We start from the raw sequence: 40,904 nt of genomic DNA on the forward strand, positions 1-40,904 counted from the left end.
TTTGCGTTCAGCATATCTTCGATTGTGCGCCGTTCACGCAAATCCAGCTCCGTATGGGCCATCTTCCATTCTCCTTGCTTTCCAGCAAGATAGGGAATTTGTCGCAACCCAGTTTAGAATGTGCCCCGGGTACAGAAAAGATACGTGTAAGCGAGGTTATGTAAATATAAGATGTTGATTCACAAGACAGCCGCCTGGCTTGTGCCTGGCTGATTCATCACGCCCGCCAGGCACCAGACTCATTGAATTTCAAAGCCGGAAGATGACGGCGGCGGCAGGTGCGATGGCGGACTAGAACACCTTTGGGCAGCTGTCGTACCGGCTGGCAATGCGCCGCCAAATTTTCAACCGGCCGGACAAGGTCCCGATGCGGTCACGCCCCTTAAACCTGCGCTTGTCGTATCAAACCGGTTTGCCGCGGCACCTCCGGCCAGCATGGATCAGGGCGCGGCGAATGCAGCGTGGAATTCGGTGGCGAGGCTTGCGGAGTCTGCTCCATACCGCGCCGAGAAATGAAATGGGATTGCGCGTTTGGCGCCAGCTTCTCTGGCGATCTCGCCGGCGGCCCGCGCAGTGAGGTGGCAAGTTGCCGCGGCAACCGGGCGGTCGGCTTCGAAGAAGGCAGCCTCAATGAACAGCTGGTCGGCAGCGCGGGAGAGCCCGATGATGCGGGACCGGTTCGGTCCGGTATCGGCGGCGTCGGTCACATAGGCGATATGCTGGCCTTTGCCTGTTCGGAACGCGCGGGTCCGCAGCGCGCCAAGGGTTACCGTCCCGGCACCTGGCACTGAGATGACGGTGTGGTCCGGCAGGTTGTCGCGAATGGCCTGCTTGGCGGCATTGATCCAGGGGCCAACCGGCAGCCCCAGTTCCGCAAGCCCGTTGCGCCAGACGTTGACACGGTCGCGTTCGAGAAAGGCAAATGCCAGCGACGGTATGCCATGATCCAGGGCGGCCGCACGGATCTCAAACGCTGGTTCAGACAGAACCCGGCCCGGCGCCATGTCCGGCGGCGGCAATTCCCGCCGGGCGAAACGCTCCCGGGCCCGGAACTCAGCCATCTCGGTGATGCGATCGCCGTCAAAGGACTGAACCGTCAGGCGAAAGTCCACGGCGGTCTCGTCCAGGAGATTCCAGGTGAAGGAGTTGAGGCGGCTTTGCATTTGCCTCACGAACCCCGGAGGCCCGAGCATCAGCAACGGGCGCGGACGATGCAGGCGCAGGCGCAGCAACCGGTCGAGGCCGGCGATATGGTCCATGTGGGCGTGGCTTATGAAAACATGGGAAACCCGCAGAAGTTCGCGCGGGGAAAGCGGCGCCGTGTCCCCGAGATCGAACAGCATCGCGCGGCGTCCGAAACGGAAATCGAGGTACAAGCCGGGATCACCAGTGGGATCATTGATCAGCCGGGGTTGGACAGGAATGCTCATCTGACATCCAAACTGTTGCCGCTCATTGCAAAAGGACGCTCAGGAACCCGCCAGGGTTTCCGCGAAATTCTCCACCCGGAACCGGTGCAGGGAGATGTTCCCGGCCCAGTAGTCTCGGGGCAAACCCGCCTTGCGCTTCAAACCCTCAACAAAGGCGTGCGGCTCGCGAAGGCCCTCCCAGACTTTAGGCAGGAAGGTTGCCCGGTGCCTGCCAACGGAAAGGATCAATCCGTCCCGTCCCGGATCAATCCGGGAGATTGCCTCTTCCTCACTGGAGAACTCTATCTCCTGGGCTCTGCTCAGCACTGTGATCTCGATCCTGATCTTACGCAGTTCTCCGGCCGTTACAGGCGAGAACCGTGGATCCCGGAATCCTGCACCAAGGGCATTCTCCGCCACGTCCTCCGCCAGGGACCGGCGCGCTTCAAGGGTGCCGACGCAGCCGCGTAACTCGCCGCCGCAGGTGAGTGTCACAAAACTGGCAGCAAACGTCTGCAACGGGGCTGACGCCGCGTCCGGCAGGGCCTCCGCTTCGTGCTGCGTTTCCAGGCGCCTGGAAATGGCGCCGCGCGCCACGTCCAGCAACTCGGCCCGGGATTTGCCGCTCAGCATTGCCGCGTCCATCGGATAAAAGGCCCAGGCGCCATAACCGACGACGCTGGACGTATCGCCTGTCTCCGATGCGCTGTCCCCCATGCCAAGCCGCAGCGCCTTGGTTCCTTGGCCGGCATGGGACAGGAGCCAGCCCTGCAGGCACTTGGCGCCGCAAGCACGGTAAGGTGTCAATTCCTCCGCTAAGCCGTTTTCCAGCAGACGCGCGGTTTCGGCGTCTCTTTCCCGTGCCGCGCTCCGGCTCAGGAAATGGCTGAGATCAGAGGAAATGACAAATAGTGTCTCAGGCCCGGCAAGCGCATCAATTGCCGCGGCGGCCTGCCCGGCCGGCGCATCGCCGCAGACCAGCGGGACGATCTGCGCATCCGGCCAGAGTGTCCGGATAAAAGGCAATTGGGTTTCGATAGCGTGTTCGTTGTCATGCGCCGCATCTTCGTCATGCGCCAAGCCGGCCACCGCCAGCTCCTCACAGGCGGGCCGGTCGATCGCAAGTACGCCAAGCGGGGTTGAGAATCTGTCCTGAGACGGGAAAGCGAGGCCGTGAAACCAGTGCCGGTGCGACGGCCCCAGCACCACGATACGCTTCGGGGACCAGGTCACTGCACCATAGGACAGCCCGGCCAGGCTGCCGGAAAACCGGTAACCGGCATGCGGGGCAACAATGGCCCGCGCCGCGGCCTCCCCAGCCTGGCCAGTCTGCTCCGCTGCCTCGAGGAATGCCCCGACCTCCGCCGAGAGCTGGTCACCGTCAGCGGTAAAGAACGTGCCGGCGAAACGGCAACTGCGTTCAGACATTGTCCCGCCCCTTTTGCGGTGCCCCTCCTACGCCTGTGATTTGTTACTATATAGGAAATATCCACCAGAAAACGGAGAGGCCGCCCGTGAAAACCGCGCGTTATTGGTCTGGCCGACCCGAGGATGACAGGCTCGTTTGCGAGCTGTGCCCGCGCTTTTGCGCACTTAAGCCGGGGCAGCGCGGCTTGTGCTTTGTGCGAAAACGCGAGGGCCAGCGCATTGTGCTGGATACCTACAACCGCTCCTCGGGCTTCTGCATCGACCCGATCGAGAAAAAACCGCTGAACCATTTTCTGCCGGGGACGCCGGTACTGAGTTTTGGCACGGCGGGATGCAACCTCGCCTGCAAGTTTTGCCAGAACCACGAAATATCGAAGAGCCGCGAGGTCGCGAGCCTGTCGGACTATGCCACGCCGGAGATGATTGCCGATGCGGCAGACAGGGCCGGGGCGGTCTCGGTCGCCTATACTTACAACGATCCGGTGATCTTTCACGAATACGCTGTCGACATCGCGCAGGCTTGTCACGAAAAAGGCATCCGCAGCGTGGCGGTCACGGCCGGCTACATAACGCCCGAACCGCGCGAAGAGTTCTTTGCGAACATGGATGCGGCGAACATCGATCTGAAGGCTTTCACCGAAGAATTTTATTGGAAACTCACCGCCGCGCACCTGGCGCCAGTGCTGGAGACCATCGAGTATGCCGTGAAAGAAACCGGCTGCTGGGTGGAGCTGACGACGCTGCTGATCCCCGGCTGCAACGACAGCGACGCGGAACTGGCGGAGATGTCCGAATGGGTGGTTGATAAGCTCGGGCCGGACGTGCCGTTGCACTTTTCGGCCTTTCATCCGGACTACCGGATGTCGGACGTGCCGCCGACGCCGCAGGCGACCCTTTTGAGGGCGCAAGAAATCGCCAGGGCAGCCGGCGTGCGGCACGTCTATGTCGGCAACACCCACCACGAGGAGGGGCAGTCGAGCTATTGCTTGGGTTGCGGCGGACTGGTGATCGGCCGCGACTGGTATCAGATTTTGCAATGGAACCTGACGGATGACGGGCAGTGCCGGAACTGCGGCACCGTATTACCCGGTGTATTTGAAGGGCCGCCCGGCGACTGGGGGCGCAAACGGAAACCGCTGCGGGTCGGGTGACTGGTCAGAGGACGGCAGGCGCGGACACAGCAGCCCGGTTTGCTGCCTTGCGCGGCAAGTGCAAAAAAGGCGCCGATTTGAGGCTTGTAGTCCCCGCACTACATTGTGCGGTGGAGAAACCGCATGGGAATTGCGAAACGTTTGCTTCTGCTTCTTGGTCTGATCGTCCTGGCCTTGCTTGCAGCGGAGCCCCTGAAAGCCCAGACCGAAAGCGAAGGCGCTGCCGGACATCATGTGCTGTTCACAGTGATTGAAGGCCCGATCGGCCCGGCAACCGTTCATCATGTTGAGCGGGTGCTCCAGCAGTCCCGGGATCCGCCTGCGGAGGCGGTTGTGCTGCAGCTGAACACGCCTGGCGGGCTCGCCGATGCGATGCGCGAGATCATTTCGCTGATACTGCAGTCTCAGGTGCCTGTGATCACCTATGTGGCCCCGCCCGGAGCCCATGCGGCCAGCGCCGGGACCTATATTCTCTATGCCAGCCATGTCGCGGCGATGGCGCCTGGAACCAACCTGGGCGCGGCGACACCTGTCGCTATCGGCGGGCTTCCCGACGGCTTGCCCGACCGGGACCCCAGAGGGGAGCGGGATGAGGAGAAAGACACCAACGGCAGCCCGGCCCGCAGCCCAACGGCGCCCAAGACCGCTTTGGAGGCCAAGGCAACCAACGACGCGGCCGCACTGATCCGCAGCCTAGCGGAGCTGCACGGCCGCAATGCGGACTGGGCCGAAAAAGCAGTGCGCCAGGCCGAGAGCCTGTCTGCAACCAGAGCGCTGGAGCTCAATGTCATCGATCTGGTTGCTGCCGACCTTGACGCTCTTTTGCGCGATGCCGACGGGCGCAGTGTGGTGATGGGGGAAGCCCGGAAGCAGATTTTCACCGCCGGACTGCCGGTCGAGCGGGTCGAAATGGACATGGTCATCCGTATTCTCAGCGTTTTGTCGAACCCGAATGTGGCCCTGGTGCTGATGATGCTTGGGGTCTACGGGCTGATCTTCGAATTCTGGAATCCCGGCGCCCTGGTGCCCGGTGTTGTGGGGGCGATCTGTCTCACCCTGGGGCTCTTTGCCCTCAACCAGCTGCCGTTGAATTACGCAGCCCTGGCGCTCCTGGGGATCGGTGTGGCCTTCATGGTTGCCGAGGCATTTTCGCCAAGTTTCGGCGTCTTGGGACTTGGCGGGCTGATCGCCTTTTCGCTGGGCGCGGCGATGCTGGTGGATGCCGATACACCCGCCTTCCGCGTCTCTTGGTGGCTGATCGCCAGCATGGCACTGACCAGCGCCGCGGTGCTGGTTCTGCTGCTCGGCTACACGATCCGTGTCTACCGGCGGCAGCTGGTATCGGGGTCGGCACGCATGATCGGGGCCAAAGCCAGAGTGCTCGACTGGCAAGATGGCAGCGGTTTTGTCTGGGTGGAGGGCGAGCGCTGGCAGGCGAAGGGGCTTTCCGGCCTGCAGCCGGGCCAATACGTCCGCGTCAACGGGATCAAGGACCTCACACTGCATGTTGTGGCCGACACCGGATCAGGACCGGGAACAACCAGGGGAGAATGAGATGGAAGCACTTCCTTTCGATTGGGTCGCCTATCTGCTGGCAGTCGTCCTGCTGGCGCTTTTCCTGCAGGCGGCAGTCTACATCTTCCGCGAATATGAACGCGGGGTGCTGTTCACGCTGGGCCGGTTCACCCGGGTTTCGGGGCCCGGCTTTGTGCTGATCATTCCGGTGGTCCAGCAGCTGGTGCGGACAGACCTGCGCATGTTTGTCGAGGATGTGCCCAGCCAGGATGTCATCAGCCGCGACAATGTCTCGGTCAAGGTCAACGCGGTGATCTATTTCAGGATCGTCGACCCGCAGCGCGCGATCATCAACGTCGCGGATTTCCGGGCTGCCGTCAGCCAGCTGGCGCAAACCACCCTGCGATCGGTTCTGGGCAAGCACGAGCTGGATGAAATGCTTTCCGAACGCGACAAGCTCAATGCCGACATCCAGGAAATCCTCGACCGCCAGACCGACGCCTGGGGCATCAAGGTGGCAAACGTCGAGATCAAGCACGTGGATATCGACGAAAGCATGGTCCGCGCCATCGCCAAGCAAGCGGAAGCAGAGCGGCTCCGCCGCGCCCGGGTCATCAACGCCGCCGGCGAATTCCAGGCCGCATCCAAGCTGGTCGAGGCGGGCAAACTGCTGGCCACGCAGCCCAATTCCATGCAGCTGCGCTACTTCAATGCGCTGACCGACATTGCAACGGGCCGGACCACGACAGTTGTGTTCCCGCTGCCGGTCGACCTTCTTCCCAACGCGAAAAAGCCAAAAGAGTGATGCAAATGCGCTGAAGCCTGAGGCTCCGCACCTCTGTCTCACTCGCTTTCGGGTGCAAATGTGCTGCGGGCCCAATTGAGAGCCGCGGGGATTGCACCGGGGCCTGCGTATCAGCCCGCTGCGCGGCCTTCTCCAACGAACAGCTTTTGAATGTCGACAAACAGCCCGTCCTCGACCGAGGCTTTCATCTCCGCCCAGGCCTCCGGCGCCTCAATGATGCTGTCATACAGAGCCCGCGGCGCTACCAAGGTTTCCAGCACATCGCCGGAGAACATGTCGGCCCATTGGAACACCAGCCCGCCATCGTCCTGCATGTCCACCAGCCGCATCTCGACACCGGTCTGTATTGGCGCGCCGGGCAAGCCGTGGATCATCGCCAGCTTGGTAAGTTCGACGATGCTGTCTTCCAGCTCAGCGTCGCCGATCAGCAGCTTCTCACGCAGCGCAGGCCAGCCGAACACCAGCCGCGGCGACAGTTCATCGCCGATTGCCCGCGCCTCGGCCGATGCCTGGCCGCCATAGGCCAGATTAAACGTGCCCTGGGCCTCATCTTCGAGGGCAACCCAATCGCCAAGCCGCTGCGCGGGCTGAACCGAAAACCACTGGCCGCGCGCCATGTCGAGATAGTTCAGCACCGGATCCAGCATGAATTCGGTGCCGCAGCTGCTGCAGGCGACAACCTGGAACGTGCCTTCGATGATGTCCTGCCGCAGGTCCGGACGCCGGTCGGCATTGACGCTTTCGGCCAGGGTGACGGTGATCTGCTCCTCGCACGAGGGGCAGGTCACGGTGATATCATTCATGATTGACATTGGTATGCCCCTTTAGTTGCTCATGTCTTTTTCCAGCCACTCGCGGGCCGGGTGCTTGGGGTTCATCTTGCCGCTGTGGAAGGCGGCATAGATGTCGGCGAACCATTCGCCAGGCGCCCGGAACTGGTAGCCGCGCACCCCTTGCGACCGGGCCGCAAACTCGTAGCTGACCCATTTTCCGGAATAGGCTTCCTGATAGACCCGGCCGCCGATCTGCAGCCGTTTCGTCTCGGTCGCGCTGTACCAGATGGTCTTGTCCGAGCGGATCGAGTCGCACCAGGCTTCGGCTTCCAGCCGCCGCTGGTCCCATTCATCCGCCTCGGCACCGCCGGCGGGGTCCGGCTTGGCATAGTTGCCGCCCGGTTTGGACAGGTAGGAAGCGATGTACGACTTGTCATACTTGAAATGTTTGGCCGCCTTGTCGGCGATCTCGCTGACGTCACCGCCGTATTCCTTCCAGCCCCCGTATTTCTTGCTGGAGCCGTTGCGTTTCATGACGCCGTATTTGTCATCCACCGCATGGCCGATTTCATGCAGCGTCGTCCAGTTGAAGGATTGCGCCGGGGTATCGTCCACCGGCTTGCAATTCTCGTCCACCTCGCCCAGCTGCCATTCCTGGCCGATGACGGTCTCCTCTGGCATCTCGGCACGGCCAATGCGCAGCTTGACGTTCTTGGTCATCCGCTTGTTGGCGAAACTGTAGCTCTTGCCGAAGGAGGAAGTGCCCTTTTCGGTGCCGAAACGCTGGACCAAGGCCATCGACGGGTTCTGGCTGGTGTGCCCCTCATCAAGATCAGCCATCAGCGAGAACAGCCGGGTCACGTTAGGTGCCATCGCCTCAAGGTCGGTATCCGGGATATTGCCTGCCTTGTCGGTGGTCTGCTTCAGCTCCATGCCGAAGCGCATTTCCAGGACTTTCTTACAGGCCTTGCGCTTGACCGACGGGTCAAGGGTTTCGAACATCTCGTCCAGCTCCTTCATCCCTTCCTTGGTCTCCAGGAGCTTCTTGATTTTGGCCTCATCCGGCTCTTCATTGGAGTGCATATCCGCTTTCACCTCGGCGATGGTGCAGATCTTCTCGCACTTCTTGAGGTTGTCCAGCGCCTCCTTGGGCTTGAGTGCGGCGGCCATTTCCTCGGCCGCTGACAGATAGAGACGGGCCTCGTCCACCTCTTCGGCAACGCTGTAGTGGGCCGTGTGGCTGACCAGCGCGTCGACCCGCGGCTTCACCTCCCCGAGCTTGGTTTTGTAGGCAGCGTGATGCGTGCCGATGCCCACCGCCTTGTCCAGGAGCTCTTCGGCTGCTTTGACAAACTGCATGGCGGTATTGAACTCGCCTTTGCCGACCGCCCCTTTGGCGCCAAGAATGTTCCGGGCGGAGGCATCGAACAGCCCTTTCAGCGCCGCCGGTTCGGTGTGCTTGGCCTTCTCCTCGCCATGGCGCTTCTCCAGCGCCTTCACTTCGGCATCCAGCTGCACGTATTGCTCGGCCAGCAGGAAGGCGCGGGCGACCGAGGACGCGGCCTGGGCCAGTTTGTCCCGGGCCGAGGGAACCTCGGCGGTTTCATTGAATTCATGATCCGCCTCATCCAGCAGGCGCTGGATGCGGGCCATGTGGTCCTTGACCTGCTGGCAGTCCTTGCCGTCATGGGTCTGCAGCTTTTGCAACTCGCCGCGCACCGCTTCCAGCTGTTTGTCAAAGCCCTTGGTCTCGGTCGGGCCGGCTTCCTTCAGTTCCTTGGCCATGCCATTCAGAGCCGCCTGGGACTTGGCGGCCGCCGCAACCTTGGCAGCGTCATCCGCAATCGCCTGAGCCACAGCCTTCAGTTCCGCGAATTTGCGCTTGGCCTCCTCACCGGTGAGCTTGGCCAGGCGGATGTCCAGCCGTTCCAGCTGCAGCGCCACGGTATCGTCCTTGGGATAGTCCTTGCGCAGGTCGGCCACCGCCTTGTCCGCGGCTTCCCGGACGGGTTTGTACTCTTTGTGCTCCTTGCCGATGCGGGTCGGCTCAACGCACATCGGCGCAATCTGATCCACGATCTTCATCGCGTTCGGGTAAGTATTGGCAGCGACTTCCTCATCGACCTGGTCCAGCAGGCGCTTGGCCCGCACATAGTCCGCTTCAACCGGCGGACAGCGTACCTCGAAGAGTTTCTGAACAGCCTCACCGGCCGTATCGCGCTTGGGCTTCAGCTCTGCATGGCGGGTGATTTTGTCCTGCGCTCGGTAGATATCCCAGGCCGCGGTATTGATCAGCGCGATGGCCTGATCGTATTGCCGGTCCGCGATCAGCGCGTCGATCTTGTCCAATTTCGGCTTCATCGCGTCATAGTCGTCCTTGACCAGCGGATCGGTATCTACCGGTGACAGGCGGTCGGTGATCTCATCCTTCTTCTCGTCGACGGCCTTGATGTAATCAGCAAACATTTTCCTGTAGAGATCAACGCTCTCCTTGGCCTTCTGCAGCTTGGCCAGCGCATCCTTCCACTTTTTGCTGTTGGCATCGGTTTCCGCGGCTGTTTTCTGCTCGCCATATTTGGCGAACTCCTTGTCCAGCACGTCCTTGGGTTTGCCATAGGTGCCATTGGCGGCATCGAACCAGTCATTGTGCTGCTTGATGGCGCCCTTGAGCAAAGCGTCATAGGCGTCATAGTCTGCCGCCTTGCGCTCCAGGTCCCGCAGCAAGGCCGTCAGTTTGGCAATTTCAGTAACTGCAGCCGCGGGATCCTTGGTGGTCTCTGCCTTCTGCTTGGCATCCTCGAACACCTTGTCGATTGCCTCGGTTTCTGTCTTCAGGGCCTCGCCGCGGTCCTTGGCCGTAGCCGACGTGTAAGCCGATTTGTGGGCGTCACGGGCGCGTTTGTAGACACTGTACTGAACGAGTTTGTCCAAAAGAGCGGCCAGCTGGCTGCGCGCCGATTCCAGATCGGCCTTGATCCCAGCATCGTCCTGCGGGCTCTTGCCGATTTTGCCTTGTGCCGTCTGCACCGGCTTGACCGCATTGGTGAGCTCCGTGGTGAAAATATTGTCCTTGTCGAGCCCGTCCAGGGAGGTCTTGAAGGATTCAATCGAAGTGATGACCCCTGAAAAGTCGCCTGAACCGGATTCGATTGTCGATTTGACGTTGTCGACATACCCCGCGTTGCGGGCAAAGATGTCGGCTTCCGACTTGGCGGTGTCCGCCACCTTCTTGGCTTCATCAATATGCTTCTTGGCCAGCTTGTAGTCTTCCTTGGCCACCGCATCAGTGGCCTTGCCTTCCAGCGCTGTTACCTGGTCGGTCAGCCCGCTTACCTTGCCGATGTACTTGGCATCCCAGGCATCCTTGGCGGTCTTCAGCAGCTTCTTGGCATCCAGGTAGGCCTTGTAGTCCTGTGCCAGCGCCTGAAGTTTGGCAAACTCCGCAGTGATCGCTTCGCAAATCTTTTGGCCATGCAGGAACTTGGCCTCCTCGCCTTTGACCTTTGCAGAGGCAAGATCCGTCTCCAGCCCGGAGATGTGCTTGGTGATGCCTTCGTGGCCGTCATGGGCCTTGAGGTCCTTGATATTCTGCTCTGCGGTCTTGTAGGCGGCCTTGAAGTCCTTGGACCGTTTCATCGCGTCATAAAGCGTGTTGTCCAGATTGTCCGCACGCTCCAGCATTGAAAGGGATTTCAGGAAACTCTTGGTCTTGGAGATGTCCGCGTCCGCAATCAGCTTGCGCATTTGGCCGAGGTAGAGTTTGACCTCGGAGGCATCAGGGTGTTTTTCACGGTCGGTGAGGTACCCTTTCACATCGTTCATCTTCTTGGTGTAGCTGGCTGCCCGTTCCGCCCGCCATCTTGCTTGCTGGGCGCGGTCCGCCATGGGCTCCAGCGTTTTCATTGCCACGCCATATTCGGGGGGATTTGCCGTCCCTTTGGCTTCTGCGGCGTCGAAATCCTCCTTGATCTTGCGCAGGGTACCCTTGATCAGATCATGCACCGAAGCGTCTCCAAGCGGGTAGTCGGAGAGCAGATCATCGACCCGTTTCTTGCGGTCCGCAAAGAGCGCCGAATACTGCGAACAGGCGTCTGCGTATTTCTCGGCTTCGGCGCAGGTCTTGGCCAGGGGCGGCAAGGCGGCCAGCGCCTCCTTGTACTTGTGCTCCCCTGCCAGCACCTTGGCCGCAGCCAGCCCGTCAGTGATCGTCTTGATCCGGGCCTTGACCGGTTCTTCGTCCTTCTTGTTGTGGTTCTCCAGCGCCTTCACCCGGGGCTCGAACAGTTCGAGCTGCGCTTCCCAGGCCGCCTTGTCAGCCAGCAGCTGGGCGATGTCCCTTTCGCTCTGCTCCAGCTGACGCATAGCCTCTTCGACCGTTTGGCCGATCTTGACGGGATCGATTTCATCTTTTCCGGACAGCCCGTCCTTGGCGGTATCCAGCGGCTGGCTCAGACGCGCCGGCGGGGTGTCGCCCAAGCTCGTTTCAAACTCCTGCCCCATATGCTCGATATAGCCGCGCACCCGTTCGACCTCTTCGAGAGCCGCGGCGATCTGGGCGGCGCGCTCGGCGCCGGCATCAGCGATCCCCTGCAGGTCATTGGCCGCCTTGCGGGCAGCGGCCAGCCCCTTCTCGTCCTCCAGACCGGTGATGACAGCAGTCAGCTTGTCGATGGCAGAGGACTGTTCCGGCAGCACCCGCCGCGCTACATCCAGCGCTTTCTCCATCGCGGAGAGCCGCCGTGTCAGGGTCTCCTTGGCCTTCTCAAAATTTCCGCTGCCTTGATCAGTGGGCTCTTTTCCGGTCCCGGTTTCATCGCCTTCGCTTTGCGTATCCGTGGCCTCAGGCCGCGCTTCAGTCTGCTGCTTCGCTTCCGGCTGCGGCGCCGGCTGGGCCAGCTTCTGCAGCGCCGGCACCAGTTTCTTGGCCGCCGCAATGGCCTTGCCGTATTCGCCGCCCTTGGCCAGCGCAATCACCTGCGCCCAGGCCGCCTGCAGCTTCTCGGCGGCAGTGGGCGCGGCCGCAACGGCCTTATCGTAGATCACCTGGATCTTGGGCTGCAGCGCTTCCCATTTGGGTTTGTTCGGATCTTCGCTTTCTTCCGGGCCTGGCGGGGCTGAGGACAGCTTGTCGAGCGCCTGGCCAACCTTGGCAAGCCCTGCCTCCAGCCGGTCGAACTGTTCCGCCTTGAACAGTTCCAGCAGCTGTTTGTAGTGCTTGCCGAACAGTTTGGCCGTGTCCGTCTCCAGTTCCTGTATCCGGCCACCCAGCGCCTTGAGCTGGTCCCGCAACCCGCTGGTGTCCTTTTGCGGCTCTTCTTTCTGTTCCGGCTGCTTGGCCTCCGGCTGCGGAGTCCCGGTTTGCTGGCTGGCGCCCTCCTCCGCCAGATCGGGATCGTCCGGCAGGTCCTCCTCGATTTCGGCTTCCAGCACCTTGCCGGATTCGTCCAGCACCTGAACGTTCAGCCGGACCTTTTCGGACAGCAGGTATTTCTTGAGCTTTTTTGCGATTGAGGGAACGGTCTTTATGCATGTGAGCGACAGGACCTTGCCCTCGACCGTGGCGGTGCCAAATGCCGCCTTGGTGCCGACACCCTCGTCCTTTGCTGCCTTGCCCACCACCTTGGCAGGTTTTCGGCGGTCCATGCCGAAGTAGTCGTCTTTGGGCCCGCTGCCGGGATTGTAGGCAAAAGTAACCGGCTGCTTCTTTGCCAGCTTTATGAGTTTCTTCAGCTCCCCGCCACGCACATCAAACGCACCCATAACACTCTCCCCAATGGCTTTACGGCAAAATCACTCTTCTTACGCTAGGTCACCAATGCCGGTTTGCGCAACGGTTTATGGCGCTGCGGCGCGCAGGGAACCGCCAGCCGCCGCCAAAGGGGCTGGCCCGTGTACTTCCGCCACGAACGCTCTGCTGTCCCGGTTCAGGGTACCAGAACCGCGGCCCCCTGCAGCTGCCCCTGCCGCATATCCTCAAGCGCCTGATTGGCTTCTTCCAGAGCATAAACCCGGGTCTGCGTCGCAATGCCCGCCTCAGCCGCCAACGCCAGGAACTCCTCACCGTCCTGCCGGGTCAGATTGGCAACCGACAAAATGTGCCGCTCACCCCACAGGTCCGCATAGGAAAAGGCAGGAATGTCGCTCATGTGAATACCGCCGCAAACGACCCTGCCGCCCTTGCGCACGGCTTTCAATGCCGCCGGCACAAGGCTGCCTAGGGGCGCAAAGATAATGGCGGCATCCAGTTCCTCCGGCGGCACTTCATCGGAACTGCCTGCCCAGGCCGCGCCAAGGCTGCGGGCAAACTCCTGCGCTGCGGTGTCACCCGGCCGAGTCAGGGCAAACACCTTCCGGCCCTGCCAGACCGCCAGTTGCGTCAGGATATGCGCGGCAGCGCCGAACCCGTAGATACCGACATTTCCGCCATCGCCCGCCATCCGGTAACTGCGGTAGCCGATCAGCCCGGCACACAGCAGCGGCGCCAGCGCAACCGGGCTGGCCGTCTCATCCAGCCGGAACACGTAACGGGCATCCGCCACACAGGCTTCGGCAAACCCGCCGTTGCGGGTGTAGCCAGAGAAAACAGGCGCATCGCAGAGATTTTCCTGGCCTTCCAGGCAATAGCGGCAATGACGGCAGGTGGCGCCCAGCCAGGGCACACCCACCCGCTGGCCGGTTTCGAGCCCGTCAGCCTGCCGTCCCTTGGCCACGATGCGGCCCACGATTTCATGCCCTAAAATCAGGGGAACCGCAGGCTCCGTCAGATCCCCATCCGCAATATGAAGATCCGTGCGGCACACGCCGCAGGCCTCGACCTTTATCAGAACATCCCAAGGCCCCGGTTCCGGCTGAGAAATGTCCTCCAGGCGGAGCGCCTCTTGGGCCTTGCGGAATACCATTGCGCGCATCTTGCGCCTCCTCCGGGACAGAATACCCCAAAAATAGTGTTACCGAAGTGATCAGGATCAAGCCGCCCTGCCGACTTGGGCCCAGGCCTGCGGATGAAAAAAAGGCCCGAACTTTAGGCAGGCAGCAGAGAACCGAACAGGATTTCAGCAACCGCGCCTGGCCTGGCTGCGGAAATCTCTCCATCCCGGGACGGCCAGACTATACTTGGCGCATGACGCTAGCTGTCCCGCTTCTCGTATTCTCTGATCTCGATGGCACCTTGTTGAGCCACGAGGACTATTGCTGGGAGCCCGCCCGCCCGGCGCTGACAGCGCTGAAGGAGGCCGGGGCGGGTGTCATTCTGGCGACCAGCAAGACGGCGGCTGAAGTTGCTCCGCTGAGGCGTTCGATGGGTCTCGGGAGATGGCCTGCAATTGTCGAAAACGGCGCCGGGCTGCTCGGGACAGGAGAGGAGACCGCCTCGCAATGCAGCCGGTACCCGGACCTGCTGGACCGGATTGCAGTGCTGCCGCCGGGCTTCCGCGGCTTTGGGGCGATGTCCGATCACGAGGTTGCAGATCTTACCGGCCTCACACTCGGGTCAGCCCGGAACGCCCGGACCCGGGACTTCAGCGAACCAGGTGTCTGGCAGGGCACGGAGGCAGACCTCGGCCGGTTCCTGAAGGCGGCTCAATCTGCCGGTCTGCAGGCGCAGCGCGGCGGGCGGTTCCTGACGCTTTCCTTCGGCGGCAACAAGGCGGACAGGCTGCGGGATCTGGCAAGGCTCTATTCCGCCGGGCTGACCGCGGCCCTTGGCGATGCGCCCAATGACGCCGCGATGCTGCAGGCCGCGGACGTCGGATTTATCGTCAGCAACCCGCACGGGCCGGATCTGCCGCCCCTGCCGGGGGAAGCGGAAGGGCGCATCCGCCGTACCGAACTTGCCGGGTCGGCCGGCTGGAACGCCGCTGTCCTCGGCCTGCTGCAGGACCTTAATCTGACCAAGGAGGAAGCAAGCGATGGCTGACTTTCACCAGAACGGAAACATCACCACGCTGCATAATCTGCGAACTCGCAGCCTTGAGGACCTGACGCATGAGCTCACGGTCTATGCTAAAACCAGGCGTATCACCCTGATCCTGCCCTGTCTCTATTCCGAGCTGGAAGGCCCGGCGCTGGAGAACATCGTGGAAGAGCTGGCACAGGTGCCCTATTTGCACCGGATCATCATCGGATTGGACCAGGCGGACGAGGCGCAATTCCGCCGTGCGCGCAAATTCTTCGCCAGGCTGCCGCAAGATCACATCGTGATCTGGAACGACAGCCCGCGGATGCAGGTGCTGGAGGCTCGGCTCGGCACTCTGGGACTCGCCCCGCAGGAGCCAGGCAAGGGCAAGAACGTCTGGTCCTGCATCGGCTATCTCCTGGCCTGTGCCGACAGCGCGGTCATGGCGATCCATGATTGCGACATTCTCACCTATGACCGCGAGATGCTGGCGCGGCTGGTCTACCCGGTTGTCAATCCGGGGTTCTCCTACCAGATGTCCAAAGGGTTCTATCCGCGGATCGGGTCGGGCAAGCTGAACGGGCGGGTGACCCGCCTGCTGGTAAGCCCCCTTCTGATTGCCCTGAAGCGTGTGGTCGGCGACCGTGACTACCTCGACTACCTGCGCAGCTTCCGCTATCCGCTGTCCGGGGAGTTCGCGATGCGGACCCATGTGCTGGCAGACCTGCGCATCCCTTCGGATTGGGGCCTGGAGGTCGGTGTGCTTTCCGAAGCCTGGCGCAACCTGGCGCCGAAATCGGTGTGCCAGGTCGAGATTTCCGACGCCTATGACCACAAGCACCAGGAATTGTCGCCCGAGGATGCCTCGCGGGGCCTCAGCCGCATGTCCACCGACATCTGCAAGGCGATCATCCGAAAGCTGGCGGCGGATGGCACGGTCTTCACACCAAATGTGTTCAGAACCCTCAAAGCGACCTACTACCGGTCGGCGCTGGATCTGCTGGAAGGCTACCACAGCGATGCCAAGATGAACGGCTTGTCAGTTGATCGGCATAATGAAGAAAAGTCGATCGAGCTTTTTGCAGAGAACATTCTGCGTGCAGGCCATATTTTCCTGGAAAACCCGCATGAAACGCCCTTTATCCCGACCTGGAACCGGGTGCATTCGGCCGACCCGGATTTCTTGGCGGATCTCAAGGCTGCGGCAGTTGCTGACCAGGACGAGTTTGCCTGATCCGGCCTGATCAGACCCTGTTGCTGATCCAGCGGCATTGGTAGGGCGCAAAGGGAATTTCAGGACCGGCCGGTGCAATCCGCTCTCCGGTTATCAGGTCGGTCCAATCGTCGCCTTCGATCAGGTTGATTGCCGTGGGGCTGACGGTCACGGTGTCTTTGCTGACGTTGTGCAGCGCAAAAATGGATTGGTCCCGGTCCAGGCTCTGCCGCCAGATCCCGAACAGGCGCTCGTCCAGCGCCAGCGTGAACTGCGTTGCGTTGGGGTGAAAAGCCGGCTGACGGCCGCGGAGCTTCAGCAGGCGGCTCATCTCCCCCAGCACCCGCGACTGGTCCGAATGCGGATCGTCCAGCCGCTCAAGCAGATCCGGGTAATGCCACTGGTGCCGGTTAATGGCACGGTTCATGCCGCGCCGCTCGACGGCCTCGTGATCGTTCGGGGTCGCCAGCAGCGAATGAATATAGAAGGCCGGGATGCCCTCAAGCGACATCACGATGGTCTGGGAGCACAGAAACCTCGGGATCTGCAGCGCATCCTCGCCCGGGAAGGTGCAGCGCATCGCCTCGAAATAGGAGCAGTTCAGCTCGTAGGGCTCCTCGCCGCCCCCCGGTTTGGCCCGCATCGACACCAGCCCGCCGGCCTGCCGCGCGGCGTCTATCATCCGCGCCCTTTCTTCCGGCGGCAGAACACCTTCGGCGGGGCGCATACCGATGCCGTCATGGCTGGCGGTGAAGTTCAGATAAGCACAGCCCAGCTGCGCCGGCGGCATCGCCGATTGCCAGCGGTGCAAGTAGCGCGCCGTCCCGGACTGCATGGCGTGCAGGATCAAGGGCGGCAGCGGGAAGTTGTAGATCGCGTGCGCTTCGTTCCGGTTGCCGAAGTAACTCAGGTTTTCGCTGCGCGGCACATTGGTTTCTGTCAGCAGCACAACAGTTTCGGTCGCATAGTCGCACAGCAGCCGCATCAGCTGCACGATGGCGTGGGTCTGCGGCAGGTGGATGCAGCGGGTGCCTGCCTGCTTCCAGATGAAGGCCACCGCGTCCAGCCGCAGGATGCGTACCCCCTTGCTGATGTGCAGGCGGATGATGCCCAGCATCTCCAGCAGCACGTCCGGGTTGGTGAAGTCCAGATCAACCTGGTCATGGCTGAAGGTGCACCAGACAAGACGGGTTCCATTGCGGGTCTCGACGGCCTGCAGCAGCGGCGTGGTGCGCGGGCGCACTGCCTGCGAGAGGTCGTCATCAGGGCTGGCCTCATAGAAGTAGCGGTCATAGGGGACATTGCCCTGGCGGTACTCATTGAACCAATGGCCCTGGCTGGACACGTGATTGAGCACCAGATCTGACATCAGGTGGAAATGCGACGCGATCCGGGTGATGTCCTCCCAGTCTCCCAGCTGCGGGTTCACCGCCCGGTAGTCGGTCACCGCAAAGCCATCGTCCGAGGTATAGGGAAAAAATGGCAGGATATGGACGCCGTTGATCACCCCGCGCATACGGCTGAGCAGGAAATCGTACAGCACGTCCAGCGGTTTGTGGCTGCCATCCTGCAGCGAGTTTCCGTAAGTGATCAGAACCGCGTCGCGCTCGGACCACAGCCGGTTGCCCGGCCTGCGGCCGCGCTTGCGGCGGTGCGTGCCCTCGGGCCAGAAGGCTGAAACGACCCGTGCCGCGAGCTGCGCAGTGTCGTGGTCCGGGTAAATTTGCTGCAGCAGCCCGGCCAGTCGTGCGTCGAATGCGGTGGTTGCATGGGTCACTTGCAGTCAGAGCTCCTGTCAAATGCTCCGGACAAAACTCTCCGGCACGGTCCGATGTTTTCGCAGCCGGGCCAGGGCTGTCAAATGCCGGCGGGGCGGAAGCGGGAAAACCGCTACAGCGGGACCGCGAAAGTAAGCCCGCCGATTGCACAAAGATGGCGGACAACTTCGGCAATCCCCTTGCCGTGCCGCACGCTGGTGAACACTGTGGGGAGCGATCCGCGCATCCGCGCGGCATCACGCGCCATCACGTCGAGCGACGCACCGACATAGGGCGCCAGATCTGTCTTGTTGATGACCAGCAGGTCAGAGCGGGTAATCGCCGGTCCACCCTTCCGCGGGATCTCTTCACCCGCTGCGACGTCGATCACGTACAACGTCACGTCGGCCAGCTCAGGGCTGAAGGTGGCAGAGAGATTGTCGCCACCGCTTTCGATCAGCACGATCTCCACATCCGGGTGGCGCCGCTCCATTTCTGCCACTGCGGCAAGGTTGATCGAGGCATCCTCGCGGATCGCAGTATGCGGGCAGCCGCCGGTCTCGACCCCGATCACCCGGTCCTGCGGCAGCACCTGCATCCGCATCAGCGCCTCGGCGTCCTCTTGGGTGTAGATGTCATTGGTGATCACCCCGATCGAGTGATGCGGCGACAGAATACGGGCAAGCTGGGCGGTCAGCGTGGTCTTGCCCGCACCGACCGGGCCGCCGATTCCGACCCGAAGAGGACCATGGGGAGAAGTCATGACCGGAAGATCCTTGAATATTGTGTTTCATGAGCCATTGAGGCGATATCCGCAGCAAAACAGGCGCTGGAGAGGCTGGACAGGTCCGCAGTGAGCGCGTTTTTCGCGGCATCGGACACCAGCGGGCCAAGGTTTTTCAGAATGCGCTGGCCTTCAATCTGGCCAACCGGAAGGAGCCGCTGGGCCGCTGCGACCTGGTTGGAAACGAATGCGTGCGTGAACATCTCCAGCGTCAGGTCCAGCGCCAGCCCGTGTATGCGCGCGGCGCGGCCAACAGCCACCGGATAGGTGAGACGGGGCAGGCTGCCGCCCCAGACCTCCGACGTGGCCCGGCAGAAGGCGGCGCCCTGTTCGACCGTTTCGGCCAGACGCTCCCGGGAGGGAGCAAAGGCGCGGGCGGTGGCGTCCACCTCCGCCAGCGCGGCCTCGTCTTCGGCGCGGCAGGCAGCGGCCAACAGAATTGCATCGGCGCGGGCACTGCCGAACAGCAGCAGATCACCCAGCCAGTCTTCCAGCCCTGCCCCATCGGTCACCTGGTTGCGGGCAACCGCAGCTTCCAGCCCGTGGGACCAGGCGAATGCGCCAACCGGATAAGCCGGTGACAGCCACTGCAGAAGCACCACTGGCCCGGTTTCAGTGCTCATGGCCGTGCTCGGGACCGTGATCAAGGGAATGGCCGTGTTCGTGGGAATGGGTCCGCCCGTGGCCATAGGCGCCGCCTTCGGGGGTGAAGGGTTCCGTCACCTCTTCCACCGTGGCGCCCAGCTGCACCAGCATTGCGCGGATCACGTGGTCCCGGCGGATCAGCAGCCGGGCATCCTCGATCTGGCAGGGTGTGTGACGGTTGCCGATATGCCAGGCCAGCCGCAACAGCCCCTCTCCGGTGATCTGCAGCAGCGGCTCGGCGGCGGCGGCGACGGCGATTTCACCGCCGTCCTCGAGAACCAGCACGCCGCCACGCTCCAGCGAAGTGGTCTGCGGAAGGTCAACCAGCAGGCGGCCGCCGCCTTCGGTCTGCAGCACCTTGCGGCGCAAGAACCTGGCTTCGTAATCCAGCACCACCCGGTCCACCGGAGCAAGGGAATGGGCATGTCCGTGATAGACGCGGGCGGTCAGGACAGGGGGGGGCATCTGCGCGCTCCTATGGTGGCGGCCGATGACCTCAGATGCAGAACTTGTCCGAGAAGATATGGCGCATGATGCCCTCTATCTCCGGCCTGGCAGAGAACGTGCCGCGGTGCATTGGTTTTGTTCATTTTCTCCTCCCGGTGCACAATTTCAGTACAGAAAATACCGCTGGGCCATCGGCAGCTCCCCCGAGGGCTGGCAGGTCAGCAGTTCGCCGTCCGCCCGCACCTCATAGGTTTCCGGGTGGACCTCCATCCGCGGGGTCGCGGTATTGAGCTTGAGTGCGGATTTGCCGATGCCGCGGGTGTTTTTCACGGCCACAGTCTGCTTGGCCAGCCCGAGGCTGCCGCGGATACCCGCAGCTTGTGCCGCCTCCGACACGAAGGTGACAGCGCTATGTTCGACCGAGCGGCCATAGGCGCCCCACATCGGCCGGGAATAGACCGGCTGCGGCGTCGGGATCGAGGCATTGGGATCCCCCATCTGAGCGCAGACGATGGTGCCGCCCATCAGCACCATTTCCGGCTTCACGCCAAAAAACGCCGGGTTCCACAGCACCAGATCGGCGCGCTTGCCAGCTTCGATGGAACCAAGCTCATGACTGATCCCATGCGCGATGGCCGGGTTGATGGTGTATTTCGCCACGTACCGGCGGACGCGGAAGTTGTCGTTCTCGCCGCTCTCCTCCGCCAGGCGCCCGCGTTGTTTCTTCATCTTGTCTGCGGTCTGCCAGGTGCGGATGATCACCTCGCCGACCCGACCCATGGCCTGGCTGTCCGAAGCGATGATCGAGAATGCCCCCATGTCATGCAGGATATCTTCCGCCGCGATGGTCTCGCGCCGGATGCGGCTTTCGGCAAAGGCCACGTCTTCGGGGATCGACTTGTCCAGATGGTGGCAGACCATCAGCATGTCGAGGTGTTCCTCGACCGTGTTGACGGTGAAGGGGCGCGTGGGGTTGGTGGAGGACGGCAGCACATGCTCCTCGCCGCAGATCCTGATGATGTCCGGGGCATGGCCGCCGCCGGCGCCTTCGGTGTGGAAGGCGTGGATGGTGCGGCCCTTCATGGCCTTCACGGTGTGCTCGACAAAGCCGGATTCATTGAGCGTGTCGGTGTGGATCATCACCTGCACATCCATCGCATCGGCAACGCCGAGGCAGCAGTCGATGGCGGCGGGCGTGGTGCCCCAGTCCTCGTGCAGCTTCAGCGCGCAGGCGCCGGCGTTGATCTGTTCCTCCAATGCCGCCGGCAGCGAGGCATTGCCCTTGCCTGCAAAGGCAAGGTTCATCGGGAAGGCATCGGCGGCCTGCAGCATGCGGCCGATGTGCCAGGGGCCGGGCGTGCAGGTCGTTGCCAGCGTGCCATGCGCCGGGCCGGTGCCGCCGCCAAGCATGGTGGTGACGCCCGAATGCAGCGCATCCTCGATCTGCTGCGGGCAGATGTAGTGGATGTGGCTGTCAAAGCCACCAGCCGTCAGGATGCGCCCCTCGCCCGCGATCACCTCGGTGCCGGGGCCGGCGATGATGCCAACACCCGGCTGGGTGTCCGGGTTGCCCGCTTTGCCGATGGCGGCAATGCGCCCGTCCTTAAGGCCCACGTCGGCTTTGTAGATGCCGGTCCAGTCCAGGATCAGCGCGTTGGTGATGACGGTATCCACGGCCCCTTCGGCGCGGGTTGCCTGCGCCTGCCCCATGCCGTCGCGGATCACCTTGCCGCCGCCGAACTTCACTTCCTCGCCATAGGTGGTGAGGTCGCGCTCCACCTCGATGATCAGATCGGTGTCCGCCAGCCGCAACCGGTCGCCGGTGGTGGGGCCGTACATGGCCGCATAATCGCTGCGCGGGATCTGTACCGGCATGTCAGAGCGCTCCCATGACTTTCCGGTTGAACCCGAACACCCGGCGCCTGCCGAGGATCGGGATCAGCTGCACCTCGCGCCGCTGCCCAGGCTCGAACCGCACGGCGGTGCCCGCAGCAATATCGAGCCGCCGCCCGCGGGCCGCCGCCCGGTCGAAATCCAGCGCCGGATTGGCCTCGGCAAAATGGTAATGGCTGCCCACCTGGACAGGCCGGTCGCCGGTATTGGCGACCATCAGAGCGGTCGCTTCGGCGCCCGCATTCAGCGTCAAGGTGCCTTCGGCCGGGAACAGCTCTCCCGGGATCACTTCCGCCTCCAGGCCAGAACTGCGCCTGCGGCAAGCGCCGCCAGCACTGCAAAGCCAAGCCAGAGGCCGGCCCCATGCGGATGGACATGCGCTCCGCCATGAGCAAGGGCGGGACCCGCCGCAAGAGCGGTAACCGCGACGGTAACGGGTAGTAGCTGCATTGTGCTTTCTCCTGTCTTGGGGTGGTCCGGGGCGTCCGGGACCGGGCGGGGGTTCAGCGGATAGGCTGGTGAACGGTCACCAGCTTGGTGCCATCGGGAAATGTGGCCTCGACCTGCACTTCGCGGATCATTTCGGGCACCCCTTCCATGCATTGATCCCGGCGGACCACCTGGGCGCCGGCCTCCATCATCTCAGCCACCGTGCGGCCGTCGCGGGCGCCCTCGGCCACCGCGTCGGAAATCAGCGCAATCGCTTCCGGGTGGTTCAGCTTGACGCCGCGGGCCAGCCGCTTGCGGGCGACTTCGGCAGCCATGGCGATCAGCAGCTTGTCCTTTTCGCGCGGGGTCAGGTTCATCCGCTCCTCCTTCTTCAAAGCATCCATGTGCGCGGCAGCCCCGCGGGCAGCAGCCGCTCCAGCACCGGAACAAGGCATTGGCGCAGGGCAAAACCGTCCCGGGCAAGCAGGCGGAGCACCAGAAGATCTGGTCCAAGCAAGGAGGCGCCTCCGATCTCCGGCAGCATCCGGCGCAGCGGATCAAGCTGCACTTCGGCCTCCGGCGCCACCAGCACAAGAGTGGCCATGGCGCCGGCGCCGCCCCCAACTGCGCGCCGCCGCAGCATAGCGGCGGCATCTCCGGCAAGCGCCGTGGCATCGAGGTAGATAGGACTGCCGCCGCGCCGGATTTCGATCCGGTCGCGGACCGCCGCATTCGTAAGTGTTTCGCCCATTGCAGCGCGGCCGAAGACAAACGGTTCAACCAGCAGAAACTGCGCACCGGGTTCCAGCTCCGCAATCAGGCGGCGGTGCAGGGCGCAGCCGTTGAACAGAATGGTTTCCTGCGGCAGCCAGTTCAGCCTGGCGCCGGCCTTGGCGCAGAGCCGGGTTTCCACCCTGGCGGTCTGGCCCGGCAGCGCCCGGTAGATGCGTTCCGCCGCCTGGGTGGTAACAGTCAAGCCGGCCTCCGCATGTGCGGTGGCAGCCAGCCGGAAATCGTCCCCGCCGGTGATGCCGCCAGCGGTATTGACCGCAACCGCCTCGACATCCGGACGGCCCTGCGGGAACAGCAGCTTCAGCGCTCCGGATTGATGCAGCGTCTTCAGCCTCGAACAGCCGTCCGGCACATGCACGGAAACTTCTGCTCTGGCAATCGCGCGGGGCAAGGCTTGGCTTTTGCTTATGACTGACGGCGCGGTGATGTTCGGCTCCCGGGAAGTTTGCAGCTTCATTGGGCCGGGTGCTTCGCTGAATTGCCAGTTTTCGGCCGGAATTCGCACCTGCGGCGGTCAGGCCTGCCTGAATATTGGCAGCCGGCACAGAGCTCTGCCTGTTTATTGAGCGAATTGGGAGGCGGCACAGAAAACGGCGGACCCGGCACTCTGCAGGTTCGGCCTTTGGGGCCACTTAAGGGTGTTCTAGTTTGTCTTCGAGCCCGCCAACGCAGTGGTGCCCCGCACGATGTGCTCCGGTTCGCAGCAGATCCTGAACGGCGCCGGCTCATCAGCTGTTATGAATGCGGTGAATTGCTCGCCCGCAAGCGTCCCGATGGTGCCGGCCGGGATACGCACCGTTGTAAGGCCCGGCTCGATTTCGGCGGAGCCCTTGAAATCGCCGATGCCGATGACCGAAAGCTGCTCCGGCACCTGCAGCCCGCATCGTTGCGCAGCATACAGCGCGCCCTGGGCAATCACGTCATTGCCGCACAGCAGCGCACTCGGTCGGGACGGTGCCGACAACAGCGCGAGGGCCGCCTGCTTGGCCTGCGAAACACTGTATGGCGCTTCGGATTTGCGCCCCTCCGGCACCGCGACGCCAGCGGCCTCAAGTGTTTCCAGAACCGCCTCCAGCCGGTGCCGTGCCCGGTCGTTGCCGCGGGTGTCGGGAAAAATCAGGCCGATGTCCCGGTGCCCCAGCGCCACCAGGTGCTCCGCCGCCATCCGCCCGGCCAGCCGGTTGTCGGCGCCGACGCAGGGCAGCTCGGACTCCTCTGCATAATTCCAGATCGCCATCGCAGGCGTTTCCTGCTGCGCAATCAGCCGCGATGTGGCCTGCGAATGCTCCAGCCCGATCAGCGCCACACCATCCACCCGGTGCTCCATCAGCTTGCGCACCATTTCGTATTCCCGCTCCAGATCATAGCCGTGCGAGGCCAGCAGCAGGGTAAAACCGGCCCGGTCGATCGCATCCGAGAACGCCTGGATCACCTCGGCGAAAATCGCGTGGTTGATGGTCGGCACTACCAGCCCGATGGTGCCCGACCGCTTGCCGTGCATCATCTGCGCGGCGCGGTTCCGGACATAGCCCAGTTTCTGCACCGCACGGGTGATCTTCTTGCGAGTCGCCGGGCTTACCAGATTGGGGTGATTGAAGGTGCGCGACACCGTGGAGGGTGACACTTTGGCTGCCTTTGCCACCGCAACGATATCCACGTTACCCTTCTGTTTTGGCGCCATAATCTCCCCTCCCCCGGCAAGATCGATGAAAACGTTTGCAATACTATTTTCATGGCCTAACCTGTTTTGTCAACAAAAGTAAAAGCGCGATCAGCCGGGTTGGGAGGCCCCGAATGGACTTCATATTTTACTTCGGAGACGTTTTCTCACCGCTGTCATTCCTGCTGCTTCTGGGCGGCACCATCGGCGGCCTGATCCTGGGGGCGACCCCTGGGCTTTCCCCCACGATGGCAGTGGCGCTGCTGATCCCATTCACCTTCCATCTGGAGGCGGTTCAAGGCCTGATCCTGCTGGGGGCTGCCTATACCTCCACCGTGGCGGGCGGCGCGGTCAGCGCGATCCTGCTAAAGACCCCCGGCGCGCCCGCCAATATCGCCACCACGCTGGACGGCCACAAGATGGCCAAGCAGGGCCAGGGCGCCAAGGCGCTGCAGCTGTCGTTCCTGGCATCCGCCGTCGGCGGCATCTTCGGCGTGCTGCTGCTGATTTTCCTAACACCGCTGCTGGCCCAGTGGGCGCTGGCTTTCGGACCTTCGCATCTGTTCTGGCTGGCGATCCTGGGTGTCACGGTGATCGGCTCGCTGGACTCGGCCTCCGTGGTCAAGGGGCTGCTGTCCGGCTGCATCGGGTTGTGGCTCGCCACCATCGGATTTGACGACATCATGGGCGCCCAGCGGTTCATCTTCCACCCGTCGCTTGGCGGCGGCATCAACATCATCGCGGCGCTGATCGGCCTCTTTGCTATCCCGCAGGTGCTGACCATGTTCGCCAAGGGCCGCCGCACGACCGGCGCCGAGGTGATCGAGGTGCAGAAACATTCCGTCCTCGACGCCACGCGGGAACTGCTCCGCCGCCCGCGCGCACTGGGCATCGGCACCATCACCGGCTCGATCATCGGGCTGATCCCCGGCGTCGGCGGTCAGATCGCCGGGCTGGTGGCCTATGACCAGACCAAGAAGTTCTCCTCCGAGAAGGAGAAATTCGGCCACGGCCACAGCGAAGGCGTGATCGCTGCGGAATCCGCCAACAACGCCATGGTCGGCCCGTCGCTGGTGCCGCTCCTGACACTGTCGATCCCCGGCAGCCCCACCGCCGCGGTGCTGCTGGGCGGTCTGCTGATCCACGGCATTTTCCCGGGCTCCGACCTGTTCGACAATCACCCGGATGTGGCCTGGACCTTCATCAACTCGATGCTGGTCGGCCAGGTCCTGATGTGCCTCTTCGGCCTCTATGTGGCGGGCCTCGCCGCCCGCGTCGCCCAAGTGCCGCAATCGGTGATGGCTGCCATTGTGCTCGCCCTCTCCGTCTTCGGTGCCTACTCGGTGCAAAGCTCGATGGGCGACGTCTACGTGATGGCCTGCCTCGGCATCGGCATGTACTTCCTGGAGCGTTTCGGCTTCTCCGCCGCGCCGCTGGTGCTGGGCCTGATCCTGGGCCCGATCGCGGAGTCTAACTTCATCCAGGGCGGCATGATCGCCGACGCCACCGTCGGCAAGTCCGCCTACTTCCTGACTGGCGGGCTGAACATCTTCCTGATCGCCGTGGTTGTCGCCTCCATCGCTTACTCGGCCTGGATGGAGCTGCGCAGCCGCCGCTACACCACCAAAGAGGAGGCGCAGGCATGAACCGGTCTCAGCACATCCTTGGCTCCGGTCTGGTCTTTGCCGTCGGCATCTGGGTCGCTTGGGTCAGTTACACCCAGCAGCCTGCCGAGGCCTTCCTGTTTCCGCGCCTGATCGCTTCCGTCTTCGTGGTGCTGGCGGGCTGGACCTTCGGCAAGGCCGTCCTCGGCTTCAGCAAGGTCGGCTCCGGCGTGTCCCGGACGATGTTCCTGAACATGGTTCCGGGGCTGGCGGTGATGCTGGTCTATGTCTTCTGGGCCGCCAAGGCGCTGGGGTTCTACACCGCCACCGCCATCGGGTTTTTCATCCTGCTGTCGCTCTACGACCCGGCGCCGCATTCCGAAGGCAAGACCTGGGTCAAACGCGTGCTGATCACCGCCGTCTTCGTGGCGGTGATGTACGGCCTCTTTGCCAAACTGCTGAGCGTCTACACGCCACGGGAAATTCTGTTCTGACCGCCGGAACGCGGTCCGAAACCAATAGGGAGGAGAAGAAAATGAAGACACTGATTGCAGGCGCTGCCATCGCGCTGATGGGCCTGGCAGGCGCTGCCATGGCCGAGGAGTACCCGGAACGCCCGATCATGATGATGGTCTCCTACGGGGCCGGCGGGGCAACTGATTTTCAGGCCCGGATCGTCACCATGACCGCCGGCAACGAGGATGCGCTGGGAATGCCCATCGCCATCATCAACAAGCCCGGCGCGGGCGGCCGTGTCGGCTGGAACTGGTTTGCGACCCAGGCCGATGCCGACGGCTATACGCTCGCGGCCTACAACGTGCCCCATTTCATCGCCCAGTCGATCAAGGGCGGCGTGCAGTATTCCGCAGACAGTTTCGAACCGATCGCCAACTGGGGCGCCGACCCGGCAGTGTTTGTCGTGGGTGCTGACAGCCCGTTCAACTCGATGGCCGATGTGGTCGCATACGCTCAGGAGAACCCGGGTAAGCTGACCTTTTCCGGTGCCGGCCTGTTTGTCGGCCACCACATCGCGGCGCTGCAGATCGAAAAGGCCGCAGGCGTGAAAATGGCCTACATCCCGACCAAGGGCGGCGGCGCCGCTGCGATGAAGGCAGTGATCGCCGGTGAGGTTATGGGCGGCATCAACAACCTGTCGGATGCCTACCGTGCGCAGGAGGCCGGCAACGTCAGGATCCTGGGGGTTGCCGACCTGCAACGCTCCGATTTCCTGCCCGACGTGCCCACCATGCAAGAGCAAGGTCTGGAGGTCGACAACTCCTCCGTCAATTTCCGCGGCGTGATGGTGCCCAAGGGCACGCCGCAAGAGGTGATCGACAAGCTCGCTGCAACCGTGCCTGCGATGTTCGCCAATGACCGGGTCTCCAAGAAGATGGCGGCCGGCGGCTCGCCCATGCACATCATGACCCGCGACGAGGTCAAGGAGATGTGGGCCGCCCGCGAACAGACACTGAAAGAGCTTCTGGCAGGGCTCTGATCCCAGCTGGAACTCCTTCGGGGCGCGCGCACGCCGCAGCGCGCGTCCCGGCCAAGATATCGAGGTAAGACATGAACGCTCAGGAAGCACTCGCCTCCGGCGCCGCCGAGGTGGAACAGATCGTGGTGCGCGCCCGCACCGCCCAACAGGACTTTGAAGCCAAGGGAAGCCAGGCTCTCTATGACAAGGCTGCCTTGGCGGCCGGCTGGGCCATCATGGAGCCCGCCCGCAACCGCACCCTGGCCGAACTGGCGGTGGAAACCACGGGCCTCGGCAACGTGCCGGACAAGATCACCAAGAACCACCGCAAGACGCTGGGCCTGCTGCGCGACATTGCGGGTGTCCGGACCCACGGCATCATCAGCGACGACCCTGAAACCGGCATAACCGAAATCATGCGCCCCATCGGCGTGATCGGCGCCGTTGTCCCCTCAACCAACCCGGCGGCGACGCCTGCCAACAACATCATCAACGCGCTGAAGGGCGGCAATGCCATCGTCGTGGCCCCCTCCCCCAAGGGCGTCGCTTCCTGCGAGCTGCTGCTGGCCTATATCCACGCCGAGTTTGCCAAGCTGGGCCTCAATCCTGACTTGGTGCAGATGATCCCGGCCCCCGGTTCCAAGGCCAAGACCCAGGCGCTGATGGAGGCCGCCGACCGGGTGATCTGCACCGGCAGCCAGAACAACGTCCACCGCGCCCAGTCCTGCGGCACGCCTGCCGTGGCCGTGGGGGCCGGCAATGTGACCGTGATCGTGGATGAAACCGCGGATCTGGCCGATGCCGCGGCCAAGATCACCGCCTCCAAGTGTTTTGACAATGCCACCTCCTGTTCCTCGGAAAATTCCGTCGTGGTGGTGGATGCCATCTATGACCAGTTCATTGCAGCGCTCGCCCGGGAAGGCGGCGCGCTGGTGCCCGAGGCGGAGGCAGATGGCATCATCGCCAGACTCTGGCCGGACGGCCATCTGAACCGCGCGGTCATCGCCCAGGACGCCGGCAAGATGCTGGCCGCATTGGGCGTGGCCGGCAAAGTCCCCTCAGACACCAAATTCCTGGCGGTGGAAACCAGGGGCATCGGCCCGGATCACCCGCTGTCCGGAGAGAAGCTGAGCCGCATCCTCGCCGTCTACCGGGCCGCGGATTACGCAGATGCCAAGGCCATCGCTACCCGTATCCTTACCCATCAAGGCGCCGGCCACTCCGTCGGCATCCACACTGCCCTGGACGGGCGCGCCGTCGAACTGGGCCGCGAGATGCCCACCTGCCGGGTGATCGTCAACCAGGCCCATACCTTTGCCACCGGCGGCGCCTTCACCAACGGGATGCCGTTCTCCCTGTCGATGGGCTGCGGCAGCTGGGGCGGCAATTCGATCGACACCAACCTCAACTGGCGCCACTTCGTGCAGACCACCAAGATCGTGCGCGAAATCCCTGTCCGCGAACCCGCGCTCCGGGACATCTTTGCCAGCTACTGGGCGGAGGCGGGCCAATGATGGAACCGCCCAAGGGAACCATCCGTGACTGGCTCGACACACGCGCCGCTGGGGGCGGCACCGGCTTTGTCTTTCCAGACGGCGGCCCCGATCTGAGCTGGCAGGAGCTGCGCAAGACGGCAGAGGCAATCGCCCGCTACCTGACCGCCAAGGGAATCGCCAAGGGCGAAAGCATAGCCATCCTGCACCCCAACGGGCGCGAAGCGCTTGAATGCCTGTTCGGCGTGCTCTACGGCGGCTTCCGCGCCACCATGATCAACCTTGTTGCCGGCAACAGCGCGGTTTCCTACGCCTTGCAGCACAGCGGCGCCCGCTTTGCCTTTGTCCACCCCAGCCAGACGGACCTGTTTCAAGAGACTGCCAGCCTGCCATTTCTCTCCCCTTTGGACCAGGCGGCAGCAACTGGCGGGTCACCGGCAGAGCTGCACCCGCTCTCCGCCGGTGACCACGCTTTGCTGATGTACACCTCCGGCACCACCGGCCAGCCCAAGGGGGTGGTGCACACCCATGCCAGCCTGCTGGCGGGCGGCTGGACCACCGCCGTGGCGCATGAGCTGACACCGCAGGACCGCGGCCTCTGCGTGCTGCCGATCTACCACATCAACGGGCTGTGCGTGACGGTGATGGGCGCGCTGATCTCCGGCGGTTCGCTCGCGATGTGCGCGCGGTTCTCTGCCAGCCGTTTCTGGGCCCATGCCGGCTGGTCGCAGGCGACCTGGTTCTCGGTGGTGCCGACCATCATCTCGCACCTGCTGCACTCTGACCTAGACCCCGTCGACAGTACCAAGGCGCGGCTTCGCTTCGGCCGGTCGGCATCTTCGGCGCTGGCCCCCGACGTGCAGCGCGCGTTCGAGGACCGTTTCGGGATGCCGGTGATCGAAACCATGGGCCTGACAGAGACGGCAGCACAGATCCTGTCGAACCCCCTGCCCCCGGGCACCCGCAAGATCGGTTCCCCAGGCATCGCCTTTGGCAACGAGGTGACGATCCTGGATGCAAACCTTCAGCCCGTCACCGATGGCAGCGAAGGCGAGCTGGCGGTGCGCGGCCCCAACGTGATGCTGGAATACCTCAACAACCCGGAAGCCACGGCCGCCACCTTCACCTCGGATGGCTGGCTGCGCACCGGCGATCTGGGGCGCATCGACAGCGACGGGTATGTCTTCGTCACTGGCCGCCTGAAGGAACTGATCATCAAGGGCGGCGAAAACATCGCCCCGCGCGAGATCGACGAGGCGCTCTACTCCCACCCGGACGTGATCGAGGCCGCTGCCTTCGGGCGCCCCTGCAAAAGCTACGGCGAGACGGTGGAGGCGGCGGTGAAGATCCGCGACGGCTCCAGCCTGACCCCGCTGGAGCTGATCGAGATCTGCCGGTCCCAGCTCGGGAAATTCAAATCCCCGGACGAGGTGCACATTCTGGCCGAGCTTCCCAAGGGCCCTTCCGGGAAAATCCAGCGCAACAAGATCCCCGCTGAGATCAGCGGCCGGACCGCACGCACGCACAGCTAGCAGTTCCGGTCCGGCGCGGCCTCCTAACGCTGCACCGTTTGCAGGTAGGTGATCAGATTGCCCAGGGCCCGCGAAACCATCATAGGCTGGCCGCTTGGCAGCGCCAGGGCCACAAACTGATCCTCATCCAGCGTCGGGCCGAACATGGGCATGTCGCCATGGGCGGCAATCGGCTGCCGGCCGTCGATCTGCTTGGCAACGGCCTCGATGGGGAAAGCGCCGCTGTTGCGCGCCGCCAGATGCGTCAGATCGGGCGGCTGCAGGGCCATCATCTCCGCCATCGGGCCCTGGCTTGCCGCATCCTTTCCATGGCATTCTGCGCAGAAGTACAGGAACAGGTCCCGCCCCTCACCGGCACTGGTCTCCTGCGCCCAGACCGGACCCGCCGCAATTGCAAGTGTTACTGCCAGCCGCACCAGCATAGCTGTTCTCCTTTGCTCCGGAACCTTTACAACGTGCCGCCCGGCCCTGCCCGGGCGCGGGGCGCACGCAATCTGATGATAGCCGCATTCCGGCCGCGCAGGATTGACTCAGAGCAAGGCGGGCCGCGCTGAACCGGGCTAGGCTCCGCAAGAGCCGCAACAGGACCGGGCGCCTTGCCATGACCAAAACAACTGGTGCAATTCTTGCCGCCGCAGCCGTTCTGATTATGGCCGCCGCCTATCTGTTCGTCTCGGAAAACGGCGCGAACCTGCCGGATGGCTTCGTCCAGGGCAACGGCCGGATCGAGGCCGAACAGGTTGAAATCGCCCCCGCCAGGGCAGGCCGGGTTGCCAAGGTGCTGGCCGCCGAAGGCAGCTTGGTCGCGGCTGGCGAGATCCTGGTGGAAATGGACACGGATGAGCTGTCGGCGGCGCATGACCGGGCCAAGGCCGAAGCCGCGCTGGCCCGCCAGACCAAGGCCGAGGCGGAGGCGCTGGTTGTCCAGCGCCAGAGCGAACAGCGCCGGGCAGAGCATGAGCTGGACCGCGCCACCGCCCTGCTGGCCGGGCACAACATCTCCGAAACCGTGTTCGAGGAACGCGAAACCGCGCATCAGGTCGCCGAGGCGGTGCTGGGCGCGGCGCAGGCGCGCGTGGCCACCGCAGACGCCCGCATCGCCGCGGCCGAGGCCGAGGTCCGCCGGATCGCTGCGCAGATCGAGGACAGCATCCTCACCGCGCCGATGCCGGGCCGGGTGCTCTACCGGCTGGCCGAACCGGGTGAAGTGGTTGGCGCCGGCGGGCCGATCCTGACGCTCCTCAGCCTCGGGAACATCTATATGGAAGTGTTCCTGCCTGCCCGCGAGGCCGGCCTCCTGCCGATCGGAGCCGAGGCCCGCATCGTGCTCGATGCGCTGCCCGATTACGCCATTCCCGCCACAGTCACATTCGTGTCGCCCGAGGCCCAGTTCACTCCCAAGCAGGTGGAAACGCTGAGCGAGCGCGAACAGCTGGTGTTCCGCGTCCGTGTCCGGATCCCGCAGGATCTGGTGGCCGCGCGGATCGAACATGTGAAAACAGGCCTGCGCGGCATCGCGGTGATCCGGCTGGATCCGGCCCGTGAATGGCCAGAAGCGCTGGAGCGGCGCATCCCGCCTGAGCTGTTCGAATGAGTGCCGCCGCAGGCAATGCAGGCATACGCGTCGCGGAAGTCAGCCACCGCTACCGCAAGCATACCGCGCTGGACACGATCTCCTTGGATTTGCCTGCCGGCCGGCTGGTTGGCTTCATCGGGCCGGACGGGGTCGGCAAGTCGACTCTCCTCGGCCTGATCACCGGCGCCAAAAAGCTGCAAGCGGGAACCATAGACGTCCTTGGCGGCCCCATCGGCGATCCCGCGCACCGGCGCCGCATCTGCCCTGCGATTGCCTTCATGCCGCAGGGCCTGGGCCGCAACCTCTACCCCGAACTTTCGGTGCGCGAAAACCTCGAGTTCTTCTCGCGGCTGTTCGGCCAGGGCGCAACGGAGCGCGAGGCCCGGATCGCGGCGCTCCTCACCGCCACCGGGCTGGCGCCCTTTACGGACCGGCTGATGGGCAAGCTGTCAGGCGGCATGAAGCAGAAGCTGGGCCTGTGCTGCGCCCTGATCCATGATCCCCGGCTCCTGGTGTTGGATGAGCCGACCACCGGCGTCGATCCCTTGTCGCGCCGCCAGTTCTGGGCGCTGATCAGCGCCATCCGGGCCATGACCCCCGGCCTCACCGTGCTGGTCTCCACCGCCTATATGGAGGAGGCCCAGAGCTTCGACTGGATTGTCGCGATGGATGCGGGCCGGGTGCTGTTCCAAGGCCCGCCGGACGAGCTGCGGGGCGGGGCGGAAGACCTCGAGACCGCCTACCGCCAGCTGCGGGCGAAAGGAAAACCGCCGCAGGCCCAGGACGCAATGCCTGCAGCCCACAGCAGCGGCGAACCGGTCATCACCGCCCGCGGCCTCACCCGCCGCTTCGGCGATTTCATTGCGGTGGACAGCGTCGATTTCAGCATCAGCCGCGGCGAGATCTTCGGCTTTCTCGGCTCCAACGGCTGCGGCAAGTCGACGACCATGAAAATGCTGACCGGCCTTCTGCCCATCAGCTCGGGCGAGGCGCAGCTGTTCGGCAAGCCGGTGGATGCCCGCAACCGCGCCATGCGCCGCGAGACCGGCTACATGAGTCAGGCGTTTTCGCTTTATGGCGAGCTGACCGTGCAGCAGAACCTGCAACTCCATGCCCGCATTTTCGGGATCAGGGACCGCGCAGCCCGGGTCGCCGAACTGACCCAGCGCTTCGGCCTGACCGCCCACAGCAGCACTCTGGCCGCCGCCCTGCCCCTTGGCATCAAGCAGCGCCTGTCGCTGGCGGTTGCGGTGATCCACCGCCCGCGGGTGCTGATCCTGGACGAGCCGACCTCCGGTGTCGACCCGGAGGCCCGGGACATGTTCTGGGCGCTGCTCCTGGAGCTGTCCCGCAACGAGGGCGTCACGATCTTCGTCTCCACCCATTTCATGGGCGAGGCAGAACGCTGCGACCGGGTCTCCTTCATGCATGCGGGCAAGGTCCTGGCGGAAGGCACGCCCAAGGATCTGATGGCATCGCAGTCCGCGGACACCCTGGAACAGGCCTTTGTCTCCATCCTCAAGGCCGCCGATCCCCCTGCCCCGGTCTCCGCACCGGAAACCGCGGTGCAGGCGGGCACCGCGACTGCAGGCGGCGGCCTCACCCGCGCCTTGGCCTATGCCCGGCGCGAAACGGTCGAGGTCCTGCGCGACCCGGTGCGGCTCGCCTTTGCCTTCCTCGGCTCGGTGATCCTGATGCTGGTGTTCTGCTTCGGCATTTCGCTCGATATCGACGAGCTGGACTATGCCGCCCTCGACCTGTCGCAAAGCCCCGAAAGCCGCGCCTACCTCGCTGAGATTTCCGGCTCCCGCTACTTCAGGCCAACACCGCCCCTGGCCAGCGCTGCCGAGGGCCGCAGCCGCCTGGTTTCGGGCGAGGTCTCGCTTGTCATCGAACTGCCCCCCGGTTTCGGCCGCAAACTGCGCGCCGGTGAACCGGCGGAGGTGCTGGCCATTGTCGACGGCGCCATCCCCTTCAAGGGCGAAACGGTGGAGGGCTATACCGCCGGTCTGCATCAGACCTTCCTGCACGCCCAGGCCGCCGCCAGCGGCACCCAGCCAGTTGAAACCGCCCGGATAGAGCCGCGGTTCCGCTACAATCAGAGCTTCGAGAGCATCGCCGCCATGGCGCCTGCGATGCCCGCAATCCTGCTGATCATGCTGCCCGCGGTGCTGATGGCGGTCAGCGTTGCGCGGGAAAAGGAGCTGGGCTCGGTCACCAATTTCTACGTGACCCCGACCACCCGGTTCGAGTTCCTGATCGGCAAGCAGATCCCCTACATCGTCATCGCCTACGCCAACTTCCTGCTTCTGACCGCTATGACCATCGCGGTCTTCGGGGTGCCGCTCAAGGGCGACCCGCTGCCGCTGGCCCTCGGCGCGCTGCTTTATGTCTGGGCCGCCACCTCCTACGGTCTGCTGATCGCCACCATGACCTCCAGCCAGGTGGCGGCAACCTTTGCAACCACCATCGCGTCGGTGGTGCCGACGATCCAGTTCTCCGGCCTGCTGCAGCCGGTATCAACGCTGGAAGGCGGCGCCCAGACCATCGGGTCTCTGTGGCCCTCCTCCTATTTCCTGCACCTGAACGTGGGCGCCTTCACCAAGGGCCTGGGCTGGGAGGCTCTCGGCCCGGACCTCCTGGCGCTGGCCTGCTTCGGGCCGGTCTTCACCTTGCTGGCCGCGCTGTCGCTCCGCGCGCAGGAGAAGTAGATGCAGCGGTTTGCCTGCATATTCTGGCTTGGCCTCAAAGAGATGATGAGCCTGCGCCGCGACTGGGTGATGATGGCACTGCTGGTCTGGTCCTTCACCCTGGCCCCGGTGATGGAGGCCACCGGAGTTGCGACCTCGGTCAACAACGCCTCCATCGCCTTTGCCGACGAGGACAACTCGCCGCTGTCCCGCACCCTTGCCGAGGCTTTCTTTCCGCCGGAGTTCCAGCCTGTCGTGCAGATCGAACCCGGCACCGGCGCCGCCCGGATGGATGCCGGCGACTTCCTGTTCGTGGTCGCAGTGCCGCCCGGGTTTGAAAAGGGCGTCCGCGCCGGGCGGGTGCCGGAAGTCCAGGTGCTGATCGACGCCACCGCGATGGAACAGGCGGGCATCGGGGCCAACTACATCACCAGCATCCTAAGCACCGAGATCCGCCGCTTTGCCATCGGCGCCGACCTGGCAGCGCCGCAGCCCCTCGGCATCATCATCCGCAGCGCCTTCAACCCGAACCGCGACACCGTGCGCTTTGCCGGCATCAACGCGCTGATCGGCCAGATCATGTGGCTGACCACGATCCTCACCGGCGCCGCGATGATCCGCGAGCGCGAGCACGGCACCATCGAGCATCTGCTGGCGATGCCGCTGTCGCCCTTTGACATCGCCGTGGCCAAGATCTGGGCCAACGCCGCGGTGGTGCTGGTTGCGGCGGCGCTGTCGCTGGCCTTTGTCATGCAGGGGGTGCTGGACATCACCATCGCGGGGTCCACGCTGCTGTTTCTCTGCGGCACGGCGCTGTTCCTGTTCACCGCAACCGCGCTGGGGGTGTTCCTGGCGACAGTGGCGCGCTCAATGGCGCAGTTTGCGCTGCTGGTGATGCTGACCATCCTGCCGATGCTGATGCTGTCGGGCGGCGAAACCCCGGTGGAAAGCCAGCCTGCCTGGCTGCAGGCCGCCACCGTCATCCTGCCCTCGCGCCATTACATGTCCGCGAGCCAGGCCATCGTCTTCAAGGGCGCCGGGTTCGAGACCGTCTGGCCGGAGTTCCTGTGGATGGCGCTGCTGGGCGCCGCGCTCCTGGCCACAAGCCTGATGCTGTTCCGCCGCTCGGTGGCGCATGACGGCTAAGGTCAGACCCCTAGCGGATCACAACCACGGTGCATTTGGCATGGCGCACAACCCGTGCCGCCGTCGAGCCGAGGAAATAATCCTGCAGTCCGGGCCGGTGCGACGCGATGACGATGCAGTCGGCGCCATGCGTATCGGCGTAGTCGGTGATCGTGCGCCCGGCATGGCCGGTGACCACGTCCGCCTTGACGTCTTTCACTCCGCCCAGATCCGCCTTCAGCGCCGCCAGCATCTCTGCGCGGGTGTTTTCCAGCAGGCCTTCCGGCAGCTGCTGAACCACATAGCCGGGGATCTCATCGGCCACCGTCAGCGCGGTGATCCTGGCATCGCTGTCCGCCAGCAGACGGGCGGCCTGCAGGGCGCTGGCGCTGTCGGCACCGTGATCCGGGGCAATCGGAACCAGAATATGCTTGTACATCGTGATCCTCCTCTGATGCCGCCCGATTCTACGCCGGTTTCCGGCGGCCTGCCTTGACACAGGTTATCCACCCTGCGGCAAGTGATTGATCAGGATCATGGCACCCGCCGGGAAAGCTGATCTACTGATGAACGCGGTGTGCATCCCCGCCTGCCGCGCTTCAAATCCCGGAGGCCCGCCATGCAACGCAAAACCTCTCTCTTCGTGCTCGCAGCAGACACCAGCGACGAAACCGTCACCGCCGCCGCCGAGGCGGCGCAGGCCCAGGACGCCTATCTGGCCTGCCTGCTTTTGGATAACCTGCCCGCCAGGCCCTACTTCGTTTACAGTGCGACGGGCTTCGGCGCGGCTGCGATGCCTGCGGACTGGGTGGATCATCTGCGGGACGCCCGGCAGGCGGCAGAAACCCGCGCTGGCGAAGTGAACGATCTCCTCACCCCCAACGGCTGCTCAGGCGATGTGCAATATGCGGTCTGCGCCGGCGCGGACATCCGGCTGCTCTGTGCCCAACGGGCCAAGTCCTGCGATATCGCGCAGTTTGCCGATGGCCTCAGGGACCACGAGGACGTCTTCCGCGAAGCATTGCACGGCCTGCTGTTCCAGTCGCCGGTTCCGGTGATCGTGAACGGCGCGCCTTTCGCCAGCTACAGCCGTATCTTCCTGGCCTGGGACAGCAGCCTTGCGGCCTCCCGCGCCGCCCATGCCGCGCTGCCCTATCTGCGCCACGCGCAGGAGGTGGTGATCGGCTGTTTTGAATCCAGCGTCTCCGATCAGCGCGACGGCGAGGACCCGGGCACCGATGTTGCCGCTTGGCTCAGCCACCACGGCTGCACTGTGACCGTGTCGCAATTCCCCGGCGGCGGCCAGGACGTCGGCCACGGCATCCAGCAGCGCGCCCGCGAGGCCGGGGCCGGTCTGGTGGTGATGGGCGCCTATGGCCATTCCCGCCTGCGAGAAGCGGTCTTTGGCGGCACCACCCGCACGATGATCGAACAGAAAGAGCTGCCGGTCCTCTTTGCCCACTGACCCCTTGCGCCCATAGATTCAGGAGCCGGATTATGACCAGCCAGGCCCCCTTTGACGCCTACAAACCCGCCGAAATCGCAGCGCTGGTGGAAACCGCCGGAACCGCCAAGGCCCGGCTGCCGCTGCCGCAGATGTTCGTGCTGGCGATGCTGGCGGGCGCTTTCATTGGTTTCGGGGCGGCGGCCTATACCATGACCCTCACGGGCGCCGGCCCCATTACGGGACCGGTCCGGGTGCTGGGCGGCGCGGTGTTCTCGCTCGGCCTGATCCTGGTTGTGATTGCCGGCGCTGAACTGTTCACCGGCAACGTGCTGATGGTGATCGCCGCAGTGGACCGCAAGATCCCGCTGCGCCTGCTGCTGCGCAGCTGGGGCATCGTCTATGCCGGCAATCTGGCAGGCGCCGCCGGGCTGGCCGCCGCCTTCGCCCTCACCGGGCTGCTGGACGGTCCGATGGGCGACACCGCGGCAGGCATTGCCGGGGCCAAGGCAGAACTGGCACCGCTTGAGGCCTTTGCGCGCGGCGCCCTGTGCAACGCCCTGGTCTGCCTCGCCGTCTGGCTGTCCTTCGCTGCCCGCACGGCGGCTGGCAAGGTTCTGGCCATCCTCTGGCCGATCACCGCCTTCGTGCTGCTGGGGCTCGAGCACTCCATCGCCAACATGTATTTCTTCCCGCAGGCCTGGGGTGCAGGCGCGGACATCCCGTTTGCCGCGGCAGCCGCCAACCTGTTCTGGGTCACCCTCGGCAACATCGCCGGCGGCGCAGGCGGCGTCGCCCTGGCCTACTGGTTTGCCTTTCTGGGCGGTACCGCCCGGCGGCAAAGCCCGGAACAGGCGCAGCAGCCGCCAGGGCACAGCCGCTGACGCGCAGGCATCACTCCGCCTTGCGGCCCGGCAGCCGGATTTCCTGCAGCACCGCCAGATAGCCCGTCAGGTCGGCCAAAGTGACCACCCCCAGCAGCTGGCGCCCCTCCGCCACTAGGAACTTGCGCCGCCCGGAGGCGGAGATCTTCGCCATCAGCTCCGCGGCCGGCATCTCCGGGCCAACCGTGTTGTCTTTGTCCGCCGGCACATAAACATCGCCGGCATGCGTTGCAGCCCAGTCCTCGCGCCGGGTTTGCGACAGAAGCGCGGTGTCGGCATAGCCCAGCAGCACATCGCCCAGCACCACCGGCACAAAGCTCTTGCGTTCCGCCAGCATCACCCCGTCCGCCAGCTGCTGCAGGCTGATGTCCGGCGCCACCGTGACCGTGTCGCGGGTCATCATGGCGGCAACGGTCTTGCCCTTGAACGCCGCCGCCTGCAGCTGTTGGGCATAGGTGCCCTTAGCCGCCGTCAGAACAAACACCCCGATCAGCACCTGCCAAAGGGAGGCAACCGGATTGCCGGAAAACAGGCCGATGAGGCCGAAGATGATCAGCGCATAGGCCAGGTAGCTGCTGATCCTGGTGGCGGTGGCAGTCGCCTGCAGCAGATCGCGGCTGCGGCTCCACAGGTAGGCCCTGAAAATCCGCCCGCCATCCAGCGGAAAGGCCGGTGCCAGGTTGAACACCGCCAGCACCAGGTTGATCAGCGCCAGATAGCCGAACACATGGTTCAGCGCCATCTCCGGCGCCAGCAGCCCGCCCGCCTGCGCCAGCAGCCAGAAGCCGAAGGCCAGCGCAAAGCTCATCAGCGGGCCCGCAATCGCAATCCAGAACTCGCTGGCGGCGGTCTTCGGCTCCGATCCCAGCTCCGCCACCCCGCCGAAGATGAACAGCGTGATTCCCTTGATCTCGACCCCGTAGCGGCGGGCCACCACCGAATGGGACATCTCATGCAGGATCAACGAGGCAAAAAAGCCCAGCATCGCCAGAAGCGCCAGGGTGAAGTAAACGCTGCCGCTGGCACCGGGATAGACCATCGGGAAAAACTGCGTCGACAGGCTCCAGGTGATCAGCGCGGCGATCAGGCCCCAGCTCGGGTCGATCCGGATGTCAAACCCCTGCAGGGTGGCGATCTTGATGGCGTTTGAAAACATGGGCTCCCCTCCGCCCTCCAGCTTAGGGCCAAACGGACCCGGCCCCCTTGATCCGGCTCAAACCCGGAACAGGCTGCCGGCCAGATAGGCCACGGCAGCGGCGCAGGAGCCGATCAGCAAAGTCTCTAGTCCGGATTTCCACCAGGGCGCCAGCGACCAGATGCTCTTGCTGGCGCCGATGCCGAAGAACACCGCCCCGGTGGCCAGCGCCGCCGTCAGAAACGGATCCGGCAGCCCCAGCATGAACGGCAGCAGCGGCACAATGCCCGCCGCCAGGAAGGCGGCGAAGGTGGTGACCGCGGCCGCAACCGGATTGGGCTCGACCGGCGCCAGCCCGTATTCGCTGGTTAGCATCAGCGACACCCATTTCTCCGGCTTGGCAGCAACGGACCGCACCGCCCCTTCCAGCACCTCGCCGCTCAGCCCCAGCTCCTGGAAGATCTGGCGCAGCTCCTCACGCTCGCCCTCCGGATACTGGCGGATATGGCGCTGCTCCACCCTGTACAGGCGCCGGCGGTCGTCCAGATCCGCCTTGGTGCCCAGGTAGTTGGCCGCCGCCATCGAAAATCCGTCCGCCAGCACATTGGCAATGCCCAGGGCGATGATCACAGCAGAGGAAAACCCGGCGCCCTCGACGCCCGCGGCAATCGCAAAAGTGGTCACCGCGCCGTCGATGCCGCCGTAAACCGCGTCCCGCAGCCGCCCGGTGCCATTGCTGCCAGCCAGGCGCTCTGCGATTTCCTCCTTGCTGTGCCCGTGATCGCCCTTCATGCCCGCAGGATGGCCCAGCCCGGCAACCCCCGCCTTGAGGGAGGTCAAGCCGCCACGGCCGCCCGCCCCTGCCGGCTGCGGGCAGCAAGGTAGCGCAGGGTTTTCAGCGCCTCCGGCACCAGGAGGACCGGCAGCACCAGCAGGCAAATCAGCCCCCACTGTTCCCATTGCAGCGGCACCGTGTGCAGCAGCACCTGCAGCGGCGGCCAGTACACCGCCGCCACCTGCGCGCCGATGGTCACCGCCAGCGCCGCCAGCAGCAGCGGATTGCTGAAGAACCCGATCCGCCAGCACGGCAGATGCAGCGAACGGAAGGCAAACACGCTGGCCTTTTCAAAGACCACCATGGCGGTAAAGGCGGCGGTGCGGGCCAGATCCTCGTTGCCGTCCAGCAGGTGCAGGAACAGCCACAGGCTGGCGAGCCCGGTATAAAGCCCCAGCGCCAGAATGGTCAGCAGCCCGCCCCGCCCCACGATCGGCGTGTCCTTTTTGCGCGGCGGATGTTTCATCTGGTCCGGCTCGCCCCTCTCCAGCCCCAGCGCCACCGCCGTCACCCCGCC

The 40,904-nt window shown here is 64.2% G+C and carries 34 protein-coding genes and 1 pseudogene; 15 read left to right on the forward strand and 20 right to left on the reverse strand.

The genetic code is table 11. The features are described 5' to 3' along the window. Nucleotides 1-291 precede the first annotated feature (291 nt). The 3 genes and pseudogenes from AB1A62_RS19735 to amrB all read right to left on the reverse strand — a co-directional run. A pseudogene (locus AB1A62_RS19735) lies at nt 292-432 on the reverse strand (IS5/IS1182 family transposase); the annotation flags it as partial. Nucleotides 433-440: 8 nt separating this feature from the next. After that, complete coding sequence (locus AB1A62_RS19740) at nt 441-1,430, reverse strand: MBL fold metallo-hydrolase (protein WP_366663176.1); 990 nt, start codon at nt 1,428-1,430, stop codon at nt 441-443. Nucleotides 1,431-1,469: 39 nt separating this feature from the next. Continuing rightward, on the reverse strand, nt 1,470-2,837 hold the full coding sequence (gene amrB, locus AB1A62_RS19745) for an AmmeMemoRadiSam system protein B (RefSeq protein ID WP_366663177.1): 1,368 nt from the start codon (nt 2,835-2,837) through the stop codon (nt 1,470-1,472). Nucleotides 2,838-2,923: 86 nt separating this feature from the next. On the opposite strand from amrB, the gene amrS reads away from it, so the two are divergent. From amrS to AB1A62_RS19760, 3 genes are all read left to right on the forward strand, one after another. Further along, complete coding sequence (gene amrS, locus AB1A62_RS19750; RefSeq protein WP_366663178.1) at nt 2,924-3,988, forward strand: AmmeMemoRadiSam system radical SAM enzyme; 1,065 nt, start codon at nt 2,924-2,926, stop codon at nt 3,986-3,988. A 123-nt stretch (nt 3,989-4,111) separates the two neighbouring features. Beyond that, entirely contained in the window at nt 4,112-5,542 is a 1,431-nt protein-coding gene (locus tag AB1A62_RS19755) for a nodulation protein NfeD (RefSeq protein ID WP_366663179.1), read from the forward strand. Nucleotide 5,543: 1 nt separating this feature from the next. Continuing rightward, nucleotides 5,544-6,308: a slipin family protein gene (locus AB1A62_RS19760; RefSeq protein WP_366663180.1), complete on the forward strand. Its 765-nt coding sequence runs from the start codon at nt 5,544-5,546 to the stop codon at nt 6,306-6,308. A 110-nt stretch (nt 6,309-6,418) separates the two neighbouring features. Here AB1A62_RS19760 and AB1A62_RS19765 read toward each other — a convergent pair whose 3' ends face one another. From AB1A62_RS19765 to AB1A62_RS19775, 3 genes are all read right to left on the reverse strand, one after another. After that, nucleotides 6,419-7,120, reverse strand: a complete 702-nt coding sequence (locus AB1A62_RS19765; RefSeq protein WP_366663181.1) for a CpXC domain-containing protein — start codon at nt 7,118-7,120, stop codon at nt 6,419-6,421. A gap of 12 nt (nt 7,121-7,132) precedes the next feature. Beyond that, the gene (locus AB1A62_RS19770) at nt 7,133-12,841 is read right to left on the reverse strand and encodes a hypothetical protein (protein WP_366663182.1); all 5,709 of its coding nucleotides are present in this window, start codon (nt 12,839-12,841) and stop codon (nt 7,133-7,135) included. Nucleotides 12,842-13,005: 164 nt separating this feature from the next. Further along, nucleotides 13,006-13,989 (reverse strand): zinc-dependent alcohol dehydrogenase family protein, encoded by a 984-nt coding sequence (locus AB1A62_RS19775; protein ID WP_366663183.1) that lies wholly within the window; start codon nt 13,987-13,989, stop codon nt 13,006-13,008. A gap of 212 nt (nt 13,990-14,201) precedes the next feature. Here AB1A62_RS19775 and AB1A62_RS19780 point away from each other — a divergent pair, with 212 nt between their 5' ends. Both AB1A62_RS19780 and AB1A62_RS19785 read left to right on the forward strand, forming a co-directional pair. Next, a complete protein-coding gene (locus AB1A62_RS19780) occupies nt 14,202-14,996 on the forward strand; it encodes an HAD-IIB family hydrolase (protein WP_366663184.1) in 795 nt (264 codons plus the stop codon). Beyond that, on the forward strand, nt 14,989-16,209 hold the full coding sequence (locus AB1A62_RS19785) for a glycosyl transferase (protein ID WP_366663185.1): 1,221 nt from the start codon (nt 14,989-14,991) through the stop codon (nt 16,207-16,209). Before AB1A62_RS19780 ends, AB1A62_RS19785 begins: the two co-directional genes overlap by 8 nt. A 10-nt stretch (nt 16,210-16,219) precedes the next feature. Here the strand turns inward: AB1A62_RS19785 and AB1A62_RS19790 are convergent, their stop codons facing one another. The 9 genes from AB1A62_RS19790 to AB1A62_RS19830 all read right to left on the reverse strand — a co-directional run bounded on the left by AB1A62_RS19790 (nt 16,220) and on the right by AB1A62_RS19830 (nt 24,616). Beyond that, nucleotides 16,220-17,965: a sugar phosphorylase gene (locus AB1A62_RS19790; protein ID WP_366663186.1), complete on the reverse strand. Its 1,746-nt coding sequence runs from the start codon at nt 17,963-17,965 to the stop codon at nt 16,220-16,222. 113 nt (nt 17,966-18,078) lie between these two features. Beyond that, nucleotides 18,079-18,708 (reverse strand): urease accessory protein UreG, encoded by a 630-nt coding sequence (ureG, locus tag AB1A62_RS19795; protein ID WP_366663187.1) that lies wholly within the window; start codon nt 18,706-18,708, stop codon nt 18,079-18,081. Then, on the reverse strand, nt 18,705-19,352 hold the full coding sequence (locus AB1A62_RS19800) for an urease accessory protein UreF (RefSeq protein ID WP_366663188.1): 648 nt from the start codon (nt 19,350-19,352) through the stop codon (nt 18,705-18,707). The genes ureG and AB1A62_RS19800 overlap by 4 nt, the downstream gene beginning before the upstream one ends. Beyond that, nucleotides 19,342-19,839: an urease accessory protein UreE gene (gene ureE / locus AB1A62_RS19805; protein ID WP_366663189.1), complete on the reverse strand. Its 498-nt coding sequence runs from the start codon at nt 19,837-19,839 to the stop codon at nt 19,342-19,344. Before ureE ends, AB1A62_RS19800 begins: the two co-directional genes overlap by 11 nt. Before the next feature lie 147 nt (nt 19,840-19,986). Next, nucleotides 19,987-21,696 (reverse strand): urease subunit alpha, encoded by a 1,710-nt coding sequence (gene ureC, locus AB1A62_RS19810; RefSeq protein WP_366663190.1) that lies wholly within the window; start codon nt 21,694-21,696, stop codon nt 19,987-19,989. Nucleotide 21,697: 1 nt separating this feature from the next. Continuing rightward, nucleotides 21,698-22,003 carry an urease subunit beta gene (locus AB1A62_RS19815; RefSeq protein ID WP_366663191.1) on the reverse strand — a complete coding sequence of 102 codons (306 nt, stop codon included), beginning with the start codon at nt 22,001-22,003 and terminating at the stop codon, nt 21,698-21,700. Nucleotides 22,004-22,217: 214 nt separating this feature from the next. Then, on the reverse strand, nt 22,218-22,520 hold the full coding sequence (locus AB1A62_RS19820; RefSeq protein ID WP_366663208.1) for an urease subunit gamma: 303 nt from the start codon (nt 22,518-22,520) through the stop codon (nt 22,218-22,220). Nucleotides 22,521-22,534: 14 nt separating this feature from the next. Then, nucleotides 22,535-23,392 (reverse strand): urease accessory protein UreD, encoded by an 858-nt coding sequence (locus tag AB1A62_RS19825; protein WP_366663192.1) that lies wholly within the window; start codon nt 23,390-23,392, stop codon nt 22,535-22,537. A gap of 186 nt (nt 23,393-23,578) precedes the next feature. Next, complete coding sequence (locus AB1A62_RS19830) at nt 23,579-24,616, reverse strand: LacI family DNA-binding transcriptional regulator (RefSeq protein ID WP_366663193.1); 1,038 nt, start codon at nt 24,614-24,616, stop codon at nt 23,579-23,581. Nucleotides 24,617-24,729: 113 nt separating this feature from the next. Between AB1A62_RS19830 and AB1A62_RS19835 the strand changes: the two genes are divergently transcribed. The 5 genes from AB1A62_RS19835 (at nt 24,730) to AB1A62_RS19855 (ending at nt 30,698) form a co-directional block, all read left to right on the forward strand. Further along, nucleotides 24,730-26,241 (forward strand): tripartite tricarboxylate transporter permease, encoded by a 1,512-nt coding sequence (locus AB1A62_RS19835; RefSeq protein WP_366663194.1) that lies wholly within the window; start codon nt 24,730-24,732, stop codon nt 26,239-26,241. Next, on the forward strand, nt 26,238-26,693 hold the full coding sequence (locus AB1A62_RS19840) for a tripartite tricarboxylate transporter TctB family protein (RefSeq protein ID WP_366663195.1): 456 nt from the start codon (nt 26,238-26,240) through the stop codon (nt 26,691-26,693). The genes AB1A62_RS19835 and AB1A62_RS19840 overlap by 4 nt, the downstream gene beginning before the upstream one ends. Before the next feature lie 41 nt (nt 26,694-26,734). Beyond that, nucleotides 26,735-27,694: a tripartite tricarboxylate transporter substrate binding protein gene (locus AB1A62_RS19845; RefSeq protein ID WP_366663196.1), complete on the forward strand. Its 960-nt coding sequence runs from the start codon at nt 26,735-26,737 to the stop codon at nt 27,692-27,694. A gap of 71 nt (nt 27,695-27,765) precedes the next feature. Beyond that, complete coding sequence (locus tag AB1A62_RS19850; RefSeq protein WP_366663197.1) at nt 27,766-29,187, forward strand: aldehyde dehydrogenase family protein; 1,422 nt, start codon at nt 27,766-27,768, stop codon at nt 29,185-29,187. Then, a complete protein-coding gene (locus tag AB1A62_RS19855) occupies nt 29,184-30,698 on the forward strand; it encodes an AMP-binding protein (RefSeq protein WP_366663198.1) in 1,515 nt (504 codons plus the stop codon). The genes AB1A62_RS19850 and AB1A62_RS19855 overlap by 4 nt, the downstream gene beginning before the upstream one ends. A 23-nt stretch (nt 30,699-30,721) precedes the next feature. Here AB1A62_RS19855 and AB1A62_RS19860 read toward each other — a convergent pair whose 3' ends face one another. Further along, nucleotides 30,722-31,120 (reverse strand): c-type cytochrome, encoded by a 399-nt coding sequence (locus tag AB1A62_RS19860; protein WP_366663199.1) that lies wholly within the window; start codon nt 31,118-31,120, stop codon nt 30,722-30,724. A 179-nt stretch (nt 31,121-31,299) separates the two neighbouring features. On the opposite strand from AB1A62_RS19860, the gene AB1A62_RS19865 reads away from it, so the two are divergent. From AB1A62_RS19865 to AB1A62_RS19875, 3 genes are read left to right on the forward strand one after another with little or no spacing between them, the layout of a single operon-like run. Further along, on the forward strand, nt 31,300-32,292 hold the full coding sequence (locus tag AB1A62_RS19865; protein WP_366663200.1) for an HlyD family efflux transporter periplasmic adaptor subunit: 993 nt from the start codon (nt 31,300-31,302) through the stop codon (nt 32,290-32,292). Next, nucleotides 32,289-34,985, forward strand: a complete 2,697-nt coding sequence (gene rbbA / locus AB1A62_RS19870; RefSeq protein ID WP_366663201.1) for a ribosome-associated ATPase/putative transporter RbbA — start codon at nt 32,289-32,291, stop codon at nt 34,983-34,985. Before AB1A62_RS19865 ends, rbbA begins: the two co-directional genes overlap by 4 nt. Next, a complete protein-coding gene (locus AB1A62_RS19875; RefSeq protein WP_366663202.1) occupies nt 34,986-36,110 on the forward strand; it encodes an ABC transporter permease in 1,125 nt (374 codons plus the stop codon). It abuts the gene before it with no gap. Nucleotides 36,111-36,120: 10 nt separating this feature from the next. Here the strand turns inward: AB1A62_RS19875 and AB1A62_RS19880 are convergent, their stop codons facing one another. Continuing rightward, nucleotides 36,121-36,528: a universal stress protein gene (locus tag AB1A62_RS19880; RefSeq protein WP_366663203.1), complete on the reverse strand. Its 408-nt coding sequence runs from the start codon at nt 36,526-36,528 to the stop codon at nt 36,121-36,123. A 180-nt stretch (nt 36,529-36,708) separates the two neighbouring features. On the opposite strand from AB1A62_RS19880, the gene AB1A62_RS19885 reads away from it, so the two are divergent. Beyond that, nucleotides 36,709-37,554, forward strand: a complete 846-nt coding sequence (locus AB1A62_RS19885) for a universal stress protein (protein ID WP_366663204.1) — start codon at nt 36,709-36,711, stop codon at nt 37,552-37,554. 32 nt (nt 37,555-37,586) lie between these two features. After that, a complete protein-coding gene (locus tag AB1A62_RS19890) occupies nt 37,587-38,417 on the forward strand; it encodes a formate/nitrite transporter family protein (RefSeq protein ID WP_366663205.1) in 831 nt (276 codons plus the stop codon). A 10-nt stretch (nt 38,418-38,427) separates the two neighbouring features. Here the strand turns inward: AB1A62_RS19890 and AB1A62_RS19895 are convergent, their stop codons facing one another. The 3 genes from AB1A62_RS19895 to AB1A62_RS19905 all read right to left on the reverse strand — a co-directional run. After that, nucleotides 38,428-39,573, reverse strand: coding sequence for a site-2 protease family protein (locus AB1A62_RS19895; protein WP_366663206.1), 1,146 nt, complete (start codon nt 39,571-39,573; stop codon nt 38,428-38,430). A 57-nt stretch (nt 39,574-39,630) separates the two neighbouring features. Continuing rightward, nucleotides 39,631-40,344: a VIT1/CCC1 transporter family protein gene (locus AB1A62_RS19900; protein ID WP_366663209.1), complete on the reverse strand. Its 714-nt coding sequence runs from the start codon at nt 40,342-40,344 to the stop codon at nt 39,631-39,633. Between the two features lie 44 nt (nt 40,345-40,388). Further along, the coding region (locus AB1A62_RS19905) for a cation-translocating P-type ATPase C-terminal domain-containing protein (protein WP_366663207.1) at nt 40,389-40,904 on the reverse strand (516 nt) is incomplete at its 5' end.

The sequence above is a fragment of the Leisingera sp. JC11 genome, from assembly GCF_040704725.1.
Classification (GTDB): domain Bacteria; phylum Pseudomonadota; class Alphaproteobacteria; order Rhodobacterales; family Rhodobacteraceae; genus Leisingera.

What these genes read in the sequence shown, in the direction of transcription:
- AB1A62_RS19740 (WP_366663176.1), bottom strand. Translation starts at nt 1,430, where the DNA reads ATGAGCATTCCTGTCCAACCCCGGCTGATCAATGATCCCACTGGTGAT.
- amrB (WP_366663177.1), bottom strand. Translation starts at nt 2,837, where the DNA reads ATGTCTGAACGCAGTTGCCGTTTCGCCGGCACGTTCTTTACCGCTGAC.
- AB1A62_RS19755 (WP_366663179.1), top strand. Translation starts at nt 4,112, where the DNA reads ATGGGAATTGCGAAACGTTTGCTTCTGCTTCTTGGTCTGATCGTCCTG.
- AB1A62_RS19760 (WP_366663180.1), top strand. Translation starts at nt 5,544, where the DNA reads ATGGAAGCACTTCCTTTCGATTGGGTCGCCTATCTGCTGGCAGTCGTC.
- AB1A62_RS19765 (WP_366663181.1), bottom strand. Translation starts at nt 7,120, where the DNA reads ATGTCAATCATGAATGATATCACCGTGACCTGCCCCTCGTGCGAGGAG.
- AB1A62_RS19770 (WP_366663182.1), bottom strand. Translation starts at nt 12,841, where the DNA reads ATGGGTGCGTTTGATGTGCGTGGCGGGGAGCTGAAGAAACTCATAAAG.
- AB1A62_RS19775 (WP_366663183.1), bottom strand. Translation starts at nt 13,989, where the DNA reads ATGCGCGCAATGGTATTCCGCAAGGCCCAAGAGGCGCTCCGCCTGGAG.
- AB1A62_RS19780 (WP_366663184.1), top strand. Translation starts at nt 14,202, where the DNA reads ATGACGCTAGCTGTCCCGCTTCTCGTATTCTCTGATCTCGATGGCACC.
- AB1A62_RS19785 (WP_366663185.1), top strand. Translation starts at nt 14,989, where the DNA reads ATGGCTGACTTTCACCAGAACGGAAACATCACCACGCTGCATAATCTG.
- ureG (WP_366663187.1), bottom strand. Translation starts at nt 18,708, where the DNA reads ATGACTTCTCCCCATGGTCCTCTTCGGGTCGGAATCGGCGGCCCGGTC.
- AB1A62_RS19800 (WP_366663188.1), bottom strand. Translation starts at nt 19,352, where the DNA reads ATGAGCACTGAAACCGGGCCAGTGGTGCTTCTGCAGTGGCTGTCACCG.
- ureE (WP_366663189.1), bottom strand. Translation starts at nt 19,839, where the DNA reads ATGCCCCCCCCTGTCCTGACCGCCCGCGTCTATCACGGACATGCCCAT.
- ureC (WP_366663190.1), bottom strand. Translation starts at nt 21,696, where the DNA reads ATGCCGGTACAGATCCCGCGCAGCGATTATGCGGCCATGTACGGCCCC.
- AB1A62_RS19820 (WP_366663208.1), bottom strand. Translation starts at nt 22,520, where the DNA reads ATGAACCTGACCCCGCGCGAAAAGGACAAGCTGCTGATCGCCATGGCT.
- AB1A62_RS19825 (WP_366663192.1), bottom strand. Translation starts at nt 23,392, where the DNA reads ATGAAGCTGCAAACTTCCCGGGAGCCGAACATCACCGCGCCGTCAGTC.
- AB1A62_RS19830 (WP_366663193.1), bottom strand. Translation starts at nt 24,616, where the DNA reads ATGGCGCCAAAACAGAAGGGTAACGTGGATATCGTTGCGGTGGCAAAG.
- AB1A62_RS19835 (WP_366663194.1), top strand. Translation starts at nt 24,730, where the DNA reads ATGGACTTCATATTTTACTTCGGAGACGTTTTCTCACCGCTGTCATTC.
- AB1A62_RS19840 (WP_366663195.1), top strand. Translation starts at nt 26,238, where the DNA reads ATGAACCGGTCTCAGCACATCCTTGGCTCCGGTCTGGTCTTTGCCGTC.
- AB1A62_RS19845 (WP_366663196.1), top strand. Translation starts at nt 26,735, where the DNA reads ATGAAGACACTGATTGCAGGCGCTGCCATCGCGCTGATGGGCCTGGCA.
- AB1A62_RS19850 (WP_366663197.1), top strand. Translation starts at nt 27,766, where the DNA reads ATGAACGCTCAGGAAGCACTCGCCTCCGGCGCCGCCGAGGTGGAACAG.
- AB1A62_RS19855 (WP_366663198.1), top strand. Translation starts at nt 29,184, where the DNA reads ATGATGGAACCGCCCAAGGGAACCATCCGTGACTGGCTCGACACACGC.
- AB1A62_RS19860 (WP_366663199.1), bottom strand. Translation starts at nt 31,120, where the DNA reads ATGCTGGTGCGGCTGGCAGTAACACTTGCAATTGCGGCGGGTCCGGTC.
- AB1A62_RS19865 (WP_366663200.1), top strand. Translation starts at nt 31,300, where the DNA reads ATGACCAAAACAACTGGTGCAATTCTTGCCGCCGCAGCCGTTCTGATT.
- rbbA (WP_366663201.1), top strand. Translation starts at nt 32,289, where the DNA reads ATGAGTGCCGCCGCAGGCAATGCAGGCATACGCGTCGCGGAAGTCAGC.
- AB1A62_RS19875 (WP_366663202.1), top strand. Translation starts at nt 34,986, where the DNA reads ATGCAGCGGTTTGCCTGCATATTCTGGCTTGGCCTCAAAGAGATGATG.
- AB1A62_RS19880 (WP_366663203.1), bottom strand. Translation starts at nt 36,528, where the DNA reads ATGTACAAGCATATTCTGGTTCCGATTGCCCCGGATCACGGTGCCGAC.
- AB1A62_RS19885 (WP_366663204.1), top strand. Translation starts at nt 36,709, where the DNA reads ATGCAACGCAAAACCTCTCTCTTCGTGCTCGCAGCAGACACCAGCGAC.
- AB1A62_RS19890 (WP_366663205.1), top strand. Translation starts at nt 37,587, where the DNA reads ATGACCAGCCAGGCCCCCTTTGACGCCTACAAACCCGCCGAAATCGCA.
- AB1A62_RS19895 (WP_366663206.1), bottom strand. Translation starts at nt 39,573, where the DNA reads ATGTTTTCAAACGCCATCAAGATCGCCACCCTGCAGGGGTTTGACATC.
- AB1A62_RS19900 (WP_366663209.1), bottom strand. Translation starts at nt 40,344, where the DNA reads ATGAAGGGCGATCACGGGCACAGCAAGGAGGAAATCGCAGAGCGCCTG.